At 73.5% G+C, this 56244-nt stretch carries 51 protein-coding genes and 1 pseudogene (2 of these 52 only partly in view); 19 read left to right on the top strand and 33 right to left on the bottom strand.

Going from position 1 to position 56244, the window contains the following annotated elements; translation table 11 throughout:
- The 4 genes from ACFQSB_RS19715 to ACFQSB_RS19700 form a co-directional block, all read left to right on the top strand.
- Positions 1 to 357 carry the 3' portion of an RNA methyltransferase gene (locus ACFQSB_RS19715; RefSeq protein ID WP_380828212.1) on the top strand. 240 nt of this gene lie to the left of the window's left edge, so the window shows 357 of its 597 coding nt (coding positions 241-597); its start codon lies beyond the left edge, outside the window; its stop codon occupies positions 355 to 357.
- A gap of 96 nt (positions 358 to 453) precedes the next feature.
- Positions 454 to 1257: a glycerophosphodiester phosphodiesterase gene (locus ACFQSB_RS19710; protein ID WP_354853308.1), complete on the top strand. Its 804-nt coding sequence runs from the start codon at positions 454 to 456 to the stop codon at positions 1255 to 1257.
- 201 nt (positions 1258 to 1458) lie between these two features.
- The gene (locus ACFQSB_RS19705; protein WP_380828210.1) at positions 1459 to 2808 is read left to right on the top strand and encodes an MFS transporter; all 1350 of its coding nucleotides are present in this window, start codon (positions 1459 to 1461) and stop codon (positions 2806 to 2808) included.
- Positions 2809 to 2986: 178 nt separating this feature from the next.
- Positions 2987 to 3331 carry an RNA polymerase-binding protein RbpA gene (locus ACFQSB_RS19700; protein ID WP_184981820.1) on the top strand — a complete coding sequence of 115 codons (345 nt, stop codon included), beginning with the start codon at positions 2987 to 2989 and terminating at the stop codon, positions 3329 to 3331.
- A gap of 100 nt (positions 3332 to 3431) precedes the next feature.
- On the opposite strand, the gene ACFQSB_RS19695 is transcribed toward ACFQSB_RS19700, so the two are convergent.
- From ACFQSB_RS19695 to ACFQSB_RS19660, 8 genes are all read right to left on the bottom strand, one after another.
- Positions 3432 to 4388, bottom strand: coding sequence for a GNAT family N-acetyltransferase (locus ACFQSB_RS19695; RefSeq protein WP_380828209.1), 957 nt, complete (start codon positions 4386 to 4388; stop codon positions 3432 to 3434).
- A gap of 49 nt (positions 4389 to 4437) precedes the next feature.
- On the bottom strand, positions 4438 to 5763 hold the full coding sequence (locus ACFQSB_RS19690) for an MFS transporter (protein WP_380828208.1): 1326 nt from the start codon (positions 5761 to 5763) through the stop codon (positions 4438 to 4440).
- Entirely contained in the window at positions 5763 to 6551 is a 789-nt protein-coding gene (locus tag ACFQSB_RS19685) for a DinB family protein (RefSeq protein ID WP_380828207.1), read from the bottom strand. Before ACFQSB_RS19685 ends, ACFQSB_RS19690 begins: the two co-directional genes overlap by 1 nt.
- Before the next feature lie 108 nt (positions 6552 to 6659).
- Complete coding sequence (locus ACFQSB_RS19680; protein WP_380828205.1) at positions 6660 to 7325, bottom strand: hypothetical protein; 666 nt, start codon at positions 7323 to 7325, stop codon at positions 6660 to 6662.
- Between the two features lie 410 nt (positions 7326 to 7735).
- A complete protein-coding gene (locus ACFQSB_RS19675; RefSeq protein WP_380828204.1) occupies positions 7736 to 8305 on the bottom strand; it encodes an FxsA family protein in 570 nt (189 codons plus the stop codon).
- 212 nt (positions 8306 to 8517) lie between these two features.
- A complete protein-coding gene (locus ACFQSB_RS19670) occupies positions 8518 to 9261 on the bottom strand; it encodes a polyprenol monophosphomannose synthase (RefSeq protein ID WP_354853295.1) in 744 nt (247 codons plus the stop codon).
- Positions 9261 to 10847, bottom strand: a complete 1587-nt coding sequence (gene lnt, locus ACFQSB_RS19665) for an apolipoprotein N-acyltransferase (protein ID WP_380828203.1) — start codon at positions 10845 to 10847, stop codon at positions 9261 to 9263. The genes ACFQSB_RS19670 and lnt overlap by 1 nt, the downstream gene beginning before the upstream one ends.
- Positions 10848 to 11489: 642 nt before the next feature.
- The gene (locus tag ACFQSB_RS19660; protein WP_380828201.1) at positions 11490 to 13697 is read right to left on the bottom strand and encodes a HelD family protein; all 2208 of its coding nucleotides are present in this window, start codon (positions 13695 to 13697) and stop codon (positions 11490 to 11492) included.
- A gap of 395 nt (positions 13698 to 14092) precedes the next feature.
- On the opposite strand from ACFQSB_RS19660, the gene ACFQSB_RS19655 reads away from it, so the two are divergent.
- From ACFQSB_RS19655 to ACFQSB_RS19630, 6 genes are all read left to right on the top strand, one after another.
- Complete coding sequence (locus tag ACFQSB_RS19655; protein WP_380828199.1) at positions 14093 to 15310, top strand: ROK family transcriptional regulator; 1218 nt, start codon at positions 14093 to 14095, stop codon at positions 15308 to 15310.
- 234 nt (positions 15311 to 15544) lie between these two features.
- Complete coding sequence (locus ACFQSB_RS19650; protein WP_354925978.1) at positions 15545 to 16891, top strand: extracellular solute-binding protein; 1347 nt, start codon at positions 15545 to 15547, stop codon at positions 16889 to 16891.
- Positions 16892 to 16895: 4 nt separating this feature from the next.
- Positions 16896 to 17861, top strand: a complete 966-nt coding sequence (locus ACFQSB_RS19645; protein ID WP_354925980.1) for a carbohydrate ABC transporter permease — start codon at positions 16896 to 16898, stop codon at positions 17859 to 17861.
- Entirely contained in the window at positions 17858 to 18754 is an 897-nt protein-coding gene (locus tag ACFQSB_RS19640; protein ID WP_380828197.1) for a carbohydrate ABC transporter permease, read from the top strand. The genes ACFQSB_RS19645 and ACFQSB_RS19640 overlap by 4 nt, the downstream gene beginning before the upstream one ends.
- Positions 18754 to 20028, top strand: coding sequence for a 6-phospho-beta-glucosidase (locus ACFQSB_RS19635; protein WP_380828196.1), 1275 nt, complete (start codon positions 18754 to 18756; stop codon positions 20026 to 20028). Before ACFQSB_RS19640 ends, ACFQSB_RS19635 begins: the two co-directional genes overlap by 1 nt.
- Positions 20025 to 21032, top strand: a complete 1008-nt coding sequence (locus ACFQSB_RS19630) for an N-acetylglucosamine kinase (RefSeq protein ID WP_380828194.1) — start codon at positions 20025 to 20027, stop codon at positions 21030 to 21032. The genes ACFQSB_RS19635 and ACFQSB_RS19630 overlap by 4 nt, the downstream gene beginning before the upstream one ends.
- Positions 21033 to 21040: 8 nt before the next feature.
- Here the strand turns inward: ACFQSB_RS19630 and ACFQSB_RS19625 are convergent, their stop codons facing one another.
- From ACFQSB_RS19625 to ACFQSB_RS19605, 5 genes and pseudogenes are all read right to left on the bottom strand, one after another.
- Complete coding sequence (locus tag ACFQSB_RS19625; protein WP_380828191.1) at positions 21041 to 22048, bottom strand: LysR family transcriptional regulator; 1008 nt, start codon at positions 22046 to 22048, stop codon at positions 21041 to 21043.
- Positions 22049 to 22224: 176 nt separating this feature from the next.
- Positions 22225 to 23280 carry an amidohydrolase family protein gene (locus ACFQSB_RS19620; protein ID WP_380828190.1) on the bottom strand — a complete coding sequence of 352 codons (1056 nt, stop codon included), beginning with the start codon at positions 23278 to 23280 and terminating at the stop codon, positions 22225 to 22227.
- A 159-nt stretch (positions 23281 to 23439) separates the two neighbouring features.
- Positions 23440 to 23634: pseudogene (locus tag ACFQSB_RS19615) on the bottom strand (alpha/beta fold hydrolase); the annotation flags it as partial.
- Positions 23635 to 23692: 58 nt separating this feature from the next.
- A complete protein-coding gene (locus ACFQSB_RS19610) occupies positions 23693 to 24148 on the bottom strand; it encodes an Lrp/AsnC family transcriptional regulator (RefSeq protein WP_354852852.1) in 456 nt (151 codons plus the stop codon).
- Between the two features lie 119 nt (positions 24149 to 24267).
- Positions 24268 to 24867: a TetR/AcrR family transcriptional regulator gene (locus ACFQSB_RS19605; protein WP_380828188.1), complete on the bottom strand. Its 600-nt coding sequence runs from the start codon at positions 24865 to 24867 to the stop codon at positions 24268 to 24270.
- Positions 24868 to 24937: 70 nt separating this feature from the next.
- Here ACFQSB_RS19605 and ACFQSB_RS19600 point away from each other — a divergent pair, with 70 nt between their 5' ends.
- Positions 24938 to 25762, top strand: a complete 825-nt coding sequence (locus ACFQSB_RS19600) for a class I SAM-dependent methyltransferase (protein ID WP_380828186.1) — start codon at positions 24938 to 24940, stop codon at positions 25760 to 25762.
- Positions 25763 to 25822: 60 nt separating this feature from the next.
- Here ACFQSB_RS19600 and ACFQSB_RS19595 read toward each other — a convergent pair whose 3' ends face one another.
- Entirely contained in the window at positions 25823 to 26203 is a 381-nt protein-coding gene (locus ACFQSB_RS19595) for a hypothetical protein (protein ID WP_380828184.1), read from the bottom strand.
- A 253-nt stretch (positions 26204 to 26456) separates the two neighbouring features.
- Here ACFQSB_RS19595 and ACFQSB_RS19590 point away from each other — a divergent pair, with 253 nt between their 5' ends.
- A complete protein-coding gene (locus ACFQSB_RS19590) occupies positions 26457 to 28025 on the top strand; it encodes a bifunctional aminoglycoside phosphotransferase/ATP-binding protein (RefSeq protein ID WP_380828183.1) in 1569 nt (522 codons plus the stop codon).
- A gap of 70 nt (positions 28026 to 28095) precedes the next feature.
- On the opposite strand, the gene ACFQSB_RS19585 is transcribed toward ACFQSB_RS19590, so the two are convergent.
- Both ACFQSB_RS19585 and lanL read right to left on the bottom strand, forming a co-directional pair.
- Positions 28096 to 28233, bottom strand: coding sequence for a hypothetical protein (locus ACFQSB_RS19585; protein ID WP_380828181.1), 138 nt, complete (start codon positions 28231 to 28233; stop codon positions 28096 to 28098).
- A gap of 199 nt (positions 28234 to 28432) precedes the next feature.
- The gene (lanL, locus tag ACFQSB_RS19580; RefSeq protein ID WP_380828180.1) at positions 28433 to 31243 is read right to left on the bottom strand and encodes a class IV lanthionine synthetase LanL; all 2811 of its coding nucleotides are present in this window, start codon (positions 31241 to 31243) and stop codon (positions 28433 to 28435) included.
- A 526-nt stretch (positions 31244 to 31769) separates the two neighbouring features.
- Here lanL and ACFQSB_RS19575 point away from each other — a divergent pair.
- Positions 31770 to 32690 (top strand): D-alanyl-D-alanine carboxypeptidase family protein, encoded by a 921-nt coding sequence (locus tag ACFQSB_RS19575; protein WP_380828177.1) that lies wholly within the window; start codon positions 31770 to 31772, stop codon positions 32688 to 32690.
- Positions 32691 to 32696: 6 nt separating this feature from the next.
- Here the strand turns inward: ACFQSB_RS19575 and ACFQSB_RS19570 are convergent, their stop codons facing one another.
- The 9 genes from ACFQSB_RS19570 to ACFQSB_RS19530 all read right to left on the bottom strand — a co-directional run bounded on the left by ACFQSB_RS19570 (position 32697) and on the right by ACFQSB_RS19530 (position 40702).
- Positions 32697 to 33752 carry a vWA domain-containing protein gene (locus ACFQSB_RS19570; RefSeq protein WP_380828175.1) on the bottom strand — a complete coding sequence of 352 codons (1056 nt, stop codon included), beginning with the start codon at positions 33750 to 33752 and terminating at the stop codon, positions 32697 to 32699.
- On the bottom strand, positions 33753 to 34703 hold the full coding sequence (locus ACFQSB_RS19565; protein ID WP_380828173.1) for a VWA domain-containing protein: 951 nt from the start codon (positions 34701 to 34703) through the stop codon (positions 33753 to 33755). It abuts the gene before it with no gap.
- Positions 34704 to 34765: 62 nt separating this feature from the next.
- Complete coding sequence (locus tag ACFQSB_RS19560) at positions 34766 to 35650, bottom strand: DUF58 domain-containing protein (RefSeq protein ID WP_380828170.1); 885 nt, start codon at positions 35648 to 35650, stop codon at positions 34766 to 34768.
- Between the two features lie 4 nt (positions 35651 to 35654).
- Positions 35655 to 36644 carry an AAA family ATPase gene (locus ACFQSB_RS19555; RefSeq protein ID WP_380828169.1) on the bottom strand — a complete coding sequence of 330 codons (990 nt, stop codon included), beginning with the start codon at positions 36642 to 36644 and terminating at the stop codon, positions 35655 to 35657.
- Positions 36645 to 36668: 24 nt separating this feature from the next.
- Positions 36669 to 37463, bottom strand: a complete 795-nt coding sequence (locus ACFQSB_RS19550; protein ID WP_380828168.1) for a S1C family serine protease — start codon at positions 37461 to 37463, stop codon at positions 36669 to 36671.
- 101 nt (positions 37464 to 37564) lie between these two features.
- Positions 37565 to 38296 (bottom strand): ABC transporter ATP-binding protein, encoded by a 732-nt coding sequence (locus ACFQSB_RS19545; protein WP_380828166.1) that lies wholly within the window; start codon positions 38294 to 38296, stop codon positions 37565 to 37567.
- Positions 38269 to 39027, bottom strand: a complete 759-nt coding sequence (locus tag ACFQSB_RS19540) for an ABC transporter permease (protein ID WP_354852830.1) — start codon at positions 39025 to 39027, stop codon at positions 38269 to 38271. The genes ACFQSB_RS19545 and ACFQSB_RS19540 overlap by 28 nt, the downstream gene beginning before the upstream one ends.
- Positions 39024 to 39959, bottom strand: a complete 936-nt coding sequence (locus tag ACFQSB_RS19535) for an aliphatic sulfonate ABC transporter substrate-binding protein (protein ID WP_380828165.1) — start codon at positions 39957 to 39959, stop codon at positions 39024 to 39026. Before ACFQSB_RS19535 ends, ACFQSB_RS19540 begins: the two co-directional genes overlap by 4 nt.
- Before the next feature lie 266 nt (positions 39960 to 40225).
- Positions 40226 to 40702 (bottom strand): hypothetical protein, encoded by a 477-nt coding sequence (locus tag ACFQSB_RS19530; RefSeq protein ID WP_354926017.1) that lies wholly within the window; start codon positions 40700 to 40702, stop codon positions 40226 to 40228.
- 621 nt (positions 40703 to 41323) lie between these two features.
- Between ACFQSB_RS19530 and ACFQSB_RS19525 the strand changes: the two genes are divergently transcribed.
- Positions 41324 to 42226 carry an alpha/beta hydrolase fold domain-containing protein gene (locus tag ACFQSB_RS19525; RefSeq protein ID WP_380828164.1) on the top strand — a complete coding sequence of 301 codons (903 nt, stop codon included), beginning with the start codon at positions 41324 to 41326 and terminating at the stop codon, positions 42224 to 42226.
- An 86-nt stretch (positions 42227 to 42312) separates the two neighbouring features.
- Here the strand turns inward: ACFQSB_RS19525 and ACFQSB_RS19520 are convergent, their stop codons facing one another.
- Together ACFQSB_RS19520 and ACFQSB_RS19515 are read right to left on the bottom strand one after the other, a co-directional pair.
- Positions 42313 to 43461 carry an acyl-CoA dehydrogenase family protein gene (locus tag ACFQSB_RS19520; RefSeq protein WP_380828163.1) on the bottom strand — a complete coding sequence of 383 codons (1149 nt, stop codon included), beginning with the start codon at positions 43459 to 43461 and terminating at the stop codon, positions 42313 to 42315.
- A gap of 105 nt (positions 43462 to 43566) precedes the next feature.
- Positions 43567 to 44682: a M24 family metallopeptidase gene (locus ACFQSB_RS19515; RefSeq protein ID WP_354852820.1), complete on the bottom strand. Its 1116-nt coding sequence runs from the start codon at positions 44680 to 44682 to the stop codon at positions 43567 to 43569.
- 332 nt (positions 44683 to 45014) lie between these two features.
- Between ACFQSB_RS19515 and ACFQSB_RS19510 the strand changes: the two genes are divergently transcribed.
- The 4 genes from ACFQSB_RS19510 to ACFQSB_RS19495 are packed head-to-tail and all read left to right on the top strand — an operon-like array spanning position 45015 to position 49170.
- Positions 45015 to 45683 (top strand): NADPH-dependent F420 reductase, encoded by a 669-nt coding sequence (locus ACFQSB_RS19510; RefSeq protein ID WP_380828161.1) that lies wholly within the window; start codon positions 45015 to 45017, stop codon positions 45681 to 45683.
- A gap of 48 nt (positions 45684 to 45731) precedes the next feature.
- Positions 45732 to 46802, top strand: coding sequence for an LLM class flavin-dependent oxidoreductase (locus ACFQSB_RS19505; protein WP_380828159.1), 1071 nt, complete (start codon positions 45732 to 45734; stop codon positions 46800 to 46802).
- A 29-nt stretch (positions 46803 to 46831) separates the two neighbouring features.
- Positions 46832 to 47737, top strand: coding sequence for a 5'-3' exonuclease (locus tag ACFQSB_RS19500; protein ID WP_380828157.1), 906 nt, complete (start codon positions 46832 to 46834; stop codon positions 47735 to 47737).
- A gap of 11 nt (positions 47738 to 47748) precedes the next feature.
- A complete protein-coding gene (locus ACFQSB_RS19495; RefSeq protein ID WP_380828156.1) occupies positions 47749 to 49170 on the top strand; it encodes an RNB domain-containing ribonuclease in 1422 nt (473 codons plus the stop codon).
- Between the two features lie 231 nt (positions 49171 to 49401).
- Here the strand turns inward: ACFQSB_RS19495 and ACFQSB_RS19490 are convergent, their stop codons facing one another.
- From ACFQSB_RS19490 to ACFQSB_RS19480, 3 genes are all read right to left on the bottom strand, one after another.
- A complete protein-coding gene (locus tag ACFQSB_RS19490; RefSeq protein WP_354852811.1) occupies positions 49402 to 52152 on the bottom strand; it encodes a DEAD/DEAH box helicase in 2751 nt (916 codons plus the stop codon).
- A 165-nt stretch (positions 52153 to 52317) separates the two neighbouring features.
- The gene (locus ACFQSB_RS19485) at positions 52318 to 52779 is read right to left on the bottom strand and encodes a hypothetical protein (protein ID WP_380828154.1); all 462 of its coding nucleotides are present in this window, start codon (positions 52777 to 52779) and stop codon (positions 52318 to 52320) included.
- Complete coding sequence (locus ACFQSB_RS19480; RefSeq protein ID WP_354926029.1) at positions 52776 to 53687, bottom strand: diacylglycerol/lipid kinase family protein; 912 nt, start codon at positions 53685 to 53687, stop codon at positions 52776 to 52778. The genes ACFQSB_RS19485 and ACFQSB_RS19480 overlap by 4 nt, the downstream gene beginning before the upstream one ends.
- A 140-nt stretch (positions 53688 to 53827) precedes the next feature.
- Between ACFQSB_RS19480 and ACFQSB_RS19475 the strand changes: the two genes are divergently transcribed.
- On the top strand, positions 53828 to 54841 hold the full coding sequence (locus ACFQSB_RS19475; RefSeq protein ID WP_380828153.1) for an NADP-dependent oxidoreductase: 1014 nt from the start codon (positions 53828 to 53830) through the stop codon (positions 54839 to 54841).
- Between the two features lie 59 nt (positions 54842 to 54900).
- Here the strand turns inward: ACFQSB_RS19475 and tatC are convergent, their stop codons facing one another.
- The 3 genes from tatC to ACFQSB_RS19460 form a co-directional block, all read right to left on the bottom strand.
- Positions 54901 to 55761 (bottom strand): twin-arginine translocase subunit TatC, encoded by an 861-nt coding sequence (tatC, locus tag ACFQSB_RS19470; protein WP_354852803.1) that lies wholly within the window; start codon positions 55759 to 55761, stop codon positions 54901 to 54903.
- 43 nt (positions 55762 to 55804) lie between these two features.
- On the bottom strand, positions 55805 to 56173 hold the full coding sequence (gene tatA, locus ACFQSB_RS19465) for a Sec-independent protein translocase subunit TatA (RefSeq protein ID WP_380828152.1): 369 nt from the start codon (positions 56171 to 56173) through the stop codon (positions 55805 to 55807).
- A 66-nt stretch (positions 56174 to 56239) separates the two neighbouring features.
- A protein-coding gene (locus tag ACFQSB_RS19460; RefSeq protein ID WP_380828151.1) for a hypothetical protein crosses the window boundary here: on the bottom strand, positions 56240 to 56244 show its end. The gene runs 184 nt beyond the window's last position; the window shows 5 of its 189 coding nt (coding positions 185-189); the start codon falls outside the window, past its right edge; the stop codon is at positions 56240 to 56242.

Here is a 56244-nt window from a genome sequence, read left to right as displayed (position 1 = left end):
CTGGTGACCTGGCACGACCCCGTCCCCGCGCTGGAGGCGGTGCGCGAGGCCAAGGACCACGGCTACACGGTGATCGCCGTCGAGCTGACCGGCGACGCGGTGCCGCTGCACCGGGCGAGACTCGGCCGCGACGTGTGCCTGGTGCTGGGCAGCGAGGACCACGGCTGCTCCCCCGCCGTGCTGGAGGCCGCCGACGAGGTGATCTACATCCCGCAGGTCGGCCGGGTCGGCTCGTTCAACGTGGGCGTCGCCGCCGCGATCGTGCTGGCCGAGGCCCGCCGCCAGGAGTGGGCGGCGGCCGACGCCTCCGGCGCCGCGCCCGACGGCGACACCGATTCCGATTCCGATTTCGGGTGATCCACTTCTCCCCGCGCCGGGAGAAGTGGCTTCGTGACCCGAATGTTCATCCAGGTAGGCTGACGTGACAGCCTTACACAGGGGATACTCCTCGTCGTGCAACGCCGCTACCCGTTCCTGGACCATCCCGGACCGCTCGCCTTCGCCCACCGTGGCGGGGCCGCCGAAGGCCGGGAGAACACCATGGCCGCCTTCTCCCGGGCCGTCGAGATGGGGTACTCCTACCTGGAGACCGACGCCCACGCGACCGCCGACGGGGTGCTGCTGGCCTTCCACGACCACACCCTCGACCGGGTGACCGACCGCCACGGCAGGGTGGCCGAGCTGCCCTACCGCGAGGTGCGCCGGGCGCTCATCGGCGGCGTCGAGCAGATCCCGCTGCTGGAGGAGGTCCTCGGCACCTGGCCGGACGTGCGGGTCAACATCGACGTCAAGGAGGCCCCGGCGATCGGCCCGCTGGCCGAGGCGATCCGCCGCACCGCCTCCTACGACCGGGTGTGCCTGACCTCCTTCTCCGACATGCGCCTGGCCAGGGCCCGCATGGCGGTCGGCCGTCCGATCTGCTCGGCGCTCGGCCCGCGCGGGGTGGCCCGGCTGCGAGCCGCCGCCATGGGCTCCGGATACGGCCGGCTGCTCGGGGGCCTCGCCCGCGAGGGCGTCCCGTGCGCGCAGGTGCCGGTCGGGTTCCGCGGCGTGCGGGTCACCACCCGCGCGCTGGTCCGCACGGCCCACGCCCTCGGCATGCAGGTGCACGTGTGGACGGTGGACGACCCGCGGGTCATGGAGCGGCTGCTCGACCTCGGCGTGGACGGCATCATGACCGACAACATCTCCGGGCTGCGCGACGTGCTGCGCGACCGGGGCCAGTGGCACCCGAGACGTCCCGCCGCCCACGCCTGAGGCTTCCCGCCGCCCCTTCCCTGGGGCGGCGGCCCCCACTCCGCTCCCGCCGCCCCTTGGCTGGGGCGGCCCGCACTCCGCTCGCGCCGCCCTTCGTCCCCTCCCGGGGCGCCGGACGGCAGTCCGCTCCCCCGTCCCCTTCTCGGCCCGGCGCCCGCCGCGGCGCCGCCCGCACCCCCTGTGACCCATCAGGAGACCCCCATGAGCAGCACCTCCGTCGTCGCCGAAGACCCCCCAGAGTCGCGCAGGCGGGAGCAGCGGGGCTGGTACTGGTACGACTTCGCCAACTCCGGCTTCCAGACGACGGTCATCACGGTCTTCCTCGGCCCCTACCTGACCTCCCTGGCCGAGCGGGCCGCCGGCGGGGAGGAGGGGCTGGTCGGCTTCCTCGGCTTCGACGTGCGCGCCAAGGCGTACTTCTCGGCCGTCGTGACGGCGTCGGTGGTGCTGCAGATTCTGATCATGCCGATCGCCGGGGCACTGGCCGACCACACCGGCCGCAAGCGGGAGCTGCTCGGCCTGTTCGCCTACCTGGGCGCGGCGGCGACCCTCGGGTTCTACTTCGTCGCCGGGGACGCCTACCTGCTCGGCGGCGTGCTGTTCATCGTCGCCAACACCGCCTTCGGCGCGGCCATGGTCGTCTACAACTCCTTCCTGCCGCAGATCGCGGGCGCCGAGGAGCGCGACGCGGTCTCCTCGCGCGGGTGGGGCTTCGGCTACCTCGGCGGGTTCGCGCTGCTGGCGATCAACCTGGCGCTGTACCTGGGCAGCGGCATCGAGGAGGGCCTGGCCGTGCGCATCAGCCTGGCCTCCGCGGGCGTGTGGTGGGCCGTGTTCACCGTGATCCCGCTGCTGCGCCTGCGCAACCGCCCGGTGGGCACCCACGACGCCACGTCCGTCAGGGCCGTGGCCGGCAGCTTCCGCCAGCTCGGCCGCACGCTGGCCGACCTGCGCCGCTACCCGCGCAGCCTGCTGTTCCTGCTGGCCTACCTGATCTACAACGACGGCGTGCAGACGGTGATCTCGTTCTCGGCGACCTACGCCGACCAGGAGCTCGGGCTGAACAAGACCGTGCAGATCACCGCGATCCTGGCGGTGCAGTTCTTCGCCTTCGGCGGCGCGCTGCTGCTCGGCCGGCTCGCCGGGCGGTTCGGCACCAAGCGCACGGTGCTGGTCAGCCTGGTGGTGTGGACCGGCGTGGTGGCGGTGTCGTACTTCCTGCAGAAGGGCGCGGCCGTGCAGTTCTACGCCATCGCCCTGATCATCGCGATCGTCCTCGGCGGCACGCAGGCCCTGTCGCGGTCGCTGTACTCGCTGGTGATCCCGGCGGGCAAGGAGGCGGAGTACTTCAGCCTGTTCGAGGTCAGCGACAAGGGCTCGGCGTTCCTGGGGTCGTTCACGCTCACGCTGGCGCTGCAGCTGACCGACAGCTACCGCTCGGCGATCCTGTCGCTGCTGGTGTTCTTCGTGGCCGGTTTCGTGTTGCTGCTGGCGGTGAACCTGCCCCGGGCCGTGCGCGAGGCGGGCAACGCGGTGCCCTCCCACCTGTAACCCCGCGGGGGCCGGGCGAGCGCCGCCCGGCCGGGGGCGGGAAGATCGGCGGGTATCGAGGACCGCGCGAAATGGCGCGATTGGATCACCCTCAGGGTGGGAATCCATCCACGGTATCAAGCGTTGTAAGCCGTGGAGACCCACCCCTCATGATGGGGCCCTCAGGAGGCATTGAAACATGGGCGAGCGTGCACTACGCGGTACCCGTCTCGGAGCCACCAGCTACGAGAACGACCGCAACACCGATCTGGCCCCGCGCCAGGAGGTGCCTTACACCTGCCCGAAGGGCCATCGCTTCGACGTGCCCCTTGCCGCGGAGGCGGAGATCCCGGCGACCTGGGAGTGCCGTAGTTGCGGCGCCACCGCCCTACGGGTGGACGCCGAGCAGCCGCAACAGAAGAAGGCCAAGCCACCGCGCACCCACTGGGACATGCTACTGGAGCGCCGCACGATCGAGGACCTGGAAGAGGTGCTGAACGAGCGCCTGGCGATCCTTCGGGCACAACGGCGCAAGAGCGCCTGACCTACCGGCCGATGCCTCCGAGCCGCCCTCCGCGGGCGGCGCCGGGGGCATCGTTGTTCTCACCGGACTTTCATCCGGCCTTTACCGGTCGTGTACCCGCTCACCGCGCCGCGGCCGCCTCGCGCCGCCGGACGGCGCCGCGCGGCACGAGGTGGACGGCCCTGCCGCGCAGGAACGGCGCCTCGAAGGGACGGGTGTCGAGGTCCCCGCCGCCGCTGAACACCTCAAGGCGCAGCTCGCGGCCGGGGCGGGGTCCGGCGTAGGCCAGGAAGAAGGACGGGTCGCTGAGGCGGCCCAGGTGGAGCAGCAGGTCGGCCTGGTCGGCGCCGGTTTCGGGGTCGACGCTCTGGGACGGGACGCCGGTGAAGCCCAGGCGCCACTTGAAGCCGAACAGGCCCGGCTTGGCGACGTGGCCGTAGATGTTGGGGTCCATCCCCAAGGTGAGCGTCGGGTAGCCGCGCTCTCTGGCCACCTGGGCGGCCGCCATGTAGAGCACTCTGGCCAGGCTGGACTCCCGGTGGCGCGGGCCGACCGCCGAGAAGCGCAGGTGGACGGCGGAAAGATGCGGCCGCTGCCAGGCCAGGCAGCATCCGGCCAGCTCGCCGCCATCGTAGGCGCACACCGCGAAGTGCTCCCCCGCGTCCCGCATGAGCGCGTCGCGCTGCTCGGCGGCGACGGCCCAGCCGTGCCGCATGCCGGCGACGCGCCCGGCGTACAGCGGCAGGAACGCCGCGAGCAGGCGCTCGTCCACCGGTTCGGCGCGCACCGTGAGCCCGTCGGAGGCGGCACGGCGCCGCGCCGTCCTGACGTTCTGGCGCTCCTTGGTGGACAGGCGGGCCAGGAACTCCTCCTCGCTTCCGCCCGTGGCGGCCGTCCAGGTGATCAGGAACGGCTTGGGCAGGAAGCCGGCCCGGCGCAGCCGCGCCCACTCGGCCACGGGCGGGTCGGGCACCCGTACGACGTCCAGGCGCTCGCGGTGGGCCCGCCAGCCGCCCTCGAGGGCCTCGGCCGCGTCGACCAGGCCGATCCTGATGCCGCGGAACTCGGTGATCTCCATCGTCTCCCCAACCGCGCCGGGCAGGGCCGGCGCCTCGTGACCGGTGGTGTCAGGCTCCGGACCGCGCCGGCACGGCGGCCGTGCCGGCCGTCCCGGCCCGCCCGGCCGCGGCGGCGGGCCGGTCCTGCGCGGCCGCCGGCGTGCCGGGGGCGGGGGCCAGGGGGTCGCCGGCGCGGCGCAGCGGGCTCGCCAGGAACCCGGCGGCCACGACGAGCTGGACGACGCCGAGACCGGCGAACACCGGCGCGGCCCCCAGCCGGGCGGTCACCCACCCGCCGAGGACCGCCCCGAGCGGCACCGGCGTCCAGGACAGCACCTGGCCGACGGTGACCACCCGGGCCAGCATCCCGGCCGGCGCCAGGCGCTGCCGCAGCGTGCGCAGGTTGACCACGAAGAACATCCCGAGTCCCGAGCCGAGCGCCCACAGCAGCACGACCGCCGGGTAGGACTCCACGACGCCGATGCCGAACATGCACGCCGCGCCGCCGAAGAACGGCAGCAGGATGGCCCGCCCGGGGCCGAGGCGCCGTCCCAGCCGGTCGCTGAACAGCGAGAACAGCGCGGTGCCCGCGCCCGCCGACACGAACAGCCAGCTCACGGCGCTGTCGGCGGCCAGATAGTGCTGCTTGGCGAGGGTCACGATCTGCTTCTCCGCCGTGGCGCCCACCAGGAGGTTGGTCAGCGCCAGCATGATCGCGCAGGCCCGCAGCACCGGGTGGCCGAAGACGAACCTGACCCCTTCGGCGATGGCCCGGCGCACCGGCTCACGCCCGCCGCCCGTGACCCGCTCGGGCAGCGAGCGGCGCAGCCCCGCCAGGCAGCAGGCCGAGAAGGCGAACGTCGCCGCGTCCAGCAGCAGCGCGGTGGCGGCCGGCATGACCATCAGGCCGGCACCGGCCACCGCCGGGCCGAGGACCCCTGCCGTCGAGGAGGCGGCCGAGAGCCGGGCGTTGGCCGTGTCGAGCCGGTCGGGGCCCACCAGCGACGGCATGACCGCGAACTCGGCGGCGTTGTAGGCGATGGTGAGCGTCGAGGCGGCGAACCCGGTCAGGTAGATCCACCAGATCTCCAGCGCCCCCAGATGCGCCAGGACGGGGATGGAGGCGATGAGCGCGGTCCGCCCGGCGTCCGCGGCGATCATGACCGTGCGGCGGGAGAGCCGGTCCACGTAGGCGCCGATGACCAGGCCGAACAGCGGGTAGGGCAGGAACTCCACGGCCATCGTGATCCCCAGGTCGAGCGGGGACCCGGTGAGCCGCAGCACCAGCAGGGGGATCAGCACCAGCGACACGGCCGACCCGAGGTTGGAGACCGACTGGGCCACCAGGAACACCCGGTACGGCCTGCCCAGCCCGCCGCGGGCGTGCCGGGCCATCAGCCGAGGGTGTAGCCGAGGGCGGTGGCGACCGACTCGGTCTGCTTCTTGTGCTCCAGCTCGTGCAGGGACATGGCCCGGCAGATGTCCAGGACGGTCACCGTGCCGTCGCGGGTGTGCTCGCCGGAGTACTCCAGCTCCTCGGCGGTGATCTGGTCCAGCGCGGCGATCCACTCCTTGCGGCGGGACTCGAAAGCGGCCAGGCGGTCCTCGAGCGGCGTCCTGGCCCGGGCCAGCACCCGCTGCACCTCGGTCACGTCCATGTCGGGCAGGGTGACGCCCGGCTGGGTGAGCACCTGGAGCACGCGGGGCGCCATGATCGAGTCGGCGGCGATGACGTGCAGCGCGATCTCGGTGATCGTCCACTCGCCCGGCCCGGGGCGGGTGGCGGCGTCCTGGCCGACCATGCCGGCCGTGCGGCGCAGCTTGGCGGGGGTCTGGGAAAGGTCGGCCAGCAGCCCGGCCAGCTCCAGGGAGGCGGCGCGGCCGCCGGTGCGCATGCCGTAGGGGCGCCACTCGACAAGGGCGCTGTAGTGTTCGGCCGGCTCAACGGTGGACCACCCCTCGGGGTCCTTCCGGGCGGCCTCGTCGATGTCGTAGTAGTTGATCCAGGGGACGTATCCCGCGACCCGCCTGCCGTCCTGCTCAAGGACGCTGACCATGCTGGGCGTGGCCGGGCCGCCGCCGGGCCGCTGCTCCACGTCGATGTAGACGATCTTCTCGGTGGTGCCGCTGCCCGGCGACCTGCGCACGCCCATCAGCGTGCCGGTCATGGTGATCTCGGACATGGTGGCCATCACTCCCGTGCCGTTGTCGGTGTGAAGATGAACAGGGGGCGGGTCACCGCCCGGGCCGCGACCGCGGCGCCGGACGGCGGCACGCGCCGGGAGGGGCCTTCAGGAGGCGCCGAGCGGGACGATCGCCGGCAGGCGGAAGAAGGTGTGGTACCGGGTGTCGGTGCTGCCGAGGTAGATGATCACGTCGTAGGGGTCGATCGGCTCCTCACGCGGCTCCAGCCAGGTGGCCTGGAAGTGCTGCTCGACCAGCAGGCCGTCGCCGATCGCCTCGAACAGCTCCTCGCGGGTGTAGGCGCGCGTCTCGCGCTCGTCGGGGGTGCTGGTGAGGAAGCCGGAGAAGTACATGTCCTCGGGCAGTCGCCGGCCGGTGCGGGCGAACAGCTCGGTGGCCTTGCGGGCGGTCTCCTCGCTGTGGATCCAGTGGACGTCCTCGCCGCCGATCTTCAGGCACTCGCCTTCACTGGCGTTCTTGCGGTTGACGAAGATCGGATTGCAGTCGACCCGGTGCTCCTTCTTGATCGCCATGACGACCTCGAGGTGCGTGCTCTCGGGGAGGTGCTCCAGCTCGTGGCGGGCGATCTCGAACCCGTAGCTGATGTGCAGGTGCGGCAGGTGCTCGTGCAGGTGCTCCTCGAGGTTCTCGAAGGGCGCGTGCGGCATGTGGGTCGCGACGGGGGTCTCCCGCCCCGGCAGGTCGAAGATGCCTCCGAACGGGGGCAGACAGGGCCGGATGATCAGGTCGGGCTCGGCCAGAGCGGTCGTCATTGCCTCACTCCATTCCCTCGGCGCCGGCGACGGCCGGCGGTTCCCCACCGCCTGGGCCGGGCCTGCGGGCTCACCCCGGCGGCGGCCATCGGCGATGGCCGGGCGCGGCGCCGGGACGGGACGATCGCAAGGTGCCCGCCGGGCGCGCGCGGGCACGCCTGTCCCGGCGTGCGCGATGGTCGGGTGCGAGGGCCGGCCGTTCCCCGTCCGGCGGCGGTTGGATCTCTGGAGTGTCGCAGCCGCCCGCCGGAGGGTCGAGACGCCGTAGGGGGCTAAGGGCCCGAAGTGGGGTACCCCACCCCAAGCCAGGCATGGGGTGGGGCACCCTTGCTCAAGCCGGGCATGGGTCGGACTCACCCCGGCCGGAGCCACGGGGTCTCGGAGCCACCCCGGCCGGAGCCGGGCGCGGGTCAGCGAGGAGGGCGCTCGGCGCCGTCGTCGGCGGGGCGCGGAGCTCCGGGGGCCAGGTGCGGGCCCGAGGCGGCGTCGCGGGGACGCTCGTGCTCCTCGACGACCTGGCCGCTGACCACGCGCACCCCGTCCGGGCGCCGCGCCGACCCTCCGGGAGCGCCGCCGGAGAACATCACGCCGAACGGCGAGGCCGACGCCATCGCACGCACGCGGCGCCCGAGGAACCAGCCCAGGCCGCGGCGGGCCAGCGGACGGGTGAAGGGCAGGATCAGGAAGAAGCCCAGCACGTCGGACAGGAAGCCCGGCGTCACCAGCAGGGTGCCGCCCGCGACGACGAGCGCCCCGTCGGCGAGTTCACGCTCGGGCATCCGCCCGGACTCAAGGGCCTGCCGCAGCGCCCGCCAGGCGCGCCGGCCCTCCCGGCGGACGAGCCAGGCGCCGATCAGGCTGTCCAGGATGAGCAGACCGACGGTCTGCCAGCCGCCGATCACCTGGCCGATCTGGATGAGCACCCAGATCTCCAGCACCGGCACGACGAGGAACGTCAGGAACAGAACGACACGCAGCATGGCCACACACCACCTCTCGACCTAGAACGTCCGGCCACTCCCGAGGGTTCCCGGTGACCGACGGACGCGACCCAGACGGGGGCCGACAGGACCAGGCCTCCACCAGGGATCTCCGGTGGCGAGGGGCCGGTAGGACCAGATCCCCTCCAGGGATCTCCGGCGGCGGAGGCCGGCAGGACCAGACCCCTTCAGGGTTCTGCGGCGTCCCGGGGTCAGCGGGAGCGGCGCAGGCGGCGGGGCAGCGAGGCCAGGCCCCACACGGTGACCAGCCACAGGGCCTCGGCGAAGACGGCGCGGCTCATCTTGCTGGCCCCGGCCGTGCGTTCGACGAAGGTGATCGGCACCTCGGCGACCCGCAGGCCCTGCCGCACGGTGCGCAACGTCAGGTCGACCTGGAAGCAGTAGCCCTGGGACTGCACCTCGTCCAGTGCGATCTTCTCCAGCGCGGAGGCGCGGTAGGCGCGGAACCCGGCCGTGGTGTCGTGCGTCGGCACGCCGAGCATGAGGCGGACGTAGATATTGGCGCCCTTGGACAGGGCCTTGCGCGAGGCCGGCCAGTTGACCAGCTCGCCTCCGGGCACGTAGCGGGACCCGATGACCAGGTCGGCCCCCTGCGCCAGGGCGTCCAGCAGCCGGGGCAGCTCCTCGGGGCTGTGGGAGCCGTCGGCGTCCATCTCCACCAGGACGTCGAACCCCTCGGCCAGGCCCCAGCGGAACCCGGCGATGTAGGCCGCGCCGAGGCCCTGCTTGCCCGGGCGGTGCAGCACGTGGACGTGGTCGTCCTCGGCGGCGAGCCGGTCGGCGATCTCCCCCGTGCCGTCGGGGCTGTTGTCGTCGGCGACCAGCAGGTGCGCCTCGGGCACCGCCGCCCGCAACCGCTCGATGATCATGGGGAGGTTCTCGCGCTCGTTGTACGTCGGCACGATGACGAGTACCCGCCCGAGGATCCGCTCCATCACCCATCCTCTTCGTCGGAACTGTCGTGTTCTGGCGTGGGACGCCGCCGGAGGGCGGCGACCAGGGAGCCCGCCGCGATGAGCACCAGCGCCCATTCGGGCGCCGCTCCCACCCGCGTCGCGATCGTCTCGCCGGTGCGGACGGGCACGGTCACCACCGCCATGTCGGCCACGCGCTCGGCGGTCCGCCAGCGCACCCGCCCATCGGGGTCGACATATGCCGAGATGCCGGTCGTCGCGGCGGTGATCACCGCGCGATTGTGCTCCACCGCCCGCAGCCGGGACATGGCGAGCTGCTGCGGTGGCAGATTGGTGAGCGCGTAGGTGGCGTTGTTGGTCTGCACGACCAGGGGCGTGGCGCCCGTGCGGACGGTGCTCCGCACGATGCCGTCGAAGGCGACCTCGTAGCACTCGACGGCGCCGACCGTCACCGGCCCCATCTTCAGATCGCCCTCGCGGTCGCCCGGGAGCGACTGGAGACCCACCAGTTCGACGCGCTTGATGAACTTCTGCAACAGGTCCTTGAAGGGGACGAACTCCCCGAACGGGACGAGCTTCCGCTTGTCGTAGTAGGCGCCCGGCCCGGTGGCGGGATCCCAGACGATGCCCCGGGTGTAGCGGTGCAGACCGTCGGGGGCGCGCACCACGGCGCCGACGAGCACCGGCACCCCGATGTCGCGCACCGCGCCGTCGATCACCGTACGGGCGTAGGAGCTCTGGTAGGGGTCGATGTCGGTGGAGTTCTCCGGCCAGATCACAATGTCGGGCCGCTCCACCTTGCCCGCGCGCACGGCCTCGGCCAGCTCGTGGGTCTTGTCGGCGTGGTTGCGCAGCACGACGGCCGGTTCGTCGCCGAGGAAGCCCATGCCCGTGCCGGGGACATCGCCCTGGATCACCCCGACCCGGATGGCGCGCGCCGCCTCCGCCCCCGGGCGTGGCACCGCGTACCCCAGCAGCGGCACCGCCACGGCCCCCGCCAGAGCCCACACCGCGGGCCGCGCGGCGCCCCGGAGGAACGCGGCGAGCCCGCCGGACAGTAACGCACCGCACAGGGCGACGGTGAAAGTTACAAGCGGAGCGCCCCCCAGAGCGGCGTACGGGGTGAACGCCGAGCCGCCCTGGCTGAACGCCACCCGGACCCAGGGGAACCCGCCGAGCGGGAATGCCCCCCTGGCCCACTCTTGTGCCACCCACAGGGCCGCCACCCACAGCGGCCAGGACCGCAGCCTGGTCACCAGGGCCACCCCGGCCGACATCACGGCGAAGAACAGGCTCTCCACGGCCACCAGCAGCAGCCACGCGTCGTCCCCGATGGGACGCACCCAGGTCAGCGCGGGCAGCAGGAACGCCGCGCCCCCCGCGTACCCCAGCACGGCGGCCCGCCGCACTCCCGCCCCGCGCACCGCCAGGGTCAGCAGCGCGACGCCGATCGGCGCGAGAAACCACAGGTCAATGGGGGGAAAGGCCAGGAAGAGCAGCACGCCGCCGATCGGTGCGGCGGCTGACCGCCACAAAGCACGCGAAGCCGACAGCACGCCGGAAGGGGCCGGCGCCCGCTCGATGTCCTGCACAGTGGGGTGGGCCACAGGGGCGGGTCTTCCTTCGGGGTCTTCGGTAACCCCCGAACGCTACCGCCCAGCGCTCCGCGCTCCAACCGCCGGGCATCCGCGGCGGCGAAAGATCACGCATGGTGATCCCTGGGCCTCCCCCGTCGGGCGGGAACCCAGGAACCACGCTGCGACTCTGGCACGAGACGGGAAGAGGGCCCGGACGACCCTTCGGACCGGATCCGTCCCGTCGGCGGCGAGCGCGGAATTCCGTTGTCTACTGGGTGTCCAGGCCCCTCCCGGGTCCAACCCCCCACCCGGCTGGGGTGCCCCGACTCGACCGAACGCCGGCGCTGCGCCTGGCTGAGCAGACGGAGTCGTGCTCCGTCATGACGCAGAATCCGACGATGTCTGAAGACGGCCAACCGGTAGTCCCGTGCTGGACTGTCCAGCAAACTACCGACCTCAGCTCAGATGTCAACCGTGTCCCGATCAGCGGAAACACCAAGTTTTCGCAGCTAGGACAGGAGACGTGAGTACCCGTCAATGCCGCCATGTGGTCCTTAAGCCGGTCAGAGGCGGTCTCCCCCGCGACGGCCCGGCCTCCATCCCGCCCCCGCGCGAGCACCGGTCAAAGGCGCCCGAACCCCGCGCGAGCGAAGCGAGCGCCATGAGCACAACCTAGGGGGAGGGGATCCTTTCGCAGCGGGACAGGGCGGGGGGCAGGTCGCCGGTGTGCAGGACGCCGAGGCGGCTGGTGGCGCGGGTGAGCGCCACGTACAGATCGCTCGGGCCGCGCGGCGACTCGGCGAGGATCTCGGCCGGCTCGGCGATGAGCACCGCGTCGAACTCCAGGCCCTTGGCGTCGGCCACGGTGAGCACGACGACGGGGGCCTCGAGCGCGCCGGGCACCGGGCCCGCGACCGCGCCGGGCACGGCCGAGGTGACGGCCTCCCCCAGTTCGGCGGCGCGCGAGGCGGGGACGATGACCGCGAGCCGGCCGCCCTCGACGATCTCACCGGCCGCGATCGGCCCGATCTCGCGCGCGGCGGCCAGCTTCCTGGCCCACGGGGGCACTCCGGTCTCCCGCACCGAGTCGGGCGCCTTGAGGTCGGGGCCGACGAGGGTGAGGACGTCGGCGGCCACGGCCATGAGTTCGACCGGGGTGCGGTAGTTGACGGTCAGCGTCTCCTCGCGCCAGCGCCCCCGCGCGTAGGGGTCGAGCACCTGGCCCCAAGAGGCGGCGCCCGCGGCCGACCCGGTCTGGGCGATGTCCCCCACGATGGTCATGGAGCGGTTGGGGCTGCGGCGCATGAGCATCCGCCAGGCCATGGGAGACAGTTCCTGGGCCTCGTCGACGATGATGTGCCCGTAGGCCCAGGTGCGGTCGCCCGCGGCGCGCTCCGCGGTGGTCAGGTAGTTCTCGTCGCCCCGGTGCCGTGCGGCCAGGCGCTCCGCGTCGATCATGTCGGACATGCCGGTCAATTCCAGCACTTCGCGGGCGTAGGTGAGCTCGGAGTCGCGCTCGGCCTCCTCGGCGCGCCGGGCGGCGGCCAGCTCCTCCTCGGCCTGCATGGCGGTGGCCCGCAGCACCTGGGGGTCGATGTCGCCGAGCAGCTCGGCGGCCTCGTCCAGCAGCGGCACGTCGGCCTCGGTCCAGGACACGCCGCCACGAGGCGTCTCGCGGAACAGGATGTCCTGCTCGGCGTCGCTCAGCCCGGCGTAGGCCATGCGCGGGCGGGACCCGAACAGGCCGATGAGCAGCTGCTGGGGGGTGAGGTAGGGCCACAGGCGGTTGAGCGCGCTCTTGACCGCCGGCTCGGTGCGAAGGTCCTCGCGCAGGTCGGCGAGCTCGTCCTCCTCCAGCATGCCGCGGCCGAGCGCCTTGGCGGCCTGCTTGGCCAGCACGTTGAGCACATGACGGACGAACACCGCCCTGGCCTGGTTGTGCGGGCGGCGGCTGCGCACCGCACGGCTCTTGGCCGCCTCGCAGGTGCGCTGGTCCAGGCGCAGGGTGAAGTTGCCCATGGGGATGTCGACCGGCTCGCGGGGAACGCGCTGGCGGTCGCGCAGCGCCCGCGCCACCACCTCGGCCATGCGGGCCGACCCTTTGATCGCGGCCGCCGGCGCGGACTCGCGGGCGGTGGCGGTGATCCCCGGGTACAGCTCGCCGACGGTGGACAGCAGCACGTCGGTCTCGCCCAGCGAGGGGAGCACCTGCTCGATGTAGCGCAGGAAGGTGAGGTTGGGGCCGACGATGAGCACGCCCCGGCGCGCCAGCCGCTCGCGGTGGGTGTAGAGCAGGTACGCGGCGCGGTGCAGGGCCACGACCGTCTTGCCGGTGCCCGGGCCGCCCTGGACGACCAGCACGCCGTTGAGGTCGCTGCGGATGACGCGGTCCTGCTCGGCCTGGATGGTGGCGACGATGTCGCGCATGCGCCCGGTGCGCTTCTCGTCCAGCGCGGCGAGCAGGGCGGCCTCGCCGTTCAGGGTGGCCCGGTCGGCCTCGCTCAGCCGGTCCAGGTCCAGCAGGTCGTCGTCGAGGCCGATCACCCGCCGTCCCTTGGTCTGCAGGTGGCGCCTGCGGGTGACGCCCATGGGCGCGGCGGGGGTGGCCCGGTAGAACGGCTGGGCGACCGGGGCGCGCCAGTCGATGAGCAGGCGGGCCTGGTCGTCGTCGGAAAGGCCCAGCCGGCCGATGTAAAGGGGCCCTTCCTGCGCCAGGTCGAGCCGCCCGAAGCACAGGCCGTTCTCGACGGCCCACAGCCGGGCGAGGCGTTCGGCGTACATTCCGGCGAAGGAGTCGCGTTCGGAGCGGTTCTGGTGGGTGCCGCCGCCGCCCTGCGCGAGCACCTCGTCGAGCTGCCCGCGGGTGCGTTCGCGCAGCACGTCGAGCCGCTCGTAGAGCGCGCCGACGTAAGTCTGCTCCTTTACGAGCTCTATTTGACGAGAAGCCCCTGCTTCATTATTATTGGTGGTAATGTGAAACTCCGGGCCTTTATGCGCTTTATGGTGAATAAGAGGACAAGGGCCCAGAATAGCAGACCGGCCACCGGCCATCAGTTCTCCCGCGCCGCCCTTCGAGGCGGCGTTCGTGCTTTCCGGCCGCCCACCCGCGCGAACCTCGCCGCGAACCTCCTTGTCACAGCTTGGTAGCGCCTCTTGACCAGGCGCGGGGCCACGGCTGTACGTTCTCTCTTAGTTAGGAAACCTTCCTAACTCCAAGACGCGGCCGCCGCCATGCCGGAAGGTCCGCGACCGCCGCCCGAACGGGGAGGGAGCCCGTGCCCAGCACGAACACGGACGCGCGACCGGGAAGGCCCCGCCTGCTGCGGGAGATCAACGACCGCGCCGCGCTGCGGGTCATGCTGGAACGCGGGCCGCTCACCCGCCCCGAGCTCGGCGCGCTCACCGGCCTGTCCAAGCCCACGGCCTCCCAGTTGCTGGCTCGCCTGCGCACCGCGGGCCTGGTCGTGCTGGACGGGGTGCGCGAGGGCATGCCGGGCCGCACGGCCGAGCTGTACCGCATCAATCCGGCCGCCGCCCACGTCGCCGCGCTGGACGTCACCCGCACGCGCATCGCCGCCTCCGTGGCCGACATCACCGGCACGGTGCTCGCCGAGCACGTCCACCCCACCCCGGGCCGCAGCGGCGGCGACGTGGTGGCCAAGGTGCGCGCCGCCGCCGCGGGTGCCTGCCACGCGGCGGGCATCGCCGTCGACGACCTGCACCGGGTGGTGATCGGCATCCAGGGAGCGGTCGATCCGGCCACCGCCCGCCTCGGGTACGCGGCCCACATCCCCGGCTGGCACATCCCCGACCTGGTGGGAACGCTCCGCGCGGGTCTCGGCGTGGCGGTGGACGTCGAGAACGACGTCAACCTGGTCGCCCTGACCGAGCGGGCCCACGGCGTCGCCCGCGGCCACGCCGACTTCGTGCTGCTGTGGGCCGACGAGGGCATAGGAGCCGCGCTGGTGCTCGGCGGCCGGCTGCACCGGGGCGCGACCGGCGGCGCGGGCGAGGTCGGGTACATGCCCATCGCCGGCGCCCCGACCGCCAAGCAGACCGGCAAGCGGGGCGACCACGGGTTCCAGTCCCTGGCCGGCGGGCCCGCCGTGCTGCGGATGCTGCGCTCCCACGGCCTGCGCGGCGGCGACCCGGCCCGCGCCGTGCGCGCCGCCGTGCGGGACGCCGCCCGGGGCGGTGAGGCCGGCGAGCGGGCCTGCCGCGGGCTGCGCGAGCTCGCGTCGCGCCTGGCCGTGGGGCTCGCGCCGATCGTCGCGGTGGCCGACCCGGAGATCGTCGTGCTGACCGGCGGCATGCTGCTGGCCGGCGGCGAGGCGCTCGCCGGGCTCGTGGAGGAGGAACTGCACGCGCTCACCCTGCCCCGCCCGCCGGTGCGGCCGTCCGCCGTCGAGGGCAACCCCGTGCTGACCGGCGCCCTCGGCCTCGCCCTGTCCACCGCCCGGGACGAGGTCTTCGGCTCGGCCGTCACCGCCTGAGCCCCCTGTCCCGTCCCGTCGTCCACCCCCCTCCACCGCCTCCATCCCGGCCTACCGACCGTCGTCCACTCACTCCACCGCCTTCGTCCCCGGCCGGCCGTCCCTTCCGCCGTTCCCGACCCCTTCCGTTCGTTGTCCGCCCAGCCCCGGCGCGTCGCGCGCGACCCGCCGGCCGTCCCCGCCCACCCCTCCCCCGCTCACCTCCTCACCGCACAGCCCCCTGGGAGGCACCCCGTGAAACCACGCCCGAAGCTCGCGGCGGCGGCCCTGGCCGTCGTGGCCGCGCTGGCCACGCCGGCCGTGTCCGCCTGCACGGCCGGCACCGAGAACGCGCCCGCGAAGCCGCAGAGCGGGAGCACCCCCGACCGGACCCCGGTCACCATCACGATGTGGCACGGCTTCGTCGCCGACAACGAGCTCAAAGCCTTCGACGACGCCCTGGCGGGGTTCCACCGGCAGTACCCCTGGATCACCGTCACGACCACCAAGGCCGTCCAGGACGACCAGATCATCCAGGCCTCGCGCGGCGGCAACCCGCCGGACGTGGCGCTGTCGTTCACCACCGACAGCGTCGCGACCTTCTGCAAGACCGGCATCTTCCAGGATCTCGAGCCGTACATGGCGGCGAGCAAGGTGCAGGAGTCGCTGTTCCCGAAGGTCATCGCCGAGTACACCCAGTACAAGGGGCGGCGGTGCGTGATGCCGATGCTCGCCGACACCTACGGCCTGTACTACAACAAGAAGCTGATGAAGGGCGCGCAGCCCCCGAAGACGCTGTCGGAGCTGGCCGCGCTGACCAAGAAGCTCACCGTGCGCGACTCCAAGGGCGACATCAAGGTCGCCGGGTTCGTGCCGAGCAGCCAGATGTACGAGAACGCCCCGATCCACACCGGGACGATGGTCGGCGCGAAGTGGACCAACCCGGACGGCACCTCGGCCATCGGCGGCGACCCGGCGTGGAAGAAGCTGATGACCTGGCAGAAGGACCTGGTCGACTGGTTCGGGTACGACAAGCTGGAGAAGTTCCGCAAGAGCTTCGGCGACGAGTGGTCGGCCGACAACCCCTTCATGAAGGGGCAGGTCGCCATGGCCATCGACGGCGAGTGGCGCAACGCCATGATCGCCTCCGACGCCTCCGGACTGGACTACGGCACCGCGCCGGTCCCGGTCGCCGACGACCGGCCCGACCTGTACGGCGGCGGCTTCATCGCCGGCACGGTCATCGGCATCCCGCGGGGCGCCAAGCACGCGCAGGCCGCCTGGGACCTGGTGCGCTACCTCACCACCGACACCGACGCGCTGGTCACCCTGTCCAACGCCCTGCGCAACGTGCCGAGCACGCTGCCGGCGCTGCAGTCGCCCAAGCTGGACAAGGACCCGAACTTCCAGACCTTCCTCGACATCTTCGCCAGCCCCGCCAGCAGCACCCTGCCCGCCCACATCAACTCGGCCTTCAACCAGCAGACGCTGCAGGAGGCGCAGATCAAGTGGGAGTCCGGCCGCGGTGACGACCTGGACGCGCTGCTCGCCGACGTCGACAAGAAGATCGACGACAAGCTGAAGCTCACCGCGGGCGGCTGATCCGATGGCGACGACGACGCTCGGGCGCCGCGGGAACGCGGCGCCCGTCCCGGCCCGGTCCCCGCGGCGCCGCCGCGGCCTGGTGGCCCTGCTGTTCCTGTCGCCCTGGCTGGTGGGCTTCGGGCTGTTCTTCGCCTACCCGCTGCTGGCGACCGTCTACTTCTCCTTCCAGCGGTACGACCTGTTCAGCCTGGAACCGGTGGGGCTGCTGAACTACCGGTACTTCCTGCGGGACGAGGCCGCCTGGACCGCCATCAGGAACACGCTGTGGCTGGTCGCGGTGATGGTGCCGCTGCGGGTGGCGTTCGGCCTGGGCGTCGCCCAGCTCATCACCCGGCTCAAGGCCGGGGCCGGCTTCTTCCGCACCGTGTTCTACCTGCCCTCGCTGGTGCCGCTGGTCGCCGGGACGCTGGGGTTCGTGTACCTGCTCAACCCGGCGAGCGGACCGGTGGCGGCGGCGCTGTCGGCGCTCGGCCTGCCCTCCCCCGACTGGTTCGGCGACCCGGCGTGGGCCAAGCCCGGCCTCACCCTGCTGGCCCTGTGGTCGGTCGGCGACCTTATGGTCATCTTCCTGGCGGCGCTGCTGGACGTGCCCAAGCAGCTGTACGAGGCCGCAGCGCTGGACGGCGCCGGCGCCTGGCAGCAGTTCGCCCACGTCACCCTGCCGGTGATCCGCCCGGTGCTGATGTTCGCCGCGGTCACCGGGGTCATCCAGACGCTGCAGTACTTCACGCAGGCGATGGTGGCGGCGCGGGTGGCCTCAGGAGGCACCGACTCGGCCGGGACGGTCTTCGTCCCCGGCTACCCCGACCAGTCCACCCTCACCTTCCCCGAATGGCTCTTCCACCAGGGGTTCCGCGACTTCGCCATGGGCTACGCCTGCGTGCTGGCGCTCATCCTGTTCGCGGTCTCCATGGTGTTCACCCTGATCCTGCTGCGCCAGTTCCGCGGCATCGAGGAGGAGGCATGACCCTCACCGCGGCTCCGGGGGCTCCGGCCCCGCCGGCCGGGCGCGCCCGGCCTCGCGTCCCGCGCGGCCACCGGCGGCGCGTCGCGCTCGGCTGGATCGCCACCCACGCGCTCGCCATCGCCCTGGCGATCATGTTCATCGGCCCGCTGGTGTTCATCGCCCTGACCGCGGTGATGACCGACCACCAGGCGCTCACCTCGCGGCTGTGGCCCGACCACTTCGAGTGGGGCAACTTCGCCGACATCTTCCGGCGGGCGCCGCTGCTCACCTGGATCGGCAACACGCTGCTGTACGCGATCCTGGCCACGGTGTTCATGCTGGTGTCGTCCATCCCGGTCGCCTACGCGCTGGCGCGGCTGCGCTTCCCGGGGCGCAGGCTGGCGTTCCTGCTGGTCATCACCACGATGATGCTGCCTCCGCAGGTGGTGGCGGTGCCGATCTACATCCTGTGGGCGCGCTTCCACCTGACCGGGACGCTGTGGCCTCTCATCCTGCCCATGCTGCTCGGCGACGCGTTCTCCATCTTCCTGCTGCGGCAGTTCCTGGTGACCATCCCCCGGGAGTACTCCGACGCGGCGCGGGTGGACGGGTGCGGGGAGCTGCGCACGCTGGTGCGGGTCATCCTGCCCATGGCGCGGCCCGCGATCGCCGCGGTGGCGCTGTTCCAGTTCTTTTATTGCTGGAACGACTACTACGGTCCCCTGCTGTACGCCGGGACCGAACCCTCGAACTGGACGCTGTCGCTGGGACTGGCATCCTTCAAAGCCGTGCACCACACACAGTGGAACCTCACCATGGCCGCCACCCTGCTGGCCATGGCACCGGTGATCATCGTGTTCTTCTTCGCCCAGAAGGCCTTCATCGAGGGCGTCAAGCTGACGGGAGTCAAGTGATGAAACTGGCCGTTGTCGGGGGCGGCTCGACCTACACGCCCGAGCTGATCGACGGCTTCGCGCGCCTGCGCGACGAGCTTCCCATCTCCGAGATCGTCCTGGTGGACCCCGACGAGCGGCGGCTCGCGCTGGTGTCGGCGATGGCGTCGCGGATGCTGCGCAGGGCCGGCCACCCGGCCGTCGTCTCCACGGCCGCCACCGTGGACCAGGGCGCGGCGGGGGCGCAGGCCGTGCTGCTGCAACTGCGGGTGGGCGGGCAGGCCGCCCGGAACGTGGACGAGACGCTGCCGCCGGCCTGCGGCTGCGTCGGGCAGGAGACCACCGGCGCGGGCGGGCTGGCCAAGGCGCTGCGCACCGTCCCGGTGGTGCTGGACATCGCCGAGCGCGTCGCCAAGGTGGCGCCCGACGCCTGGATCGTCGACTTCACCAACCCGGTCGGCATCGTCACCCGGGCGCTGCTGCAGGCCGGACACCGGGCCATCGGCCTGTGCAACGTGGCCATCGGGTTCCAGCGGCGCTTCGCCGCCCACCTCGGCGTCGCCCCCGAGCGGGTCTCGCTCGGCCACGTCGGGCTCAACCACCTCACCTGGGAACGTTCCGTCCACGTGGACGGCCGGGACGTCCTGCCGGAGCTGCTGGCCGACCACGGTGAGGAGATCGCCGCCGACATCGGCCTGCCCGCGCCGCTGATCCGGCGGCTCGGCGTCGTGCCGTCGTACTACCTGCGCTACTTCTACGAGCACGACGCCGTGGTGGCCGAGCAGCTCGGCAAGCCCTCCCGCGCGGCCGAGGTGGCCGCCCTGGAGGAGTCGCTGCTGCGCATGTACGCCGACCCCGCCGTGGACACCAAGCCCGAGCTGCTCGCCAGCCGCGGCGGCGCCTTCTACTCCGAGGCGGCGGTGGCCCTGATCGCCTCGCTGGCCGGCGACCGGGGCGACGTGCAGGTGGTCAACCTCCGCAACGACGGCACGCTGCCCTTCCTGCCCGACGACGCGGTGATCGAGGTCCCCGCGCGGGTCGGCTCCTCCGGCGCCACCGCCCTGCCGGTCGACCCGGTCGAGCCGCTGTACGCCGGGCTGATCGCGCACGTCACCGCCTACGAGGCGCTGGCGCTGGAAGCCGCCCTGCACGGCGGCGCCGACCGGGTCGCCGACGCGCTGCTCGCCCACCCGCTGGTCGGGCAGGCGTCCCTGTCGGCCGACCTGGCCGCCCGGCTGGTCACCGCCAACCGCGCCTTCCTCCCCTGGGCCGGCGACGGGGCGGTGCCCGCGTGAGGACGGTCCTGGCCGTCGACGGCGGCAACAGCAAGACCGACGTCGCCCTGGTGGCCGAGGACGGCACCGTCCTGGCCACCGGCAGGGGCGGCCCGTTCGTCCCGCAGAGCGCGGGCGTGGCCGCCGCGATCGACGTGCTCGGCCACACCGCGCGGCTGGCCCTCGGCCCGCAGGCCGAGCCGCCGTACGCCGACCTGGTGGCGGCGTACGTGGCCGGGGCCGACCTGCCCGTGGAGGAGGACCTGCTCCACGACGAGATCATGGCCCGCGGCTACGGCCGGCGGGCCGTCGTCGGCAACGACACCTTCGCGCTGCTGCGGGCCGGCACCTCCCGGCCGTGGGGCGCCGCGGTGGTGTGCGGCGCCGGCATCAACGCGGTCGCGGTCGCCCCTGACGGCCGGGTCGCCCGCTACCCGGCCCTCGGCAGGATCAGCGGCGACTGGGGCGGCGGCCTGGGCCTGGGCGAGGAGGTGCTGTGGCACGCCGTGCGCGCCGAGGACGGCCGGGGCCCGGCGACCGCCCTGCTCGACGTCGTGCGCGGGTTCTTCGGCGTGCGGCTGGCCGAGGAGGTCACGATCGCCCTGCACTTCGGCGAGCTGCGGGCCGACCGGATCCACGGGCTGGTGCCCGGACTGCTGGCGGCCGCGGCCGCCGGAGACGCGGTCGCCCGCGACGTGGTGGAACGCCAGGCCGACGAGGTCGCCGTGATGGGCGTGGCCGCGATGCGCCGCCTCGGCATGCTCGACGAGCCGTGCGAGGTGGTGCTGGGCGGCGGCGTGCTCACCTCGCGCGACCCGCTGCTGACCGCGCTGGTCGAGGAGCGGTATGCCGCGCAGGCGCCCCGGGCGGCGCTGGTGGTGGCCGCGCTGCCGCCCATCGCGGGGGCCGCGCTGCTCGGCCTGGACCGCCTCGGCGCCGGGCCGGAGGCCGCCGACCGGCTCAGGACCGCCTTCGCTGGCGCCCCCGGCGGCCGTCCGGCGCCCACCGCCGCGCCGTCGGCCTGACGGCTCGGTCAGGCCAGGCGGGCGCGCACCTCGGTCAGGAGCCGGCGGAACCAGGCGTGCCCGGGGTCGGCGTCGTGCACCGGGTGCCACCAGAAGGCCTCGACCAGCGGGACCGCCTCGAACGGGCATTCCAGGACGCGCACGTCCAGCGCGTCGGCCACGACGGCGGCGAGCCTTTCCTGCATGAGGGCGATGGCGCCGGTGTCACACACCAGCCGCGGCATGGCCAGGAAGGACTCGGCGACCGCGATCACGCGCAGCCGCACGCCGAGCAGTTCCATCTGCCGCCACGGGGCCGCCCTGCCCATCGGGTCGTTGAAGGTCGTGACCCAGGGCAGGGCCTCCAGGTCGGCCATGGTCAGCCGGTCGCCCACCACCGGGTTGGCGGTGGAGACGACGCAGACCCACCGGTCGCGGAACAGGTCCATTCTGCGCGGCAGGTCGAGGTAGCCGTGCGGCATGAGCACGCCGTCGGAGGTGCGGTAGAAGTCGGGGTCGCGGGAGAAGGCCTCGGGCGTCGCCGGCTCGAAGCGGACCGAGGCGTTCGGCGCCCGCCGCTCCAGCACCCCGATCAGGTGCCGGCCGGCCACGCTCAGGCCGTAGTCGGAGGACACGACGGTGAAGGTGCGCCCCGACCTGGCCGGGTCGAACTCCGCCTGGGCGGAGAACACCCGGTCCACGGCCGAGACGGCGACGGCGGCCAGCGGGCACAGGTGCCGGGCGAAGGGGGTCAGCTCGTAGTGGTTGCCCACCCGGGTGAGCAGTTCGTCGTGGAAGTGGCGGCGCAGCCGGGCCAGCGCCGCCGACAGGGTGGGCTGGGTTCGCCCGAGCCTGAGCGCGGCCCCGGTCACCGTGCGCTCGGTCAGCAGCGCGTGCAGCGCCTGAAGGTGGACGTTGTCCAGGCCGTGCGGATGGGCTCGCACCTCCCCCGTCCCGTCCGGCGACCGGGCGCCCGAACCGGCGCCGGTCGGCGGGGACGCACCCCGCGCGGGGCGGCCCGGCTGCTTGGTGCCCACGTCAGCACCCTACGCGTCCCCCGAGATGGCGCTCGACGCCGGTGCCCCGGTCGCCGCGCGGGCCCGTCCTGGGGGCCACCACCGCCGGGACATGGGGGCCGTCCTGGCGCCCGCCGCCATCCCCGCCTCCCCGCCATCCCCGCGGGCCCTCCGCGCGGGCCGTGGGCGGCGCCGCGCTACCCGGGCGGCCAGGTGGCAGGCAGCAGGCTCAGGTCCGCGGCGTTCCCGCCTCTGATGGCGTTCGCGGCGACCGGGTCGGGCACCGCTTCGTGCACGCGCCGCACCGGATCCTCGACACCCATGTCGAACGGGTAGTCCGAGCCGAGCAGGACCCGGCCGACGCCGACGGCGCGGACGAGGGCGACGAGCGCCTCAGGGGCGTGCACGACGGTGTCGTAGTACAGGCGGCGCAGGTAACAGCTCGGCAGGTGCCGGCACGTCCGTGCCTCGGGCCGGACGAGCCAGGCGTGGTCGAGGCGGCCGGCGAAGGCGGGCAGGTAGCCGCCGCCGTGGGCGGCGACGAACCGGAGCGCGGGATGGCGGTCGAGCACGCCGGAGAAGATCAGGTGGGAGAGCGCGACGGCGTGCTCCACCGGCTGGCCCACGCTGTTGGACAGGTACCAGCGGTCCAGGCGGGCGTCCAGCGAGCATCCCCACGGGTGCAGGAAGATCACGGCGTCGAGCTCCTCGGCGCGCCGCCACAGCGGCTCCAGGCGGGGGTCCGACAGTTCGGTCGGCGGGCCGCCGCCCGGGTCGGTGGCGTGCGAGGTGATCTCGACGCCGCGCAGGCCGCAGCGCACGACGGCGTCCTCCAGCGCGGCCAGAGCCACCTCGGGGTGCCGGATGGGCGCGACGCCCAGGCCGCACAGCCGCTCGGGCAGGCCGGCGCAGTGGGTGGCGACCCCTTCGTTGGTGGCCTGCGCGATGGCCCAGGCGAGGCTCGGGCCGGCCCACGGGTGGTAGAGGTGCGGGGCGACCGAGACGACCTGGGCGTCCACGCCCGCCGCGGACATCGCGGCGGCGCGGGCGCCGAGATCGGTCAGCCGTTCCCTGCTCTCGTCGAACCGGCGGGCGCTGACCCGCGCCGACTCCGGTCCGAGCCGCGCCCGTTCCAGTTCCTCGTAGGCCACCAGAGCGGGGCGGCCATCGGCGAGCGCGTGGACCTCGGGCAGCCAGACATGTGCGTGGACGTCCACCGTCGGGCAGACGCCGTTGCTGGTTCCGGAAGGCATGTCCGCCTCTCATGACGGCGACTCTTGCTCACCATCCTGAGCAGCAAAACAGGACAAAGCAAGACAATTCCGACGATAGACACATAGAAGGCGTCTATCCCGCCCCCACCGAAGGCTTGCTCAGCCTGCTCCCGCATCAGGGCATCGGCGTCGCCGGCCTCATCTCCCGGCTTCACCCGCGACGAATGCCGCGACGAGCCGGGCGTACTCTTCGGGCTCCTCGGCGTGGACGAAATGCCCGGCGGCGTCGAAGCGGCGGAACGTCCCGCTCGGGACACGCTCTCGGAACAGGCGTATCTCCTCCGGGCTGGTCACCGGATCATGACCGCCCTTGATCAGCAGGGCAGGCTGGGTGAGCCGTTCGCGGGGCGGACACTCCCCGGCACGACCGGCCTCGCGCGGCGGTCGGCGTTCAGGGGGCGCCGGTGGTGAGGTCGGGGGTGCGGTGCTCGTAGGGGGTGCTGAGCACGATGGTGGTGCGGGTGGAGACGTTGGCCGACGCCCGGATCTGCTGCAGGAGGTGCTCCAGCGCGTTCGGCGACTGCACGCGCACCTTGAGGATGTAGCTCTCGTCACCGGCCACGCTGTGACAGGCCTCGATGGCGGTCAGGTGCTCGAGCTTCTCGGGCGCGTCGTCGGGAGCGGAGGGGTCGATCGGTTTGATCGACACGAAGGCGGTGAGCGGCAGCCCGACCGCGTCGTGATCGACCAGGGCCGCGTACCCGCGGATGACGCCGCGTTTCTCCAGCCTGCGCACCCGCTGGTGCACGGCGGACACCGACAGGCCGGTCTCCTTGGCGAGGTCGGTGAAGCTCATGCGGCCGTCCGCGGCCAGCAGCATCACGATTCGGCGATCGATCTCCTCCACTCCGTAAACGGTAGCGCCCCATGAGCCCGTTTCGTCATCTAACCGGTTACGTCATGGTTCCAACCGACCTCCCTACGTGGCCGCGAACCGGCGCGCCCGTCCGCGCGCCGATCGGCGACCTACCGCAGGGGGTTTCGGGCGACGCCGGTGACGATCGCGGTGACCATCTTGTGCACGGCCTCCGCCTCGGGCGGGACGCCCGTGCGGTCGGCGAACATCAGGTGCCCGGTGCCGATCAGCATGGCGGCGAGGGTGTCGACGTCGGCGTCGGCCGCGACGCGGCCGAGCTCGCGCTCGGCGGCGAGATAGGAGCCGATCATGATCGCGGCCTCGGTCAGCACCGGGACACCGGCCGGCCAGGCCTCGCGCAGCCGGTCGCGCAGCTCGTCGCGGGCACCGACCAGGCCGACGACGGCCACGGCCACCGACTCGAACAGGGCCGTGAGCGCGGCGGTGAGGTTGCCGGCGACGGTGCCGGTGCCCGCGGCCTCGCGCAGGGCGGCCGTCTGGCCGTCGATGAGGCCGACGCGGTCCAGGACGAACTCGGCGAGGAAGCCGTCGAAGTCGGCGAAGTGCCGGTGCAGGACGCCCTTGGCGCAGCCCGCCTCCGTGGTGACCGCCCTGCTGGTCAGCGCGCTCGGCCCCTCCCGGAGCAGGACGCGCTCCGCCGCGTCGAACAGCTGTTTGCGCGCGTCGCGGATGTGCACGCCCGTCGGCACCGCACATCCCTCCTTCCACGACCGGTACTGCCCGATTGATAAGTGGGCATGCGCCCACTATGGTGGGCGCATGCCCACTCTACCGTCAGCGGAGGCCTCCCCTCCCCCGTCCGAGCCGCACCACGCCCGGCAGATCGCCGAGTCGTTCGGCGTGGACGCCGAACGCTACGACCGGGCGCGTCCCCGCTACCCCGAGGCCATGGTCCGGCGGATCGTCGCCGGCAGCCCCGGCCCCGACGTCCTGGACGTCGGGATCGGGACCGGCATAGCCGCCCGGCAGTTCGAGGCCGCCGGCTGCCGGGTGCTCGGGGTCGAGCCCGACGAGCGGATGGCCGGCTTCGCACGGCGCGGAGGCCTGGAGGTCGAGGTGGCGACGTTCGAGGCATGGCAGGCCGCCGGCCGGGCCTTCGACGCGGTCATCGCCGGGCAGGCCTGGCACTGGGTCGACCCGGTCGCCGGCGCGGCGAAGGCCGCCCAGGTGCTGCGCCCCGGCGGGCGGCTGGCGGTGTTCTGGAACGTCTACCAGCCCGAGCCCGAGATCGGCGAGGCGTTCGCCGCGGTGTACCGGCGGGTCCTGCCCGACGCGCCCATCCCTCAGAGCGGGGCGTCGGACGCGGACCCGTACTCGGCGCTCAGCGCCAAAGCGGAGGACGGCGTCCGGCAGGCGGGCGCGTTCGGCGAACCGGAGCGGTGGCGGTTCGACTGGGAACAGCCCTACACCCGCGACGAATGGCTGGACCAGGTGCCGACCACCGGCCTGCACACCCGGCTGCCGCCCGACACGCTGAGGGAGGTGCTCGACGGCATCGGCGCCGCGATCGACGCGGTGGGCGGCGGTTTCGTGATGCGCTTCGCCACGGTGGTGGTCACCGCGGCGCGCACCGGCGCCCTCTGACCCCACTCGGCGCCCCGTGACAGCGCCCCGTGATCCGGCGCGACGTGAATCCTCCGGCGGTCAGCGGCGGCGGCCGATCCAGAGCTTCTCGGAGATGCGGCAGATCCGGTGGCGCTTCCTGCAGATGGCCACCTGGGCCGGAGAGTGGCCGATCACGCTCGCGTTGGACACGTGCTGGATGCCCCGCATGTAGGTGGGGCTGTGGACCTGCGCGTAGCTGTAGTTGTGCCGGCCGTTGCCGATCACGATGGGCCCGCGGTCACCGGTGACGGCGATGGCGCGCGCCTCACGGGGAACGGCCGCGGCGCCCGCGGGGGCCGGCGTCCCCGCCGCGGCGGCCGACAGCGCGACCACGAGCACGGCGCGCGCCGGCCACCGCGCGCCGGGGAACCCCCGGTCGGACGGGCCGGGAGCATGGCGGCGGTCCAGGGCGTTGCGCACCTTGCCTCCCCAGGTCGCTCGCCGGCCGTCCGGTCGGATCCGGCGCCGGCGTCCCTCCGCCCATACCCGGCCGACGCTCCCCGATCTCGCCGGGGACGGGGCGGCGCACAGAAGATTGCCGCCTGTTTGCCATCGCCCGCCCGCTCCTCGCGTCAGGGCTCCGGGCGGGGGAAGGCTCCCTGAGGGGACAGGCCCGGGGGGAAGGTCGGCGATGGGCGCGTGGGCGCAGGTCACAGAGACACACTCGGGCGTCGTGGTGCTGCTCGGAGACCGGGCGTACAAGATGAAGAAGCCGGTGCGCTTCGGGTTCCTGGACTTCACCGACCGGGAGGCCCGGCGGGCCGCCTGCCAGGAGGAGGTGGCGCTCAACCGGCGGCTGGCCCCCGACGTCTACGAGGGCGTCGCCGACGTGATCGGCCCGGACGGCCGGCCCTGTGAGCACCTGATCGTGATGCGGCGCATGCCCGCCGAGCGCCGCCTGGCCGTCCTGGCCCGCTCCGGCGCGCCGGTGGGCGAGCACCTGCGGCGCATCGCCCGCCAGGTGGCGAGCCTGCACGCCCGGGCCCGCCGCGGCCCGGAGATCGACCGGGAGGGCGGGGGCCGGGCACTGCGGGCCCGCTGGACGGCGAACCTCGCCGAGGTCCGCGAGCTGCACGGCGGCCCAGGCGGCTCAGGCGAACCCGGGGAACCCGGCCAGCATGGCGAACCCCGCGAACATGGCGAACTCGGCGAACATGGCCGATCAGGCCGGTCCGGCGAGTCCGGCGGTCCGGGAAGCCCCGTCGGCGCCGCGGCGCTCGGCGCGATCGAGCGGCTCGCGCTGCGCTTCGTCGACGGCCGGGAGCCGCTGTTTCGTGCGCGCGTCGAGCAGGGCCGCATCGTGGACGGGCACGGCGACCTGCTGGCCGAGGACATCTTCTGCCTGGACGACGGGCCGCGCATCCTGGACTGCCTGGAGTTCGACGAGCGGCTGCGCTTCGTCGACGGGCTGGACGACGCCGCGTTCCTCGCCATGGACCTCGAGCGGCTCGGCGCGCCCGGCGAGGCCGTCGCGTTCCTGGACCACTACGCCGAGTTCTCCGGCGACCCCTCCCCGCCGTGCCTGGTGCACCACTATGTGGCCTACCGGGCGTTCGTCCGCGCCAAGGTGGCCTGCCTGCGGCACGGGCAGGGCGGCACGGGGGCGGGGCGCGAGGCCGGCGAGCTGGCCGAGCTGGCGCTGCGCCACCTGCGGGCCGGCGCGGTGACGCTGGTCCTGGTGGGCGGGCCGCCCGGGACGGGGAAGTCGGCGCTGGCGGGCGCCGTGGCCGACCGCCTCGGGTACACGCTGCTGAGCAGCGATCGCATCCGCAAGGAGATGGCGGGCCTGACGCCGCGGACCCGTGCCGCGGCCCCCTTCGAGGAGGGCATCTACCGGCCCGAGTGGACCGAGCGCACCTACGGCGAGCTGCTGTCGCGGGCGGAACGGCTGCTCGGCCTGGGTGAGCCGGTGGTCCTGGACGCCTCCTGGACCGGCGCCGCGCACCGGTCGGACGCCGAGCGGGTCGCCCGGCGCACCTTCACCGACCTGGTGGCGCTGCGCTGCGCGGCGCCGGCGCGGGTGGTGGCCGAGAGGCTGGCCCGCCGCACCGCGGGCGTCTCGGACGCCGGCCAGGCCGTCTCCGAGGCCATGGCGGCCAGGACCCCGCCGTGGCCGGGCGCCGTGGAGATCGACACGGGCGGCGCCGTGGAGGACGCCCTGGACCAGGCGCTCGGCGCCCTGCGGCCGCCCTGCGCCCCCGCGGCTCCCCGTTTCCCCCGCCCCCGGCTGGAGCCCGGCTGATCGGCGGCGCAGGCCGCTGACCGGCGCGCAGGCGGCACGGGCGGGCGGACGCCGGCGGTCCGCGCCGTGTTCACCACGTCCACTCGCAGGCCGTGTCGTACATACAGGTGTCCTCGCCGGGCCACCGGCCGCTGGCCGGCATGGCAGGCATGGCATGCATGGCCGTGGGCAGGGCCTGCAACGCCCGGATGTCGGTCTCCGTCGTCACCGCCGTCGCCTCCTTCGGGATCGTGGCCGCGTCCGCCGTCGCCGTGGACGTGCTCGCCGTTGTGCCGTCGTGCGCGTCGTCCCGCGCGATCGGTCCACCTCCTCCGATGTCCGGTGTTCCGCCGGGGCATGGTCCCGCCCCGCCCAGTGCCGCGCTCGGCCGAGGCCGGCGGGGCGCGGAGGATCAGCGGCGCGGACGATCAGCGGGCGGCGGGACCGGGCCCGGCGAGGACCTCCGGCAGCCACATGCGCGGCCCGCCGTCGCGCAGCCGCAGCAGCAGGGCCACCACGCCTGACAGGCCCACGTTGAAGCCGGCGGCCATCTCGGCGTCCTGGTCGCCGGGGACGACCATGCGCCCGTCCCGCAGGGCGTGCCGAAGGCCGATCGCGGCGGCCAGGTCCAGGGCCCATCGCCGGTGCCGTCCGCCGCCGCCCATCTCGGCCAGGTCCAGCAGGAACTCGGCGTCGCCGGACAGGCCGTGGCACTGGCCGGCGCCCGCGTGCCACCGGGAGCGGTGGACGGCGACGGCGGCGCCGCGCGCCAGGCCCAGCAGGGCCTCCTCGCCGGTCTCGCGCCACATCCGCACCAGGAACGTGCCGACGCCCGAGGAGCCGCTGCACCAGTGCGTCAAAGGCCGGTCGTCGCCCTCGCCGCCCGGCCAGTAGGCGGCGTCCCGCTCGACGCGGGCCGCCCGGACGAGCGTGCCGGCCGCCTCGGCCGCCAGCTCCACGTAGGCCGGCTCGCGCAGCGCCCGTCCCGCGGCGAGCAGGAAGGCGGCGTTGCCGGCGACGCCGTGGGCGAAGCCGTAGTGGACCAGGCCGGCCAGGGTGGAGGCGAAGTCGCGCGGGATCGGCCACAGCAGCCGCCCGTCCGCGCGCGTGGCCGCGCCGGCGACCGACGCGGCGGCCTCGCGGGCCCGGTCCAGAAAGACCTCGCGGCCGGTGACCTCCCAGAAGCGCAGCTGGGTCAGGCCCGCGCCGGAGGTCCCGTGGCAGACGTCGGGGTTGGGCCAGCGCAGCGGGACGCGCAGCGCCAGGTCGGCGGCCAGCCGTTCGAGGTCGTCGTCGCCGAGCGCCCGGCCGGCCTCCAGCAGGGCCCAGGCGGTGCCGGAGCGGCCGAAGTACAGTCCGGGCAGCATGCGGGGTTCCCGCGGCACCCCGCGGCGGATCCATCCGGCGGCCGCGGCCACGGCCTCGCGCAGCGCCGGGTCCGGCCGGCCCCGGAACGCCCTTACCAGGACGCCCAGCACGCCGGCGGCGCCGTGCTGGACGTTGAACGGGTCGGCCGACCCGCCGAACCCTCCGGCCGGCCACAGCCGTTCCCCGGCCGAGGTGTCCATGGAGGCGACCAGATGCGCCAGCCCGTCGTCCAGCAACCGCCCGAGGCCGTCGCCGCCGGGCAGATCCGGCGGGCCGGGCGGGACGGACAGGGTGCGACGGACCTCGGCGAGACCGGGGCGGCGGTCGGGGTCCTCGTGCAGGAGGGCGAGGATGAGCGGGGTCAGGCGGGCGGCGGCGGGATTGCCCCGGGACGCGTGGGCGAGCCACGTCCCGAGGCGCTCGCGCAGCGGCCGTCCCGGCGGGTCGTCGGCGGGCAGGCGGGGGTCGGCGCCGGTGACCAGGTGGAACAGCGTCGCCCCCAGCCCGTGAAGATCCACCGACTGGTCGGGAGCGGGGCCGAACCCGGTGCGCGTCCCCTGTTCGGGGGCGCCGTAACCGGGGGTGCAGGCCCGCATCACCGGCTCGCCCGGCCGGGCGAGCAGTTCCACATCGATGAGCCGCAGCCCGCCGTCCCCGGCGACCATCACGTTGCCGGGGTTGAAGTCCTGGAGTACCAGGCCCCGGGCGTGGACGAGCGCCACCAGGCCGGTCAGCTCGGCGGCGACGCGCAGGGCCCGCTCCGGCGGCGGACCCCAGGAGCCGTCCTGGCCGCGGGCCGTCTCCGCGTGGATCGCGCGCACCCATTCGCGCAGGGTGACCCCGGCGATCGCCTCCTGGACCAGGAACAGGTCGCCCTGCTGCTCGAACAGGCCGCCGGTGAGCGGGGTGATCCCGGACGGCTCCAGCAGCTCCAGCATGGCCGCCTCGTGCCGCAGGGCGTCGCGGACGTCCAGGCCGCCCGGAGTCGAGCCCACGTGCCTGCGGGCCTGCTTGATGATCACCGCCGATCCGGTGCGCTCGTCGACGGCCTCGAACACCCCGCCCTTGAGCGCGTGGCGCACGGCCCCGTGGACGACGTACCGGCCGCCCAGGAGCACCGCCTCGACGGCGCCGCCGTCCCCTGCCCACGCCTCCCCCGGCCCCGGCGGCCCCGGCGGCCCCGGCGGCCCCGGCGGCCCCGGCGGCCCGGACGGCCCGGACGGCGAGGTGGGGTCGGCGGCGAAGGGGTCGCGCGGCGCCCAGGACGGCGCGGCGTACCAGGGCCTGCGCTCGTCCAGGACGTACGACCCGTCCGGGGCGACCAGCATCGCCACGCGCGAGCCGTCGTTGCCGAGCGTCACCCGGCCGCGGTGGGCCCCGTACCGGTAGTGCACCAGGCTGCCGGGCCGGTAGGGGCGGTCGGAGAGGATCACCGGCCCCGGCAGGCCCTCGGTCGCGCGGTGCAGCTCCTCGGCCAGGGCGCGCAGGCGCTCGTCGTCGGCGTCGGGGTAGGCGGTGATGAACTTGCCGCCCGCGGCGCGGTCGTACCGCGGGGAGGTCAGCTCGGCCACCCGATCGAGGGTGCCGGCGAACTTGAACGGGCAGCCGTGCCGTGCGAGCACGGCGGCGGCCCTGGCCAGCACCAGCGGGGCCGACAGCGGAGTCGCCGACAGGTGCAGTTTCCACCCCTGCGCCAGTGACCCGCCGGCGCCCGGCACCGAGCACCAGAACGCGCCGGGCTCGACGCGCCGGCCGTCCGCGCCCTGCCGTTCCAGCACCGCCCGCACGACGTCCACCAGGATCGTGTCCCCCGCGGGGTCGCCGGGCGCCGGCGCGGCGTCCGCGCCGCTCCCCGGCGGCCGGGCGTTCACCGCGCCTCCCCCTCCGAGGCGCGGTGAACGCACCGCGGCGGGAATGCCCGGCCGACGTCCCCCGTCACGTGCGCCGGGCGGCGGCAAGCGCCCATCATGGACCCCCGTTCTCAAGCGCGCGGCCACCACGGGCTTGCCCGCACCGTGGTCGAGGCCGTCCCCACGACTCCGCCGGCGGGACCCGCGGACCTGTTCCCCGTGCCGCGGGCCCCGCCGCACCCCATGCAACGCCTCCGGCCGGGCTCTGTCTGCGTACTAATACCGGCACGCCGCCCTGTTTCCGCGGCGCCAGAAGGCCGGGAGGCTCCGGAGGGCCCAGGAGAACACCGCGGGGTGCGCGGGACGGCGGTGACGCGCGGCAACCGCCGCCGGTGCACGACGAGGAGCACGCCGAACGGCCGTACCGGCCTCTGACCTGGTAAAACCCTGGGCCGGATGTCCTAAAGGCCGCTCAAACCACTCGCACCGACATGGCAGCCTGAGGCTCGTGCGTAATCGGAACGTAATCGCAGGGATATGCGCGGCCATGTTCGCCCTGGTCGGCGGCGTTTCCACTCCCGCCATCGCCAGGTCCGCGCCCCCGGCCACCGTCCTGGCCACCGGGACGACCACCGGGACGACCACCGCCGGCGGATCGGTCCTCCCCGCCGCCGTACCCGTGGCGCTCCCCGCCGCCGCGCGCCGGGCGCCGGAGGTCTACGGGCGCGCCACCTTCCTGCTCGACGTCTCCTCCGGCAAGGCGCTGCTCGACGAGAACGCCGCCGACCGGCTGCCGATCGCGAGCCTGACCAAGGTCATGACCGCCTACGTCGTCCTTCGCGAGGCCAAGCTCACCGACGTCGTCCAGGTCACCGGCGCGGACGTGAGCCACGCCGACGACAACGGCGGCACGAGCGCCGACCTGCGCCCCGGCGACCGGGTCCCGGTGGGCGAGCTGCTGTACGGCCTGATGCTGCCCTCGGGCGCCGACGCCGCCCACGCGCTGGCCCGCACCTACGGCCCCGGCGTCGAGGGGTTCGTCGCCAAGATGAACGCCACCGCCCGCGGGCTCGGACTGGCCGACACCCGGTACGTCAACCCCGACGGGCTGCCGATGTCCGGCGGCGACGGCTACTCCACCGCGCGCGACCAGGCGCGTCTCGCCGCGGCGGCGCTGCGCGACGCGACCTTCCGCGAGGTCACCTCGACCGAGACCCATTCGGTGGACGCGACGGACGGCCACGGGGCCTACACCTGGACCAACACCAACCACCTGCTCGGCGACCCGGGCGTGCTCGGCGTCAAGACCGGTTTCACCAACGCGGCCGGCTACTGCCTGACCTTCGCCGCCGACCGCGACGGCCGCCGCCTGGTCGGGGTCATCCTCGGCGAGGACGTCTCCAGCCGCCGCTTCTCCACCGCCGAGTCCCTCCTGGACTGGGCCGCGGACGACTCCACCTCGTCCTGATCCGCCTCAGCGGGCCGGGAAGCGGGGGCGGTTCCACCACAGGGTGAGGGACAGGGCCGTGGTGACGAGGACGCCGCCCGCGGCGGCGAAGACGGCGGAGGCGTCCACTCGGCGGTCGACGACGGTGAAGCTGCTGGGCAGGGCCTTGAGGGCGGTCTGGAGCTGGTCGGCGTTCTCGGCGCGGTGGTAGGCGCCGCCGGTGGTCCGGGCGATCCGTTCGAGCGCGGGCTCGTCGATGGTGCGGGGGTTGCGTCCCCTGTCGAAGCCGCCGCGACCGCCGCGGCCGTAGCCGCCCAAGCCGCCGTAGCCGTCGACCTGGGAGTTGTCGCAGACCATCGGGGCGGGGGCGGTGGTGCCGAACCCGATGGGGAAGACGCGGACGCGGCGCAGGGCCGCTTCCCGCGCGGCGGTCTGGGGCTCGACGCCCTGGGTGTTGGCGCCGTCGGTCAGCACGATGATGGCGGCCGCGGCGTCGCCGCCGCCGCCGTTGCCGGGGTCGGCGCCGGTGGGGGCGACCGACGGGTCGACCTCGGCGATCGCGTCGATCGAGGTGAGCACCGCCTGGCCGATCGCGGTGCCGCGCGACACGGTGAGGTTCTCCATCGCCTCGATCAGCGCGTCGGTGTCATCGGTGGGAGGGACGAGCAGCCCCGCGGTGCCCGCGAAGGTGACCAGGCCGATGCGCGGTCCGCCACGCTGCGACTCGATGAAGTCCGCGGCGGCCTTCCTGGCGGCGGTGAGGCGATTGGGCGCGACGTCGGTGGAGCACATCGAGCCGGAGGTGTCGAGCGCGAGCAGGATCGTCGCGGAGGTCCTCGGCACCGGCACCGGCGCCTGGGGGCGCGCGGCGCCGAGCGCGAGCAGCGCGAGCCCGGCGACGAACAGCGCGGCGGGGATCTTCCGGGTCCAGCGGGTACGGCCGGGCAGGGCGCTGCGGACCAGTGCGATCGAGGTGACCCGCACGGCGGCCCGCCTCCGCCGGCGGCGGGCCCACTCGCGGACGGCGAAGATCAGCGGGATGACCAGGATCGACAGCAGCGCCCACGGCCATGACAACGACATTCAGATCACCCGTCCAGACCGCAGCACGGTGAGCGCCGCTCCCGCGGTGAGCAGCGCGAGGGCGAGCCCGATCAGCCCGCCGGCGAGGGGCAGCGGCTCGTCGGAGACGGTGAGCCGTAGATCGATCGTGCCGGCGATCCCGTCGAGCCGCGCGGCGTCCGAGGCCGGGTGGTAGGCGCCGCCGGTCGTGCGGGCGATCAAGGTGAGGGTGTCCGCGTCGAGCGAGGTCCGCAGGTGGTAGCCGTCGACCTTCACCGTGGCCCCGGCCGCGGTGCCGACCCCGACGGTGTGGACGTGGACGCCCGCCCGCTGGGCCACGGCGGCGGCCCGGCCGACGTCGGCGCCCTGGTTCTGGCCGTCGGAGAACATCACGATCGTCGCCGACGGCCAGTAGCCGATGTCGGGCGCGGCGTCGTCCCGGCCGAGGGCCACCGGCCTGCCGGTGATCGCCGACAGCGAGGCCAGGATGGCCGTCCCCAGCGAGGTGCCGCCGGAGACCTTCAGCCGGTCGACGGCCGCCAGGGCGATGGAGTGGTCGGCGTCGGGCCGCGCGGTGGTGAGCGCGCCGCGCTCGAAGGCGACGACTCCGATGTCGACGCTGTCGGGCTGCGCCGCCACGAACGCGCGGGCCGCCCGCTGCGCGGCCGCCAGCCGGGTGGGCGCGACGTCGTCGGCGCCCATGCTGCCGGAGACGTCGATGGCCAGGACGACGGTGCCGGCGGTCCGCGGGACCGGCACCATGGCCGCCGGTCCGGCGGCGGCGACCGCGAGCACCCCGACGCCGGCGATCGTCAGGCCGATGCCGCGGTGCGCCCGGCCGCCGCCAGGCACCGCGAGCCCGACGGCGGCGAGCCCGGCCGTCCGGCGGCGCGCGGACACGACGGCCGCCCAGGCGAGGGCCGCGGTGACCAGCAGCCCGACGGCCAGCAGCAGCGGGGAGGACAGGGTCATGAGTCCTGCTCCGCCGGCCGCGCGACCAACGGCCCGTCCATCGGCGACCTCGGCGAGCCCGGTCATGGCGACCGGTCCCGGGTCCGGGCGACGACCTCGGCGAGCGCCTCGGCCAGGTCCCGTTCGGTGCCGATGCGGTGGACGGGCACCCCGGCCCGGCGCATGCCCGCCGTGAGCCGGGCGTCGCGGGCGTCGACGGCGGCGCGGAAGCGGGCCCGCAGCAGCGGGTCGGCGGAGTCGACGACGAGCTGTTCGCCGGTCTCGGCGTCCTCGACCACGATCAGCCCGGCTTCGGGCAGCGCGTCGTCGGCGGCGTCCACGATCCGCAGGGCGACGACCTCGTGCCGCCGGACCAGGCGCTGGAGCGAGCGCTCCCAGTCGCCGTCGCCGATGAAGTCCGACAGCACGACGATCAGCGCGCGGCGGCGCGCGAGCCGCCCGGCCGCGTCCAGCATCCCGGCCAGGTCGGTGGTGGCGCCGCCGCGCGCCTCCGTGGTGCGTTCGAGCTCGGCGCCGATCCGCAGCGCGTGCCGCCGGGTGGTGCCGGGCGGGACGACGCGCAGCGTCCCGGTGTCGAACATCAGGGCGCCGACGCGGTTGCCGCCCCTGCCGAACAGCCGGGCCAGGACGAGCGCGAGCTCGGCCAGAACGTCGTGCTTGCCGCGCCCTGGCGGGCCCGCCGCCATCGAGGCCGAACGGTCGAGCACGAGCCACACCGTCAGCTCGCGGTCCTCGGTGAACAACCGCAGGTGCGGCTCGTCCAGCCGGGCGGTCACGTTCCAGTCGATGTGCCGGGCGTCGTCGCCGGCGTGGTAGGCCCGCAACCCGGTGAGGTCGACGCCGGCGCCGCGGTGCGCGGTGCGGTGGGCGCCCTGGAGGCGGCCGTCGAGCCTGCGGACGACCTTCCACTCCAGGCGGAGCAGGAGCTTCTCGGAGGTGGTGGCCATGGGCTCAGCGTCTCCGCAGGACGACGTCGGGCGCCCGGACGGCGCCGAGCACCCCGGTGATGATCGTGTCGGCGTCGACGTCGTCGGCGAGGGCCTCGTAGGACAGCACGAGGCGGTGGCGCAGCACGTCGAGCGCGAGCTCGGTCAGGTCGTGCGGCAGGACGTACTCGCGGCCGCGCAGGAACGCCAGCGCCCGGGCGCCGGTGACCAGCGCGATGGACGCCCGCGGGCTCGCCCCGTAGGTGAGGTACCGTTCCAGCTCGCCGAGCCCGGCCGTCGCCGGGGAGCGGGTCACGGCGACCAACCTCACCGCGTAGTCGACGATCGCCGGATCGACGTACACCTCCTGGGCGCGGGCCCGCATCGTGATCAGCTCCTCGGCCGTCACCATCGCCTGCGGCGGCTCCGGCGGACGCAGCGCCCTGCCGACGATCGCCTGCTCCTCGGCCTGCGTCGGGTAGCCGACGACCACCTTCATCATGAAACGGTCGACCTGCGCCTCCGGCAACGGGTAGGTGCCCTCCGACTCGATCGGGTTCTCCGTCGCCATGACCAGGAACGGCTCGGGCACCCGGAACGTCTCGCGGCCGATGGTCACCTGGTGCTCCTGCATCACCTCCAGCAGGGCGCTCTGCACCTTGGCGGGGGCGCGGTTGATCTCGTCGGCCAGCAGCAGGTTGGCGAACACCGGGCCGAGTTCGGTGCGGAACTCCCCGGAGTGCTGGTGGTAGACCCGCGTGCCGACCAGGTCGGCGGGCACCAGGTCGGGGGTGAACTGGACGCGCTGGAAGCTGCCGTCGATCGCGGCGGCCAGGGAGCGGACCGCGAGCGTCTTGGCCAGGCCCGGCACGCCCTCGACGAGCAGGTGGCCGTCGGCGACCAGCGCGACGGCCATGCGCTCCAGCAGGGTGTCCTGCCCGACGATCGTGCGTTTGACCTCGAACAGCACCTGTTCGAGCGGATGGGCCGGCTCGGGGGACGTGGTCGAAGTCATGTGTTCCTTCTCGTGACGCTGCGGTCAGATCTGGGGCCCGTCGCCCGGCGGGCCGTCGCCTTCGCTCCCGCCCAGGGCCGCGCCGATCGGCACGGCGAAGGCGATGCCGGCGAACGCCTCGTCGCCTCCTGGGTCGGCGATCGAGACGACGATGCCGATGACCAGGCCGCGGGCGTCCAGGAGAGGACCGCCGGAGCTGCCCGGGTTGACGGAGGCGTCGAACTGGATGAGCCCGTTCAGGCCGCCGTCTTCGACGGTCCGGTCCAGGCCCGACACCACGCCGGTGGAGAGGCTGTAGGTCAGGCCCAGCGGATTGCCGATCGCCACGACGGGCGCGCCCACGGCGACGGCGCCGCCGAGCGTGGCCGGGACGACGATCTCCGGCAGCCCCGCGGGCTTGAGCGTCGCGACGTCGCGCCGGGGATCGGACGACGCGACGGCGGCCTTGGCCCTGGTGCCGTCGGCGAAGGTCACGGTGACGTCCTTGGCGCCTTTGACGACGTGGTTCGCCGTCAGGATCGTCCCGTCCTCGGCAGCGATCACCCCGGTTCCGAGCGACCGCCCGGCCCGGATGACCACCACCGACGGGCCGGTCCTGGTGAAGACCTCGGCCGCCGTGAGCGTCGCGCCGGGCGTCGGCGTCGGCGTCACACTGGGCGCGGCACGCTCGCCGTTCCCGCCGCCTCCCAGCCGGTAGGCCGACACCGCCACGACGACGAGCAGGACGAGCACGACGCCGGTGGCGGCGAACCGCCGAGCACGCCCGGCCACGGCTCCCCGAGCCTCGGCCGCGCCGGCCTCCTGCGGCACGCCCTCCATCGCTCCAACCTATAAAGCTCAGGCAAAATTGCCACAAATCCCAGCTAAGAACTCCCTGTGAACCGTCTCCGCAGCCGAGCACGGCCGGCACGGACGAGCCGTCAGGGCGAGATGGGCGCCTCGAGGTCCACCGGGACGTGGAGGAGGGTGAGCAGGCGGCGGCGCAGGCCGGAGAAGCCCGGGACGTCGACGGCGCGGGGACGGCCGAGATCGACCTCGATCTCCTCGGCGATGCGGCCCCGGTCCAGGACCAGGAGCCGGTCGGCGAGCAGGAGCGCCTCCTCCACGTCGTGGGTCACGAGCAGGGCGGCGAAGCCGTGCCCGGCGTGGAGCCTGCCGAACAGGGCCTGCATCTTCAATCTGGTCAGCGCGTCGAGCGCGCCGAACGGCTCGTCGAGCAGGAGCAGGTCGGGCTCGCGGACCAGGGCCCGGGCGAAGGCCACGCGCTGGGACTGCCCTCCGGACAGCTCCGAAGGCCAGGCGCCGCTCCGGTCGGCGAGCCCCACCTCCTCCAGCGCCGTCCTCGCGCGCTCGCGGGCGTCGCGGCCGCGCACGCCCAGCGCCACATTGTCGGCCACCCGCTTCCAGGGCAGCAGCCGGTGCTCCTGGAACACCACGGCCGTGGACCCGGTGGTCGTGAGTTCACCGGTGGCCTCCTGGTCGAGCCCGGCCAGGATCCGCAGAAGGGTGCTCTTGCCCGACCCGCTCTCCCCCAGCAGGGCGACGACCTCGCCGCGCCGGATCCGCAGGTCGACGCCGGCGAGGACCGTCGTGCCGGCGAACACGCGGCGGATCCCGGTGGCGGCTACGACGCTCGCAGGCCTCGACGCCATGACAGCGTCCTCCTTTCAGCGGTGCGCAGGGCCAGGTCGGACAGCAGGCCGAGGGACGCGTAGACGACCAGCCCCAGCACGACGATCTCCGTCTGGCTGAAGTCGCGGGCCTCCATCATCATGAAGCCCAGCCCGCTCTGCCCGTTGACCTGCTCGCCGACGACCAGGCTGAGCCATCCCGCGGCGAACGCCAGCCGCAGGCCGAGGAACAGCGACGGCATCGCGCCCGGGAGCACCACGTGCCTGATCCGCTCGAGCTGGGTGAGACCGCAGGTGCGGGCGGCCTCGACCAGCCTCTCGTCGATGCCGCGGATGCCGGCGTAGGTGTTGAGGTAGATCGGGAAGAACGCGCCCAGCGCCACCAGGGAGATCTTGAGCGACTCGCCGATGCCCACCCAGATGATGAGCAGCGGGACGAGCCCGAGATGCGGCAGCATCCGGGCGGCCTGGACGGGCGGGTCCACCAGGTCGTCCCCGGTCCGGAGCAACCCGGCGACCGCGCCCAGGACCAGGGCGAGCGAGCCGCCGATGAGCAGCCCGAGGGCGGCCCGTTCCAGGGATTCCAGCAGGTGCAGGCCGAGGGTTCCGTCCAGGGACAGCCGCCAGGCCGCCGCCGCGACCTCGCTCGGCGCGGGGAGCTTGTCGTGCGGGAGGACGCCGGCCCGGGCGGCGCCCTCCCATCCGGCGACGAGCACGATCGGGGTGATCAGCCGCCGTGGCCTGAGCCTCACTGCAAGATGTCCAGGAAGCTCGGGTCGATGAGGGACGTGACGTCGACCTTGGCGGGAATGAGGGCGAGGCCGGTGAACCCGTCCGCGATCTGCTGGAGTTCCTCGCCGACCGTGGCGTCCACCGGCGCGAGCGGCTGGGCGCTGCGGGCCAGGGCGCGGCGGGCGACGTCCTCGGGGATCTTCAGCTCGGGGGCGAGCAGCTTGACGCGCTCCTCGGGGTGGGCGATGCCCCAGTCGGTGACCTCGCGGTAGACCTTGAGGTACGCGCGGACCGCGTCGGGCCTGTTCTTCAGGATCTCCGGCGAGGCCAGCAGGTACTCGCGGTTGTTGGCAAGGCCCGTGGCGTCGGCCAGGACCTTCACGCCCGGGCGCTCGGCGAGGGAGAAGTACGGGTCCCAGATGATCCAGGCGTCGACCTGGTCGTTGTCGAACGCGGGACGGGCCTCGGCCGGCTTGAGGTACTGGACCTCGATGTCGGTGATCTTCATGCCGTTGGCCTCGAGGAGCTTGACCAGCAGCCAGTTGACGTTGGACCCCTTGTTGAGCGCGACCTTCTTGCCCTTGAGGTCCTTGAAGGAGGTGAAGCCGCTCTTCTCCTTGACCAGGACGGCCTCGCCCTTCGGCACCGGCCGGGAGGTCGCGATGATCTTGAACTTGGCGCCGCCGGCCGCGGCGAAGATCGGCGGGGCCTCGCCGGTCTGGCCGATGTCGATGGCGCCGGCCTTGAGCGCCTCGGTCAACGCGGGACCGCTCTCGAACAGCGACCAGGTGGCGTCCGGGGCCGACCCCTTGGCCTTGAGCAGGCTCTGCCCGCCGAACCGCTGGTAGCCGACGCGCAGGTGCTCCTTGCCGGCCCTCGTCTCACCTCCCCCGCAGGCGGACAGACCGCCGACGAGGGCGAGCACGCCGAAGAGGAGGATGATGCGGCGCATGGGGGCTCCTTGGGTGGAACACAGCAAACGGCCGCAAGTATGCCCAAAAACCTACCTTTTGTATAGGGTAAGTAGGGATTTCGGCCCCGACCCTTCTCGGCGAGGCGACGACGTCCACCCGGGACGGCGAACCGGCGAACGACGTGCTCCCGGCGCGAGATGGGGCCCACCTGGCGAATGCGCCCCGCAGGGCGGGGCCGCGCGAGCGGCGGCGGTGCGCCTCGGACTCGCGGACGACCCCGCCCTCCCTGGGGCGGTCCCGGCGGTCAGCTGTAGGAGACCGACTGCAGGCTGCAGTTGGTGACCCACGGGCCGGGGTAGACCGGGCCGGTGGAGCAGCCCCAGCTGGCGGTCACGACGTTCGTCCCCGCGGGGATGCTGGTCAGGCCGGTCGAGCCGGGCAGGTCGTACTGGTGGCCGCCGCTGCACACGGCGGACACCCCCACGTACCCGGCATCGTTGGGCAGCGTCTGGCTGAACTGGAAGGAGTGCGTGGCGGGGACCGCGGTCACGCTGCCGACCGTCGTGGACCAGGAAGGGGATGAGGTGACGACCCGCAGACCGGAGGGGTACCAGTCCCGGGTGTCCCCGGAGTAGTCGACGTTGTAGCAGTCCACGGTCGCGTTCAGCACGGCGGTGGTGGCCGCGGCGGGCGATGACACGGCCACCACGCTCAGCACCCCCGTCGCGACCAGAGCAGAACCGAGCGCCAGCACCCGCCGAGCCGATCTCACAGCGAACATGGGAATCCTTTCTCGCGCCTCTCACACCGCGTCTCTCACACCGGCCACCGCGAATTCAGCACCTTCTCCGGGCACCGGTCAAAAGGCCAGAACTTTCGGCGGGTCCGAAACCAACGCGGCCATCGGGGCGCGAAATGCCTGCTCCGACGACGGCCCGATTTCGCGAAACGGAAAGATGCACCGACCGGCGGCCCGGCGCCAGAAGGATCCACGGGCGGCGGTCCGGCGTCCAGCGGTAATCGCGGAATTCTCGCGGAGCACCCCCCGCGAAATGTTTCGGCGAAACGACGTCCCGCGATCGCATGCACCCCGGCCGCTCCGTGAAAGATTCAGCCCGCCCGGCAGCCGGCGCACGGGCTCCGGGCCGCCGGGGCGAGGGGGCACGGCGGCGAGCCGCCCCGGGTCTTTCCGAGGAGGCCGGTGTCCGAATCGGCACGCGTGCCGCGTCGGTGGAGAGGAAGGCCGCCGCCGGCGAAGGCGGCGGCGCCGAACGGGAACGGGGCCGGAGTCACCGAACAGGAGTCACCGGGCCGGTCCCCTCGCGCGTCGCGGACGGACCCGCCGAGCCGGCGATCCGCCGCACGCGACATCTCACACCCCATCTCGCGGAAGGACCATACGATGGCACGCAGGAAACCGGACATCGTCAGGGACCACTGGCGCGGCATGACGCGGGCGGCCCAGGACGACCCGGACCAGACTCCCGAGGAGATCCGCGAACGGGTCGAGCGTTACTGGCCCGGCCTGACGACCGACCCCGGCGGCGTCGACTACCTGGAGACCGAGGTGGCCGGCCTGCCCGCGCTGTGGGCGGTCCCGAAGCACAGCCCCGAGGACCGCGTGATCCTCAGCGTGCACGGCGGCGGCGGCGTCAGCGGCTCGATCTACACCCACCGCAAGATGTTCGGCCACCTGGCCAAGGCCTCCGGCGTCCGCGCGCTGATCACCGGCTACCACCGGACGGCCTATCCCGTGCCGGTCGAGGACACCGTCACCGCCTACCGCGGGTTGCTCGACCAGGGTTTCGACGCCGGGCACATCGCGCTCGCCGGCGACTCGCTCGGCGCCGGGGTGTCCCTGGCGGCGACCCTGCGCGCCCGAGAGCTCGGCCTTCCCCTCCCCGCCGCGTTGATGCTGCTCTCTCCGTGGGTCGACATGACGGTCGGCGAGGAGACCTTCGACACCAACCGCGCGACCGAGGAGTTCTTCTACAAGGAGGTCGTGGAGATCCTCGCGTACCTGTACCTGGGCAGCGCCGACCCCAAGGACCCGCTGGCGAGCCCGCTCCACGCCGATCTGAGCGGCCTGCCGCCGATCTACATCCAGGCGGGCGGCGACGAGACGCTGCTCGGTGAGGCCCGCCGGCTCGCCGGCAACGCCCGCGCGGCCGGCGTGGACGCCGAGATCGAGGTCTTCCCCGGCCAGTTGCACACCTTCCAGATGGCCGCCGGACGCTCGAAGGTGTCCGACGACGCCATCGGCAAACTGGCCCAGTGGGTCCGCCCCAAGCTCCAGCTCCCCTAAGCCCGGACGGCCGCACGCCGGTGAGCCCGCCCGCGGGCTCACCGGAACGACGGTCGCACGACCCCGGCTCCAAGGGAGCGCCGGGTTCAGCTTTCCTTGGTGAGGGCGCGGGAGATGACCACGCGCTGGATCTGGTTGGTGCCCTCGACGATCTGCAGGACCTTGGCCTCCCGCATGAGGCGTTCGGCGGGGAAGTCCTCGACGTAGCCGTAACCGCCGAGGACCTGCACGGCGTCGGTGGTGATCTTCATGGCGGCGTCGGTGGCGAACAGCTTCGCCATCGCCGCGCGGGTGCCGTACGGACGGCCCGCGTCGCGCAGGCGGGCGGCGTCCAGGTACAGCGAGCGGGCGGCGGCGATCTGGGTGGCCATGTCGGCGAGCAGGAAGCCCAGCCCCTGGAAGTCGGCGATGCGCCTGCCGAACTGGCGGCGCTCGCGGGCGTAGGAGACGGCGGTGTCCAGGGCGGCCTGGGCGACGCCGACGGCGCAGGCGGCAATGCCGAGCCGTCCCCCGTCCAGGGCGGCCATGGCGATGCGGAAGCCCTCCCCCTCGCCGCCGATCAGCGCCTCGGGCCCGAGTCGCACCCCGTCCAGGCGCACCTGGGCCGTCGGGGAGGAACGCATGCCCATCTTGCGCTCGGGCCGGCCGAACGACAGCCCGGGCGTGTCCGCCGGTACGTGGAAGCAGGAGATGCCCCGGGCGCCGTCGCCGGAGGTGCGCGCCATCAGGGTGTAGAAGTCGGCCACGCCGCCATGGGTGGTCCACGCCTTGACGCCGTCCACGACGTACCCGCCGTCGGCGGCCTGGGCCCGGGTGGTCAGGGCGGCGGCGTCGGAGCCGGACTGCGGTTCCGACAGGCAGTACGCGCCGAGCAGCTCGCCGCCGATCATGGCGGGCAGCAGGTCGGCCCGCCTGTCCTGCGCGCCGTAGGCGGCGAGGGGGAAGCTCGACAGGGTGTGCACGGAGACGCCGAGGCCGACGGCGAGGAACGCGCCCGCCAGCTCCTCCACCACCTGCAGGTACACCTCGTAGGGCTGGGCGGCGCCGCCGTGCTCCTCGGGGTAGGGCAGCCCGAGCAGGCCGGCCCTGCCCAGGGTGGTGAACACCTCGCGGGGGAAGCGGCCGTCGGCCTCGTCGCCGGCCGCGCGCGGCGCGACGTCCTTGGTGATGATCTCCCGGACGAGGTCCAGCAGGTCGTGGGCTTCGGGCGTGGGCAGGGCGCGGTCGACCGTCATGTCGGCACTCCAGGTCACGGGGGGGCGGGGATGAGGAGTGGCGTCCCGCCGCACGGCCTCCCGGGGAGGTCGCGGGGCGGGACGGTGGGCACGCGTCGGCCTGGGTCAGACCACGACGAGGTCGTGGGGCCGGTTGTTGAGGCGCTCGCCGCCGGTCTCGGTGCACACGACGATGTCCTCGATGCGGGAGCCGTGCCGTCCGGGCAGGTAGACGCCCGGCTCGACGGAGAAGGCGAACCCGGGCGCCAGCGGCTCGGCGTTGCCCGAGACGATGTAGGGCTCCTCGTGGGTCTCCAGCCCGATGCCGTGGCCGGTGCGGTGGATGAACCGCTCGCCGTACCCGGCGTCGGCGATGATCTCGCGGGCGGCGGCGTCGACGGCCTCGCACGGCACGCCCGGCCGGACGGCGGCGCACGCGGCCTCCTGGGCCTGGCGCAGCACCTCGTAGTAGGCCGAGAAGTCGGCGGGGGGCTCTCCCACGCTGTAGGTGCGGGTGGAGTCGGAGCAGTAGCCGCTCGGCATCTGGCCGCCGATGTCGACCACCACCGGGTCGCCGGCCTGGATGACCCGGTCGGACAGCTCGTGGTGCGGGCTGGCGCCGTTCGGGCCCGAGCCGACGATGACGAAGTCGACGGTGGAGTGCCCGGCGGCGAGGATGGCCTCGGCGATGTCCCTGCCGACCTCGCGCTCGGTGCGGCCCTGCTTGAGCAGACCGGGAACCTGGGCGTGGACGGCGTCGATGGCGGCGCCCGCCTCGCGCAGGGCGGCGACCTCGGCGGGGCTCTTGCGCATGCGCAGCTCCCTGAGCACCGACCCGGCCAGCACCTGCTCGGCGCCGGGGAGGGCGGAGCGGAAGCGCAGCGACTGCATCGCCCACATGCGGTCGGCCAGCCCCACGGTGGCCACCGCGCCGACCCGGCGCGCGACCAGGGCGTAGGGGTCGTCGGTCTCGTCCCAGGCGACGAACTCCAGGCCGAGCCGGGAGGCCGGGGAATGCTCGGCGGCCGGCAGCTCCAGCCGGGGCACCACCATGAACGCCTCGCCCTCGGCGGGCACCACGAGGCAGGTGAGCCGCTCCAGCGGGAGGGCGTCGTATCCGGTGACGTACCGCAGGTCGGGGCCGGGGGTCAGCAGCAGCGCGCCGATGCCGGCGGCGGCGGTGGCGGCGCGCACGTCGGCCACGCGCGTCACCGGGTAGAGGTCCAGGGACGTCGTTGTCACACCGACCAATCTATTCCACCGGGATCACCGCCGTCCGCACCCCCCGGCCTCGTCCCCGCGAAGCCCTGTCGCGCCGGATCACGGCCGCGGCGTTCTCAGCGGGCCGCCACCATCGCGCAGCCTTGTTGATACGTCAACAGTTGACACGGCAACCATCTGATATGCTTGACTCGTCAAGGAGATGAGCCGGGCCCCCACCTGAGGGCCGTCCGCGGCCACCTCTCCGGCAACCCCTGACCCGCGAGCGGTTCGACGCGCTCGCCGACGTCCTCGCGGCGCCGCGCGACCGTCCCCACCCGAACGGGTCGCCGTTCCCCCAAGGAGGGATCCTGATGACCGGCGGAGCCTCACCGGCGCCGACCTCGCCGGCGCGGGTCGCCGTGCTCGGCGCCGGGCACGCCGGGCCCGCGATCGCGCGGGTCGCGATCGCCGCCGGCCACCCGGTGACGATCTCCGCCTCCGGCGACCCGGAGAAGATCGCCCTCATCGCCGGCGTGCTGGTGCCCGGAGCCGAACCCCGCTGGGCGGCCGACGCCGTCGCCGACGCCGACATCGTGATCCTCGCGATCCCGCTGCACCGGTTCGCGGCCTTCGACCCCGCCCTGGTCGCCGGCAGGCTCGTCGTCGACACGATGAACTACTGGCCGCCCACCGACGGCGTCCAGCCCCTGTTCGAGGACCCCCGGTACGGCAGCAGCGAGATCGTCCAGCGGCGGCTGTCCCTGTCGACGGTCGTCAAGACCCTCAACCACATCGGCTACCACGAGCTCGAAGAGGAGCGCCGGCCCGCCGGCTCGCCCGAACGCCACGCGCTCGGCGTCGCCGGCGACGACCCCGGAGCGGTAGGCGTCGTGGCGGAGTTCATCGAGCGCATCGGCTACGACGCGGTCCGGCTGGACGGCCTGGGCGCCGGCCGGCTGTTCCAGCCCGGCGGCCCGGTCTTCGGGGCCTCGCTTCGCCGCGCCGAGTTCGAACGGGCCCTGGACGCCCAGGCCGCCTGAGGCGTCCCCCGCGAACCACCCCGATCCCACCGCAAAGAAAGACGCGACATGACCGCGACATCCTCCGCCGCCGCCACCGAAGGCCGGCCCGCTCCCCTGGTACTCGGCCTGGACACCTTCGGCGACGTCACCAGCGGCGACGGCGGCCGCCCGCTGTCCCACGCCCAGACGATCCGCGACATCGTGGAGCAGGGCGTCCTCGCCGACCAGGTGGGACTGGACTTCTTCGGGATCGGGGAGCACCACACCGGCGACTTCCCGCTGTCGGCGGGCGACGTGGTGCTCGCGGCGATCGCCGCCCGCACGACCCGCGTCCGGCTCGGGTCGGCGGTCACGGTCCTCAGCTCCGACGACCCCGTCCGGGTGTTCCAGCGCTACTCCACGCTGAACGCCGTCTCCGGCGGCCGGGCGGAGGTCATCCTCGGGCGCGGCTCCAGCGTCGACTCCTTCCCGCTGTTCGGCTACGACCTCGCCGACTACGAGGAGCTGTTCGAGGAGAAGACCCGGTTGTTCGCCGAGCTGCTCAAAGGCGGGCGGGTCACCTGGAAGGGCAGGACCCGCGCCCCGCTCGTCGACCAGGACGTCGTGCCGCACACCGAGGACGGGCCCTTCCCGGCGTGGATCGGCGTCGGCGGCAGCCCTCAGTCGGTCCTGCGCGCCGCGCGTCTGGGCTTCCCGCTCATGCTGGCGATCATCGGCGGGCCCCCGGCCCGCTTCGCCCCCTTCTCGCGGCTGTTCCGGCAGGCCCTCGCGGAGTCGGGACGCGCCGCCCTGCCCATCGGGGTGCACTCCCCCGGGCACGTCGCGGCCACCGACGAGGAGGCGCTGGAGGAGTTCTGGCCCAACTACCTGGCGGTCATCCGGAACGTCGCCAGGACCCGGGGGTTCACCGTCCCGACCAAGCAGTCCTTCCTGCGCGAGGTCGGGCCGCACGGGGCGCTCTACGTCGGATCCCCGGAGACCGTCGCCCAGAAGATCGCGGCGAACCTGCGCGCGCTCGACGCCGGCCGCTTCGAGCTGAAGTACGCCATGGGCGGGCTCTCCCACCGTTCGCTCATGAAGAACATCGAGCTCTTCGGCACCAAGGTCGCCCCGCGCGTGCGCGAACTCCTGGCGTGAGCGGGGGCGGGTGCTGGAAGGATGGGCCCATGCCAGGGTTGATGCTGCTCGACACCCCATCGCTGTACTTCCGCGCCTACTACGGCGTCCCCGAGTCGATGACCGCCCCCGACGGCATGCCGGTCAACGCCGTCCGGGGCCTGATCGACATGATCGCCACGCTGGTGCGCGCCCACGGCCCCGACGAGCTGGTGGCCTGCATGGACGCCGACTGGCGTCCCGCGTTCCGCGTGGCGGCGATCCCGTCCTACAAGGCCCACCGGGTCGCCACCGGGCACGAGGAGGAGGTGCCCGACACCCTGGCCCCCCAGGTGCCGGTGATCGAGCGGGTGCTCGACGCGGTCGGCATCGCCCGGGTCGGCGTGCCGGGGTACGAGGCCGACGACGTCATCGGCACCTACACCTTCAGGGCGAGCGGGGCCATCGACATCGTCACCGGAGACCGCGACCTGTTCCAGTTGGTCGACGACAAGCGTCCGTGCCGCGTCCTTTACACGATAAAGGGCATTCGTAACCTGCAGGCGATCGACGAGGCGCAGGTCAGCGCCAAGTACGGCATCCCCGGCCGCGGGTACGCCGACTTCGCCACCCTGCGCGGAGACCCCAGCGACGGGCTGCCCGGCGTGCCGGGGGTCGGCGACAAGACGGCCGCCGCCCTGATCACCAGGTTCGGCTCGCTGGAGGCCATGCTCGCCGCGCTGGACGACGGGGTCGTCGACGGCTTCCCGGCCGGCAGCCGTCTCAAGCTCGACAAGGCGCGCGACTACCTCGCGGTCGCGCCCGCGGTGGTCAAGGTGGCCCACGACGCGCCGCTGCCGGAGGTGCCGATCGCCCGGCCGGTCGCGCCTCGCGACCCCGAGGCACTGGTCGAGCTGGCCGACCGCTATGGCCTGGACGGCCCGCTGAATAGGCTGCTCGCCGTGCTTGCCGCATAAGATCCCTGATTGTGAGTCATACGACGATTCATGCGTCCGGTGCTCCCCGCCTCGCGGAGGGCTTCGAACGCATCCGCGACGAGCTTCGGCTGCCCGAGGCGTTCCCCCCGCCGACCCTGGAGGAGGCCGCCCAGGCCGCCGCCACGCCGGCGCCGTCCCTGCCCGACCGCACCGACCTGCCCCTGCTGACCGTCGACCCGGCCGGGTCGATGGACCTGGACCAGGCACTGTGCATCGAGGAGCGTCCCCGTGGCTTCCGGGTCTGGTACGCCATCGCCGACGTCGCCTCCTTCGTGCGGCCGGGCGGCGCGATCGACGACGAGGCAAGACGGCGCGGCGAGACGCTGTACATGCCCGACGAGCGGGTGCCGCTGCACCCGCCCGTGCTGTCGGAGGGCGCGGCCAGCCTGCTGCCCGGCGTCGTCCGGCCCGCGGCGCTGTGGTGCCTCGACCTGGACTCCGACGGGCGCACCATCGGCGCCGACGTGTCGCGGGCCCTGGTGCGCAGCCGCGAGCGGCTCGACTACGACTACGTCCAGGCCGCGGTCGACACCGGCACCGCCGACGGGACGCTGCGGCTGCTGCCCGTGGTCGGCGGGCTGCGCCTGGCGCTCGAACAGGAGCGCGGCGGGGTCTCCCTGCCGACCCCCGAGCAGGAGGTCGTCGCGCACGGGGACGGCTACCGGGTGGAGTTCCGCACGCCGCTGCCCGCCGAGACGTGGAACGCGCAGATCTCCCTGATGACCGGCATGGCCGCGGCGGCGATGATGCTCGACGCCGAGATGGGCGTCCTTCGCACCCTGCCGCCCGCGCCGCCGGAGACCGTCGCGCGGGTGCGCAGGATCGCCTCCGCCCTCGGGGTGGCCTGGCCCGACGGCGCCGGCTTCGGACAGGCCGTGGCGGCCCTGGACCCCGGGACGCCCGGGAGCGCCGCGTTCCTGAAGGAGGCGACGGTGCTGCTGCGCGGTGCCGGGTACACCGCCTTCAACGGCGAGCCGCCCAAGGACGCCTCGCACGCCGCCGTCGCCGCGCCGTACGCCCACGTCACCGCTCCCCTGCGCCGCCTGGTCGACCGGTACGGCACCGAGGTGTGCCTGTCGGTGGCCGCCGGGGTGCCGGTCCCCGAGCCGGTCCAGCAGGCCCTGTCCGAGCTGCCGGCCCTCATGGCGGGCAGCGGGCGCCGCGCGTCCGCCGCCGAGCGGGCCTGCGTGGACCTGGTGGAGGCGTTCGTGCTGCGCGACCGGGTCGGCCAGACCTTCGACGCGGTCGTGGTGGACGTCGAGGACGACCGGCCGGGCGGCGTCGTCCAGGTCGCCGACCCGGCCGTCGTGGCCCGCTGCGACGGCGACGGCCTGCCCCTGGGCGAGAAGGTCCAGGTGCGCCTCACCCGCGCCGACCTGCTCACCCGCGAGGTCCGCTTCACCCTCGCCTGACCGGCGCGGACCGTCGTCCCTCGCCTCACCGGCGGGGACCGTCGTCCCCTTGCCCCACCGGCGAGGGGCGCCCCACCTCCGCCCGGCCGGCGAGCACCCCGGCCGCCGGGGACGGCCCGCGCCCCCGCCGACCGGGGAGGTGCCGTCAGGCGACCGGGGAACGGGCCTCAGGTGACCGGGGGACGGGCCACCGACGACCCGGAGCGGGCCGCGGAGGACCGGAACCGGGCCTCAGGCGACCGAGGAGTAGGCGACGACGCCGCGGCGCAGGGAGTCGATGGCCTTGCCGGCGTTGTGCCGCACCTTGCTGTTGTGCGGCGCCGCCTTGCCCACCTGGTCGAGCAGGTCGATGAGCTGCTTGGCCCAGCGGACGAAGTCGCCGGCCGCCAGGTCGCCGTCGGTGAGCACGGCGTCCAGGCTGTGGCCCTTCGCCCAGCGGAAGGCCGCCCAGGCGAACCCGAAGTCGGGCTCGCGGACGAACGACAGCCCGTGGTCGCGCTCGATGTCCTCCAGCTCGGCGAAGATGCGCACCATGGCCGCCAGCGACTCCTTGACCCCGCCGGCCGGGATCTTGGGCTGGCGCGCGTCGTCGGCTTGGCGGGACTCGAACACCAGCGACGACACGCACGCGGCCAGCTCGGCCGGGTCCAGATCGTCCCAGATGCCGGCCCGCAGGCACTCGGAGGTGAGCAGGTCCAGCTCGGTGTACAGCTGGGCGAGCCTGCGGCCCTCGGGCGTGACGGCCTCGCCCTCCAGGTAGCCGAGCTGGTCGAGCACCCCGCACACGCGGTCGAAGGTGCGGGCGATCACGTGGGACCGGCTCTCGACGCGCCGGCGCAGGCCCTCGGTCTCGCGCAGCAGCTTGTGGTAGCGCTCGGCCCAGCGGGCGTGGTCCTCGCGCTGGTCGCACCCGTGGCAGGGGTGGGCGCGCAGCCGGCGGCGCAGCTCGGCGATCTCCCACTCGGGGGTGCCGGGGGCCGAGCCCCGGCCGGCCATGGTGTCGGCGTCGTGGTCGCGGACCCGCACCGGACGGCCCAGGTCGCGGTCGCCGATCTTGGCGTGCAGGGTGGCCACCAGGTTCGCGCGGTCCTTGGGCGCCCGCGGGTTGAAGCCCTTGGGGATGCGCAGGTGCTCCACCGGCTCGACCGGCACCGGGAAGTCCGCGGCCGACAGCCGCTTGACCTGCTTGCCGATGGTCAGCACCAGCGGCGAGGGCCCCTCGGTGCGCATGGTCAGTCCCGGGTCCAGGATGACCGCCAGGCCCGCGCGCCTGCCGCCGGGGACGCGGATCACGTCGCCGGGCTTGAGCGCCTCCAGGGACCGCACGGCCTGCGCCCGGCGGGCCGTGCCGCGCTGGCGCGACAGGTCGGACTCGCGGTCCGACAGCTCCCTGCGCATGCGCGCGTACTCCTGGAAGTCGCCCAAATGGCAGGTCATCGCCTCGGCGTAGCCCTCCAGCGCCTCCTCGGCGCGCCGCACCTGCTTGGCGATGCCGACGACCGCCCGGTCGGCCTGGAACTGGGCGAAGGAGGACTCCAGCAGGGTGCGGGCCCGCTCCCTGCCGACCTGGCCGACCAGGTTGACGGCCATGTTGTAGGAGGGGCGGAAGCTGGAGCGCAGCGGGTAGGTGCGGGTGCTGGCCAGGCCCGCCACCGCCACCGGGTCCATGCCGGGCTGCCAGGCCACCACGGCGTGGCCCTCGACGTCGATGCCGCGCCGGCCCGCCCGCCCGGTGAGCTGGGTGTACTCGCCGGGGGTGAGGTCGGCGTGGGTCTCGCCGTTCCACTTGTCGAGCTTTTCGATGACGACCGACCGCGCGGGCATGTTGATGCCGAGCGCGAGGGTCTCGGTGGCGAACACCGCCTTGACCAGGCCGCGGGTGAACAGCTCCTCGACGACCTCCTTGAAGGCGGGGAGCATGCCGGCGTGGTGGGCGGCCAGGCCGCGTTCGAGGCAGTCGCGCCACTCCAGGTACCCCAGCACCGACAGGTCCTCGTCGGGCAGGTGGGCGGTGCGCTCGTCGACGATCGTGCGGATCTCGTGGCGCTCGCTGTCGGTGGTGAGCCGGATGCCGGCGTGCAGGCACTGCAGGACGGCGGCGTCGCAGCCGGCCCGGGAGAAGATGAAGGTGATGGCGGGCAGCAGCCCCTCGGAGTCGAGCTTCTCGATGGCGTCGGAGCGGCTGACGGAGTTGGCCGAACGGCGCGGCCGGGAGTAGCCGCGGCGGCCGCGCGCCTGCGCCAGGCGCTGCTCGTCCCGCGAGATGCGCATCAGGCTCGGGTTGATGCGCGGCCGGTTGTCCTCGTCGACGAACAGGTCGTACAGCCGGTCGCCGACCAGCATGTGCTGCCACAGCGGCACGGGCCGGTGCTCGTCCACGATCACCGTGGTGTCGCCGCGGACCTCCCCCAGCCACTCGCCGAACTCCTCGGCGTTGCTCACCGTGGCCGACAGGGCCACCACGCGCACCGACTCGGGCAAGTGGATGATGACCTCCTCCCACACCGCGCCGCGGAAGCGGTCGGCGAGGTAGTGCACCTCGTCCATCACCACGTGGCTCAGCCCCGCGAGGGTCGAGGAGCCGGCGTAGAGCATGTTGCGCAGCACCTCGGTGGTCATCACGACGATCGGCGCGTCGCCGTTGACGCTGTTGTCGCCGGTGAGCAGCCCGACCTTCTTGGCCCCGTAGCGGCGCGCCAGGTCGTTGAACTTCTGGTTGGACAGCGCCTTGATCGGCGTCGTGTAGAAACACTTGCTGCCCTGCTCCAGAGCGAGGTGCACCGCGAACTCGCCCACGACGGTCTTGCCCGAGCCCGTCGGGGCCGCCACGAGCACGCCGTCACCGGCCTCCAGGGCCCGGCACGCGTCGAGCTGGAACTCGTCCAGCTCGAAGTCGTACAGGCCTCGGAAGGAGGTGAGGGCGGGCCCGCCGGCGGCGTGCTTCTCACGGAATGCGGCATAGCGTTCCGCAGGCGTCGTCATGCACTTCAGCCTACCGATAACCGCTTTCCGGTCCCGTCCACGCTCCTGCCCGCGGTACTTCGGTTGATCGTCCTGCCGCCTCCAAGGACGGTCGCGGTGAGATCAGCCATGCGCGTACGGGCTGGACAGCGCCCGCTCGCGCCACGGACTCACCACAGGCCGGGTTCAGCCGCACTCGGGCAGATGCCAGATCTTCAGCAGGGCCTTCGGCACCTTGAACGGGCAGCCGCCCGAGTCGCCGCGGTAGGACCAGGCGCCGTGGCCGCGCTTGCGCCAGACGTGCGGCCCGTCCTGGTAGCTGATCGGGTCGCCCTTGACGCCGATGGACCCGACCGCCCAGTACACGTCCTTCCCGGCGGTGGCACCCTTGATCTTGCCGTAGTAGACCCTCTTCGGCCCGTCCACCTTCGTGCGGACGGCACGCGGATGGTTCGCCTTGTAGTACTGCTTCCAGTACGCGTCGGCGAGCTGATGCCGGATCCTCTCGGTGATCTTGAGGTTGACGGCCTTTCCCGCGGCCTGTGACGCCGGGGACGACGGCGCGGCGCCCGCCGTCGCCGGGAACAACACGGTGACGGTGACCGCCGTCGCCGCGGCGACCGACACTTTGCCTGCCCACTTGATCATGCGTGTCCACTCCCTGGTGGCGAAGAACGGCCCGGGGCGATGACGTGGAGAGCCCCCGGGTGGATGGCGCAGGTGAGGGGCAGGGCCGCGACGCGCTCGCCGTCGGCGTAGGCGACGACGTCGGGAGCCTCGATCGTGACCGTGCGGGCCCGGCGCAGGGTGATGGCCGGGTGGCCGAGGTGGGTGCCCCGGTAGACGCGGGGGAAGGCGCGCAGGAAGGCGCCGGTGGGCAGCGGGCCGACGATCAGCACGTCCAGCAGCCCGTCGTCCGGCTCGGCGCCCGGGCACACGCGCATCCCGGCGCCGTAGGAATGGGTGTTGCCGACGGCGACCATCATGGCCTCCTGCTCGAACGGCTCGCCGCCGTCGACGGTGAGCCGGAACGGGATGGGAGCGAAGGACCGCAGCTCCTGGAGGGTGGCCAGCAGGTACTTCGCCATGCCCGCGGGGCGGGTCATCCCGTTGGCCCGCTCGTTGACCTTGGAGTCGAAGCCGCAGGCCACCACCCCGGCGAACCACTCCTCGCCGATGGTGCCCGCGTCCACGGTCCGCACCGCGCCCCCGGCGACGATGGCCGCGGCGGCCAGCGGGTCCTTGCGGGGGATCCCGAAGGCGCCGGCGAGGTCGTTGCCGGTGCCGGCCGGGATGATGCCGAGGGGGACGTCGGTGCCGGCGACGGCCTGGACGGCCAGGTGGACCAGACCGTCCCCGCCGAACGCGACCAGCGCCTCCGGCCCCTCGGCGACGGCCGTGCAGGCGCGTTCCAGGGCGTCCTGGGCGGAGGTGCCCACGATCACCGAGACCGGCCGCCCGCCCTCCTTCAACCGCCGCACCACCGGGTCGAGCAGGCGCAGGGAACGGCCGCCACGGGCCGCGGGATTCACGAGAACGACCAGCTCACCTGCCACACCGGGAACATATAGGTAGATTCAACCTCAAGCTAGTGTCAGCTCTGAGCAAAGTCGGCACGGGGCTCGCTGGGCGGGCCGGCTCGCGGCGGATCGCCTGGCCGGGCGGCACGGTACCGGCCCGGGCCTAACGTAGAAGCATGACGAACAGGACGAGCCGCGAAATACGCCTCGCGTCCCGCCCCACGGGGTGGCCCACCGCCGACAACTTCCGGCTGGTGGAGACGGAGGTCCCCGAACCCGGCCCCGGGCAGGTGGTCGTCCGCAACCTGGTGATGTCCGTCGACCCGTACATGCGGGGGCGCATGAACGACGCCAAGTCCTACGCCCCGCCGTACCGTCTGGGCGAGGCCCTGCACGGCGGGGCGGTCGGCGAGGTGGTCGCGTCGGCCGACCCCGGACTCACCGTCGGCGACATGGTGCGGCACGGGCTCGGCTGGCGGGAGTACGCGCTGCTCGACGCCGCCGGCGCGCGCAAGGTCGACCCCACCGCCGCGCCGCTCTCGGCCTACCTCGGAGCGCTCGGCATGGTCGGGCTGACCGCCTACGTGGGGCTGCTCGACATCGCGGCGATGCGGCCGAGTGACACCGTCTTCGTCTCCGGCGCCGCCGGCGCGGTGGGCGGTATCGCTGGGCAGATCGCGAAGCTGCGCGGATCCCCCCGGGTCGTCGGAAGCGCCGGGTCCGATGCCAAGGTCGAGCACCTCACCCGCGAGCTCGGCTTCGACGCGGCGTTCAACTACAAGAACGGGCCGGTGTCCGAACAGCTCAGGAACGCCGCGCCGGACGGCATCGACGTGTACTTCGACAACGTCGGCGGTGAGCACCTGGAGGCGGCGATCTCGTCGCTGAGGACGTTCGGCAGGGCCGCTCTGTGCGGGGCGATCTCGCGGTACAACCTGGAGGAGGCGCCGCCGGGACCGCGCAACCTCGGGCTCGCGGTCGGCAACCGGCTGACCCTGCGCGGGTTCATCGTCAGCGATCACGCCGACCGGACGCCGGACCTGCTGGCCGAGGTCGGCGGCTGGCTACGCGAGGGCAGGCTGCGGGTCGACGAGACGGTCGTCGACGGCATCGAGAACGCTCCCGACGCGTTCCTCGGCATGCTCCGCGGGGAGAACATCGGCAAGATGCTGGTGCGGCTCGCCCGGTAAGGCGACCCCGGCCCGTCCGGTGAGGCGACCCCGGCCCGTCCGGTGAGGCGTGCCGGCGCCTAGTCGAGCGGGGTGGAGGCGGTGCCGTCGAGTTCCTCTTCGATCTGCCGCTGGCGTTCGGCCTCGAGCTGGTCCTTCTTGCGGTCGTGGAAGTACATGAACACCTCGGCGATCATGAACATGCCGACCATGGGGACCGCCAGCGCGAGCATCGTGATCGGGTCCTGGCTCGGCGTCGCGACGGCCGCGAAGACGAACATCAGGAACACGACCATGCGCTGGTGCTTGCTCACCAGCTTGAACGGCAGCACGCCGATCATGTTGAGGAACACCATGAGCAGCGGCAGCTCGAACGACAGACCGAAGATCACCAGCATGGCCATCATGAACCCGACGTACTGGTCCATGCTGATGAGCGGGATCACGTTGCCGGGCGCGAAGCCGAGCAGCAGCGCCAGCCCCTTGTCCATCGTGTAGTACGCCAGGGCGGCGCCCGCGGCGAACAGCGGGACGGCCAGGGCCACGAACGCCAGGGAGTAGCGCCGCTCGTTGCGGTACAGGCCGGGCGTCACGAACGCCCAGAGCTGGTAGAGCCAGATCGGCGCGCTGACCACCGCGCCGAACATGAGCGCCACCTGCAGGTTGACCATGAAGCCCTCGAACACGCCCTGCACCACCAGGGAGCACTCGCCGTCCTTGAGCTTGTGGGCGGCGGGCAGGCGGCAGTAGGGCCCCGTCATGAAGACCCAGAGACGGTCGAAGAAGACGAAGCCGACCACGGTGCCCAGGGTGAGGCCCAGGATGGCCTTCACCAGGCGGTTGCGAAGCTCACGGAGGTGATCCATGAGCGACATGCGGCCCTCGAGATCGGGGACCTGCGGGCCGTCATCGGCCGGGCTTGACCGTTTCAGCAATGCCATCGGGCGTCCTGGTCTCTGCGGTCGGTCAGGGCAAGGGGGCGTGTCAGGCGGAGCCCTGGTCCTTCTGCGCCTGCGAGAGCGGAGCCCCGTTCACGGCGTCGGCCGGACGTGCGTCGGCCGGACGAGCCTGGGAGGTGCGCAGGCGGGAGTTCTCCTCTTCCAGCAGGCGCAGGCGGTCCTCGACCGAGGGGGTCGCGGGCGGCAGCGGCTGCGGAGTGGCGACGACCGGCTGGGCGGTGGCCTGCGCGGCGGCCCTGGCGTCGTCCTCCTCGTGCAGCTTGGTGGTCTCCTTCTTGAACAGCCGAAGCGACTGGCCCAGCGCCTTGGCCGTGTCGGGGAGCTTCTTGGCGCCGAAGAGCAGCACCAGGACCAGCCCGATGATGAGCAGTTCGGGTACACCGAAGTTGGACATGTCACACCCTTACGCCGAGCGACGTGCGTTCTCAGCCTCGATCGTACGCTGCCACCACTACTTGATTCACC

Source organism: Sphaerisporangium rhizosphaerae, assembly GCF_042665155.1.
Lineage (GTDB): Bacteria > Actinomycetota > Actinomycetes > Streptosporangiales > Streptosporangiaceae > Sphaerisporangium > Sphaerisporangium rhizosphaerae.
This window is presented reverse-complemented; position numbering and strand designations above follow the sequence as displayed.

Coding starts and splice junctions, on each gene's coding strand:
- ACFQSB_RS19530 (WP_354926017.1), bottom strand. CDS start 40,702: ATGTTCGCTGTGAGATCGGCTCGGCGGGTGCTGGCGCTCGGTTCTGCT.
- ACFQSB_RS19575 (WP_380828177.1), top strand. CDS start 31,770: ATGTTCGCCCTGGTCGGCGGCGTTTCCACTCCCGCCATCGCCAGGTCC.
- ACFQSB_RS19620 (WP_380828190.1), bottom strand. CDS start 23,280: ATGCCTTCCGGAACCAGCAACGGCGTCTGCCCGACGGTGGACGTCCAC.
- ACFQSB_RS19680 (WP_380828205.1), bottom strand. CDS start 7,325: ATGACGACCGCTCTGGCCGAGCCCGACCTGATCATCCGGCCCTGTCTG.
- ACFQSB_RS19675 (WP_380828204.1), bottom strand. CDS start 8,305: ATGCTGCGTGTCGTTCTGTTCCTGACGTTCCTCGTCGTGCCGGTGCTG.
- ACFQSB_RS19705 (WP_380828210.1), top strand. CDS start 1,459: ATGAGCAGCACCTCCGTCGTCGCCGAAGACCCCCCAGAGTCGCGCAGG.
- ACFQSB_RS19555 (WP_380828169.1), bottom strand. CDS start 36,644: ATGACTTCGACCACGTCCCCCGAGCCGGCCCATCCGCTCGAACAGGTG.
- ACFQSB_RS19535 (WP_380828165.1), bottom strand. CDS start 39,959: ATGCGCCGCATCATCCTCCTCTTCGGCGTGCTCGCCCTCGTCGGCGGT.
- ACFQSB_RS19670 (WP_354853295.1), bottom strand. CDS start 9,261: ATGGAGCGGATCCTCGGGCGGGTACTCGTCATCGTGCCGACGTACAAC.
- ACFQSB_RS19545 (WP_380828166.1), bottom strand. CDS start 38,296: ATGGCGTCGAGGCCTGCGAGCGTCGTAGCCGCCACCGGGATCCGCCGC.
- ACFQSB_RS19550 (WP_380828168.1), bottom strand. CDS start 37,463: ATGGAGGGCGTGCCGCAGGAGGCCGGCGCGGCCGAGGCTCGGGGAGCC.
- ACFQSB_RS19565 (WP_380828173.1), bottom strand. CDS start 34,703: ATGACCCTGTCCTCCCCGCTGCTGCTGGCCGTCGGGCTGCTGGTCACC.
- ACFQSB_RS19560 (WP_380828170.1), bottom strand. CDS start 35,650: ATGGCCACCACCTCCGAGAAGCTCCTGCTCCGCCTGGAGTGGAAGGTC.
- ACFQSB_RS19640 (WP_380828197.1), top strand. CDS start 17,858: ATGACCCTCACCGCGGCTCCGGGGGCTCCGGCCCCGCCGGCCGGGCGC.
- ACFQSB_RS19695 (WP_380828209.1), bottom strand. CDS start 4,388: ATGGAGATCACCGAGTTCCGCGGCATCAGGATCGGCCTGGTCGACGCG.
- ACFQSB_RS19520 (WP_380828163.1), bottom strand. CDS start 43,461: ATGACGGTCGACCGCGCCCTGCCCACGCCCGAAGCCCACGACCTGCTG.
- ACFQSB_RS19490 (WP_354852811.1), bottom strand. CDS start 52,152: ATGACGACGCCTGCGGAACGCTATGCCGCATTCCGTGAGAAGCACGCC.
- ACFQSB_RS19505 (WP_380828159.1), top strand. CDS start 45,732: ATGACCGCGACATCCTCCGCCGCCGCCACCGAAGGCCGGCCCGCTCCC.
- tatA (WP_380828152.1), bottom strand. CDS start 56,173: ATGTCCAACTTCGGTGTACCCGAACTGCTCATCATCGGGCTGGTCCTG.
- ACFQSB_RS19485 (WP_380828154.1), bottom strand. CDS start 52,779: ATGATCAAGTGGGCAGGCAAAGTGTCGGTCGCCGCGGCGACGGCGGTC.
- ACFQSB_RS19700 (WP_184981820.1), top strand. CDS start 2,987: ATGGGCGAGCGTGCACTACGCGGTACCCGTCTCGGAGCCACCAGCTAC.
- ACFQSB_RS19510 (WP_380828161.1), top strand. CDS start 45,015: ATGACCGGCGGAGCCTCACCGGCGCCGACCTCGCCGGCGCGGGTCGCC.
- ACFQSB_RS19600 (WP_380828186.1), top strand. CDS start 24,938: ATGCCCACTCTACCGTCAGCGGAGGCCTCCCCTCCCCCGTCCGAGCCG.
- ACFQSB_RS19635 (WP_380828196.1), top strand. CDS start 18,754: ATGAAACTGGCCGTTGTCGGGGGCGGCTCGACCTACACGCCCGAGCTG.
- ACFQSB_RS19500 (WP_380828157.1), top strand. CDS start 46,832: ATGCCAGGGTTGATGCTGCTCGACACCCCATCGCTGTACTTCCGCGCC.
- ACFQSB_RS19685 (WP_380828207.1), bottom strand. CDS start 6,551: ATGTCCGAGATCACCATGACCGGCACGCTGATGGGCGTGCGCAGGTCG.
- ACFQSB_RS19570 (WP_380828175.1), bottom strand. CDS start 33,752: ATGTCGTTGTCATGGCCGTGGGCGCTGCTGTCGATCCTGGTCATCCCG.
- ACFQSB_RS19645 (WP_354925980.1), top strand. CDS start 16,896: ATGGCGACGACGACGCTCGGGCGCCGCGGGAACGCGGCGCCCGTCCCG.
- tatC (WP_354852803.1), bottom strand. CDS start 55,761: ATGGCATTGCTGAAACGGTCAAGCCCGGCCGATGACGGCCCGCAGGTC.
- ACFQSB_RS19525 (WP_380828164.1), top strand. CDS start 41,324: ATGGCACGCAGGAAACCGGACATCGTCAGGGACCACTGGCGCGGCATG.
- ACFQSB_RS19475 (WP_380828153.1), top strand. CDS start 53,828: ATGACGAACAGGACGAGCCGCGAAATACGCCTCGCGTCCCGCCCCACG.
- ACFQSB_RS19690 (WP_380828208.1), bottom strand. CDS start 5,763: ATGGCCCGGCACGCCCGCGGCGGGCTGGGCAGGCCGTACCGGGTGTTC.